Origin of the sequence: Thioalkalivibrio sp. ALJT, assembly GCF_000381825.1 — a bacterium.
In the GTDB taxonomy this organism is placed as follows: domain Bacteria; phylum Pseudomonadota; class Gammaproteobacteria; order Ectothiorhodospirales; family Ectothiorhodospiraceae; genus Thioalkalivibrio.
In genome coordinates, this window is sequence record NZ_KB907127.1 from 1 (window position 1) to 56,271 (window position 56,271).

The 56,271-nt window shown below is 66.0% G+C and carries 56 protein-coding genes and 2 pseudogenes (1 of these 58 only partly in view); 37 read left to right on the forward strand and 21 right to left on the reverse strand.

The window, feature by feature from the left end; all coding sequences use genetic code 11:
* From G332_RS12820 to G332_RS0108805, 28 genes and pseudogenes are all read left to right on the forward strand, one after another.
* Window positions 1-297, forward strand: a pseudogene (locus G332_RS12820) (IS630 family transposase); the annotation flags it as partial.
* A gap of 449 nt (window positions 298-746) precedes the next feature.
* Entirely contained in the window at window positions 747-1,784 is a 1,038-nt protein-coding gene (locus G332_RS0108670) for a cyclopropane-fatty-acyl-phospholipid synthase family protein (protein WP_019626604.1), read from the forward strand.
* Window positions 1,785-1,787: 3 nt separating this feature from the next.
* Entirely contained in the window at window positions 1,788-2,561 is a 774-nt protein-coding gene (locus G332_RS0108675) for a DUF1295 domain-containing protein (protein WP_026340728.1), read from the forward strand.
* 240 nt (window positions 2,562-2,801) lie between these two features.
* Entirely contained in the window at window positions 2,802-3,524 is a 723-nt protein-coding gene (minC, locus tag G332_RS0108685) for a septum site-determining protein MinC (RefSeq protein ID WP_019626607.1), read from the forward strand.
* A 94-nt stretch (window positions 3,525-3,618) separates the two neighbouring features.
* Window positions 3,619-4,428, forward strand: coding sequence for a septum site-determining protein MinD (gene minD, locus G332_RS0108690; protein WP_026340729.1), 810 nt, complete (start codon window positions 3,619-3,621; stop codon window positions 4,426-4,428).
* 7 nt (window positions 4,429-4,435) lie between these two features.
* Entirely contained in the window at window positions 4,436-4,693 is a 258-nt protein-coding gene (minE, locus tag G332_RS0108695) for a cell division topological specificity factor MinE (protein WP_019626609.1), read from the forward strand.
* A gap of 21 nt (window positions 4,694-4,714) precedes the next feature.
* Window positions 4,715-5,722, forward strand: coding sequence for an NAD-dependent epimerase (locus G332_RS0108700; protein WP_019626610.1), 1,008 nt, complete (start codon window positions 4,715-4,717; stop codon window positions 5,720-5,722).
* A 161-nt stretch (window positions 5,723-5,883) separates the two neighbouring features.
* Window positions 5,884-6,543: pseudogene (locus tag G332_RS12825) on the forward strand (type 1 glutamine amidotransferase domain-containing protein).
* Between the two features lie 76 nt (window positions 6,544-6,619).
* A complete protein-coding gene (locus G332_RS0108710) occupies window positions 6,620-7,393 on the forward strand; it encodes a TetR/AcrR family transcriptional regulator (RefSeq protein ID WP_019626612.1) in 774 nt (257 codons plus the stop codon).
* A gap of 52 nt (window positions 7,394-7,445) precedes the next feature.
* The gene (locus G332_RS0108715) at window positions 7,446-8,555 is read left to right on the forward strand and encodes an efflux RND transporter periplasmic adaptor subunit (RefSeq protein WP_026340730.1); all 1,110 of its coding nucleotides are present in this window, start codon (window positions 7,446-7,448) and stop codon (window positions 8,553-8,555) included.
* A gap of 14 nt (window positions 8,556-8,569) precedes the next feature.
* Entirely contained in the window at window positions 8,570-11,668 is a 3,099-nt protein-coding gene (locus G332_RS0108720; RefSeq protein WP_019626614.1) for an efflux RND transporter permease subunit, read from the forward strand.
* Window positions 11,669-11,973: 305 nt separating this feature from the next.
* A complete protein-coding gene (locus tag G332_RS0108725) occupies window positions 11,974-13,395 on the forward strand; it encodes a form I ribulose bisphosphate carboxylase large subunit (RefSeq protein ID WP_019626615.1) in 1,422 nt (473 codons plus the stop codon).
* A 68-nt stretch (window positions 13,396-13,463) separates the two neighbouring features.
* On the forward strand, window positions 13,464-13,796 hold the full coding sequence (locus G332_RS0108730; protein ID WP_019626616.1) for a ribulose bisphosphate carboxylase small subunit: 333 nt from the start codon (window positions 13,464-13,466) through the stop codon (window positions 13,794-13,796).
* 163 nt (window positions 13,797-13,959) lie between these two features.
* Window positions 13,960-16,887, forward strand: coding sequence for a CsoS2 family carboxysome shell protein (locus G332_RS0108735; protein WP_019626617.1), 2,928 nt, complete (start codon window positions 13,960-13,962; stop codon window positions 16,885-16,887).
* 22 nt (window positions 16,888-16,909) lie between these two features.
* On the forward strand, window positions 16,910-18,478 hold the full coding sequence (locus G332_RS0108740) for a carboxysome shell carbonic anhydrase (RefSeq protein ID WP_019626618.1): 1,569 nt from the start codon (window positions 16,910-16,912) through the stop codon (window positions 18,476-18,478).
* Window positions 18,479-18,494: 16 nt separating this feature from the next.
* A complete protein-coding gene (locus tag G332_RS0108745; RefSeq protein ID WP_018872026.1) occupies window positions 18,495-18,746 on the forward strand; it encodes a carboxysome peptide A in 252 nt (83 codons plus the stop codon).
* 4 nt (window positions 18,747-18,750) lie between these two features.
* The gene (locus G332_RS0108750) at window positions 18,751-19,083 is read left to right on the forward strand and encodes a carboxysome peptide B (RefSeq protein WP_019626619.1); all 333 of its coding nucleotides are present in this window, start codon (window positions 18,751-18,753) and stop codon (window positions 19,081-19,083) included.
* Window positions 19,084-19,124: 41 nt separating this feature from the next.
* Window positions 19,125-19,424 carry a BMC domain-containing protein gene (locus G332_RS0108755; RefSeq protein ID WP_012982275.1) on the forward strand — a complete coding sequence of 100 codons (300 nt, stop codon included), beginning with the start codon at window positions 19,125-19,127 and terminating at the stop codon, window positions 19,422-19,424.
* 31 nt (window positions 19,425-19,455) lie between these two features.
* The gene (locus G332_RS0108760) at window positions 19,456-19,755 is read left to right on the forward strand and encodes a BMC domain-containing protein (RefSeq protein WP_019626620.1); all 300 of its coding nucleotides are present in this window, start codon (window positions 19,456-19,458) and stop codon (window positions 19,753-19,755) included.
* Between the two features lie 31 nt (window positions 19,756-19,786).
* Window positions 19,787-20,101 (forward strand): BMC domain-containing protein, encoded by a 315-nt coding sequence (locus tag G332_RS0108765; RefSeq protein WP_019626621.1) that lies wholly within the window; start codon window positions 19,787-19,789, stop codon window positions 20,099-20,101.
* A 10-nt stretch (window positions 20,102-20,111) separates the two neighbouring features.
* Window positions 20,112-20,534: a bacterioferritin gene (locus G332_RS0108770; protein ID WP_019626622.1), complete on the forward strand. Its 423-nt coding sequence runs from the start codon at window positions 20,112-20,114 to the stop codon at window positions 20,532-20,534.
* 33 nt (window positions 20,535-20,567) lie between these two features.
* Window positions 20,568-20,849 carry a 4a-hydroxytetrahydrobiopterin dehydratase gene (locus G332_RS0108775; protein ID WP_019626623.1) on the forward strand — a complete coding sequence of 94 codons (282 nt, stop codon included), beginning with the start codon at window positions 20,568-20,570 and terminating at the stop codon, window positions 20,847-20,849.
* A 62-nt stretch (window positions 20,850-20,911) separates the two neighbouring features.
* Complete coding sequence (gene parA, locus G332_RS0108780) at window positions 20,912-21,547, forward strand: ParA family partition ATPase (RefSeq protein WP_026340732.1); 636 nt, start codon at window positions 20,912-20,914, stop codon at window positions 21,545-21,547.
* Window positions 21,544-21,888: a hypothetical protein gene (locus G332_RS0108785; RefSeq protein WP_019626625.1), complete on the forward strand. Its 345-nt coding sequence runs from the start codon at window positions 21,544-21,546 to the stop codon at window positions 21,886-21,888. The genes parA and G332_RS0108785 overlap by 4 nt, the downstream gene beginning before the upstream one ends.
* A 55-nt stretch (window positions 21,889-21,943) precedes the next feature.
* Window positions 21,944-22,747 carry a CbbQ/NirQ/NorQ/GpvN family protein gene (locus G332_RS0108790; RefSeq protein WP_019626626.1) on the forward strand — a complete coding sequence of 268 codons (804 nt, stop codon included), beginning with the start codon at window positions 21,944-21,946 and terminating at the stop codon, window positions 22,745-22,747.
* A 20-nt stretch (window positions 22,748-22,767) separates the two neighbouring features.
* Window positions 22,768-25,086 (forward strand): nitric oxide reductase activation protein NorD, encoded by a 2,319-nt coding sequence (locus G332_RS0108795; RefSeq protein ID WP_019626627.1) that lies wholly within the window; start codon window positions 22,768-22,770, stop codon window positions 25,084-25,086.
* 63 nt (window positions 25,087-25,149) lie between these two features.
* On the forward strand, window positions 25,150-26,127 hold the full coding sequence (locus G332_RS0108800; protein WP_026340733.1) for a LysR family transcriptional regulator: 978 nt from the start codon (window positions 25,150-25,152) through the stop codon (window positions 26,125-26,127).
* Between the two features lie 89 nt (window positions 26,128-26,216).
* Window positions 26,217-26,783: an SgcJ/EcaC family oxidoreductase gene (locus G332_RS0108805; protein WP_019626629.1), complete on the forward strand. Its 567-nt coding sequence runs from the start codon at window positions 26,217-26,219 to the stop codon at window positions 26,781-26,783.
* A 124-nt stretch (window positions 26,784-26,907) separates the two neighbouring features.
* Here the strand turns inward: G332_RS0108805 and ettA are convergent, their stop codons facing one another.
* Window positions 26,908-28,575, reverse strand: coding sequence for an energy-dependent translational throttle protein EttA (gene ettA / locus G332_RS0108810; RefSeq protein ID WP_019626630.1), 1,668 nt, complete (start codon window positions 28,573-28,575; stop codon window positions 26,908-26,910).
* Window positions 28,576-28,763: 188 nt separating this feature from the next.
* Between ettA and G332_RS0108815 the strand changes: the two genes are divergently transcribed.
* From G332_RS0108815 to crcB (G332_RS0108835), 5 genes are all read left to right on the forward strand, one after another.
* A complete protein-coding gene (locus G332_RS0108815) occupies window positions 28,764-29,249 on the forward strand; it encodes a hypothetical protein (protein WP_019626631.1) in 486 nt (161 codons plus the stop codon).
* 340 nt (window positions 29,250-29,589) lie between these two features.
* A complete protein-coding gene (locus G332_RS13310) occupies window positions 29,590-30,744 on the forward strand; it encodes an AAA family ATPase (RefSeq protein ID WP_081619789.1) in 1,155 nt (384 codons plus the stop codon).
* Window positions 30,741-31,349, forward strand: a complete 609-nt coding sequence (locus tag G332_RS13525) for a hypothetical protein (protein ID WP_156000803.1) — start codon at window positions 30,741-30,743, stop codon at window positions 31,347-31,349. Before G332_RS13310 ends, G332_RS13525 begins: the two co-directional genes overlap by 4 nt.
* A 336-nt stretch (window positions 31,350-31,685) precedes the next feature.
* Entirely contained in the window at window positions 31,686-32,084 is a 399-nt protein-coding gene (gene crcB / locus G332_RS0108830; protein ID WP_051080544.1) for a fluoride efflux transporter CrcB, read from the forward strand.
* A complete protein-coding gene (gene crcB, locus G332_RS0108835) occupies window positions 32,081-32,497 on the forward strand; it encodes a fluoride efflux transporter CrcB (protein ID WP_019626635.1) in 417 nt (138 codons plus the stop codon). Before crcB (G332_RS0108830) ends, crcB (G332_RS0108835) begins: the two co-directional genes overlap by 4 nt.
* Before the next feature lie 77 nt (window positions 32,498-32,574).
* Here crcB (G332_RS0108835) and G332_RS0108840 read toward each other — a convergent pair whose 3' ends face one another.
* The 3 genes from G332_RS0108840 to G332_RS0108850 are packed head-to-tail and all read right to left on the reverse strand — an operon-like array spanning window position 32,575 to window position 37,685.
* Window positions 32,575-33,507 (reverse strand): isoaspartyl peptidase/L-asparaginase family protein, encoded by a 933-nt coding sequence (locus G332_RS0108840; RefSeq protein WP_019626636.1) that lies wholly within the window; start codon window positions 33,505-33,507, stop codon window positions 32,575-32,577.
* Window positions 33,483-34,928, reverse strand: coding sequence for a sialidase family protein (locus G332_RS0108845; protein ID WP_081619790.1), 1,446 nt, complete (start codon window positions 34,926-34,928; stop codon window positions 33,483-33,485). Before G332_RS0108845 ends, G332_RS0108840 begins: the two co-directional genes overlap by 25 nt.
* A 21-nt stretch (window positions 34,929-34,949) precedes the next feature.
* Window positions 34,950-37,685 (reverse strand): cation-transporting P-type ATPase, encoded by a 2,736-nt coding sequence (locus tag G332_RS0108850; protein WP_019626637.1) that lies wholly within the window; start codon window positions 37,683-37,685, stop codon window positions 34,950-34,952.
* Between the two features lie 136 nt (window positions 37,686-37,821).
* On the opposite strand from G332_RS0108850, the gene G332_RS0108855 reads away from it, so the two are divergent.
* Window positions 37,822-38,724 (forward strand): alpha/beta hydrolase, encoded by a 903-nt coding sequence (locus tag G332_RS0108855; RefSeq protein ID WP_019626638.1) that lies wholly within the window; start codon window positions 37,822-37,824, stop codon window positions 38,722-38,724.
* Window positions 38,725-38,786: 62 nt separating this feature from the next.
* Here the strand turns inward: G332_RS0108855 and G332_RS0108860 are convergent, their stop codons facing one another.
* The 15 genes from G332_RS0108860 to G332_RS0108930 form a co-directional block, all read right to left on the reverse strand.
* Window positions 38,787-40,508: a complex I subunit 5 family protein gene (locus G332_RS0108860; protein WP_019626639.1), complete on the reverse strand. Its 1,722-nt coding sequence runs from the start codon at window positions 40,506-40,508 to the stop codon at window positions 38,787-38,789.
* Window positions 40,505-42,028 (reverse strand): complex I subunit 5 family protein, encoded by a 1,524-nt coding sequence (locus G332_RS0108865; RefSeq protein ID WP_019626640.1) that lies wholly within the window; start codon window positions 42,026-42,028, stop codon window positions 40,505-40,507. The genes G332_RS0108860 and G332_RS0108865 overlap by 4 nt, the downstream gene beginning before the upstream one ends.
* Window positions 42,025-43,509, reverse strand: coding sequence for a complex I subunit 5 family protein (locus G332_RS0108870; RefSeq protein WP_019626641.1), 1,485 nt, complete (start codon window positions 43,507-43,509; stop codon window positions 42,025-42,027). Before G332_RS0108870 ends, G332_RS0108865 begins: the two co-directional genes overlap by 4 nt.
* Window positions 43,506-43,931 (reverse strand): cation:proton antiporter subunit C, encoded by a 426-nt coding sequence (locus tag G332_RS0108875; protein WP_019626642.1) that lies wholly within the window; start codon window positions 43,929-43,931, stop codon window positions 43,506-43,508. Before G332_RS0108875 ends, G332_RS0108870 begins: the two co-directional genes overlap by 4 nt.
* Window positions 43,928-44,926: a hydrogenase subunit MbhD domain-containing protein gene (locus tag G332_RS0108880; RefSeq protein WP_019626643.1), complete on the reverse strand. Its 999-nt coding sequence runs from the start codon at window positions 44,924-44,926 to the stop codon at window positions 43,928-43,930. The genes G332_RS0108875 and G332_RS0108880 overlap by 4 nt, the downstream gene beginning before the upstream one ends.
* The gene (locus G332_RS0108885; RefSeq protein WP_019626644.1) at window positions 44,923-45,219 is read right to left on the reverse strand and encodes a monovalent cation/H(+) antiporter subunit G; all 297 of its coding nucleotides are present in this window, start codon (window positions 45,217-45,219) and stop codon (window positions 44,923-44,925) included. The genes G332_RS0108880 and G332_RS0108885 overlap by 4 nt, the downstream gene beginning before the upstream one ends.
* On the reverse strand, window positions 45,209-45,529 hold the full coding sequence (locus G332_RS0108890; protein ID WP_019626645.1) for a monovalent cation/H+ antiporter complex subunit F: 321 nt from the start codon (window positions 45,527-45,529) through the stop codon (window positions 45,209-45,211). Before G332_RS0108890 ends, G332_RS0108885 begins: the two co-directional genes overlap by 11 nt.
* The gene (locus tag G332_RS0108895) at window positions 45,526-46,080 is read right to left on the reverse strand and encodes a Na+/H+ antiporter subunit E (RefSeq protein WP_081619791.1); all 555 of its coding nucleotides are present in this window, start codon (window positions 46,078-46,080) and stop codon (window positions 45,526-45,528) included. Before G332_RS0108895 ends, G332_RS0108890 begins: the two co-directional genes overlap by 4 nt.
* 39 nt (window positions 46,081-46,119) lie before the next feature.
* Entirely contained in the window at window positions 46,120-46,635 is a 516-nt protein-coding gene (locus G332_RS0108900) for an invasion-associated locus B family protein (protein WP_019626647.1), read from the reverse strand.
* A gap of 266 nt (window positions 46,636-46,901) precedes the next feature.
* Entirely contained in the window at window positions 46,902-48,449 is a 1,548-nt protein-coding gene (locus tag G332_RS0108905; RefSeq protein WP_019626648.1) for a glycosyltransferase family 39 protein, read from the reverse strand.
* The gene (locus G332_RS0108910; RefSeq protein ID WP_019626649.1) at window positions 48,446-49,108 is read right to left on the reverse strand and encodes an HAD family hydrolase; all 663 of its coding nucleotides are present in this window, start codon (window positions 49,106-49,108) and stop codon (window positions 48,446-48,448) included. The genes G332_RS0108905 and G332_RS0108910 overlap by 4 nt, the downstream gene beginning before the upstream one ends.
* Window positions 49,108-49,881 (reverse strand): SDR family oxidoreductase, encoded by a 774-nt coding sequence (locus G332_RS0108915; protein WP_019626650.1) that lies wholly within the window; start codon window positions 49,879-49,881, stop codon window positions 49,108-49,110. The genes G332_RS0108910 and G332_RS0108915 overlap by 1 nt, the downstream gene beginning before the upstream one ends.
* Window positions 49,878-51,176, reverse strand: a complete 1,299-nt coding sequence (locus G332_RS0108920; protein WP_019626651.1) for an FAD-binding oxidoreductase — start codon at window positions 51,174-51,176, stop codon at window positions 49,878-49,880. The genes G332_RS0108915 and G332_RS0108920 overlap by 4 nt, the downstream gene beginning before the upstream one ends.
* 42 nt (window positions 51,177-51,218) lie before the next feature.
* A complete protein-coding gene (locus G332_RS0108925) occupies window positions 51,219-52,193 on the reverse strand; it encodes a lysylphosphatidylglycerol synthase transmembrane domain-containing protein (protein WP_026340738.1) in 975 nt (324 codons plus the stop codon).
* The gene (locus G332_RS0108930; protein WP_255414588.1) at window positions 52,190-53,098 is read right to left on the reverse strand and encodes a decaprenyl-phosphate phosphoribosyltransferase; all 909 of its coding nucleotides are present in this window, start codon (window positions 53,096-53,098) and stop codon (window positions 52,190-52,192) included. Before G332_RS0108930 ends, G332_RS0108925 begins: the two co-directional genes overlap by 4 nt.
* Window positions 53,099-53,213: 115 nt before the next feature.
* Between G332_RS0108930 and G332_RS0108935 the strand changes: the two genes are divergently transcribed.
* The 3 genes from G332_RS0108935 to G332_RS0108945 all read left to right on the forward strand — a co-directional run bounded on the left by G332_RS0108935 (window position 53,214) and on the right by G332_RS0108945 (window position 55,157).
* Window positions 53,214-53,726 carry a hypothetical protein gene (locus G332_RS0108935; RefSeq protein ID WP_019626654.1) on the forward strand — a complete coding sequence of 171 codons (513 nt, stop codon included), beginning with the start codon at window positions 53,214-53,216 and terminating at the stop codon, window positions 53,724-53,726.
* A 43-nt stretch (window positions 53,727-53,769) separates the two neighbouring features.
* Window positions 53,770-54,660 (forward strand): DMT family transporter, encoded by an 891-nt coding sequence (locus G332_RS0108940; RefSeq protein ID WP_019626655.1) that lies wholly within the window; start codon window positions 53,770-53,772, stop codon window positions 54,658-54,660.
* 107 nt (window positions 54,661-54,767) lie between these two features.
* Complete coding sequence (locus G332_RS0108945; RefSeq protein ID WP_026340739.1) at window positions 54,768-55,157, forward strand: membrane protein; 390 nt, start codon at window positions 54,768-54,770, stop codon at window positions 55,155-55,157.
* Between the two features lie 431 nt (window positions 55,158-55,588).
* Here G332_RS0108945 and fdxA read toward each other — a convergent pair whose 3' ends face one another.
* The gene (gene fdxA, locus G332_RS0108950; RefSeq protein ID WP_019626657.1) at window positions 55,589-55,912 is read right to left on the reverse strand and encodes a ferredoxin FdxA; all 324 of its coding nucleotides are present in this window, start codon (window positions 55,910-55,912) and stop codon (window positions 55,589-55,591) included.
* A 185-nt stretch (window positions 55,913-56,097) separates the two neighbouring features.
* On the reverse strand, window positions 56,098-56,271 hold the final stretch of the coding sequence (mutS, locus tag G332_RS0108955; RefSeq protein ID WP_026340740.1) for a DNA mismatch repair protein MutS. 2,430 nt of this gene lie beyond the right edge of the window; the window shows 174 of its 2,604 coding nt (coding positions 2,431-2,604); the start codon falls outside the window, past its right edge; its stop codon occupies window positions 56,098-56,100.

The following is a 56,271-nucleotide window of genomic DNA, read 5'->3' on the forward strand; positions in this document are numbered from 1 at the left end:
AAAACCGAAAAAGTGCGTGCGTGGTTCGCTGCGCGGCCGCGTTACCATGTGCACTTCACGCCCACCTCGGCGTCATGGATCAACTTGGTTGAACGCTTCTTCGCGCTCATCTCGGAACGCTGGATCAAACGCGGTTCGCATCGCAGCACTCGGGAACTCGAGGATTCCATCCGCGAATACCTGGAGACATACAACGATGAACCCCGACCGTTCATCTGGCGCAAAACCGCCGACCAGATCATCGCCTCCATCGCCCGTGTAAGCGAGCGCCTCAATAATACTGCGAACTATTGTTAAGGGGCACTAGGGAGACGCTGATTGAATCGCACGTCCGCGCTCGAGTCGCTTTTGCGTGCGTTTAATGCGCGGTGACGGCCGTGCAGTCACTCTGCTACAGGTGAACCGCAACGCCGTTCCCGCGCCCGTTGCTGATCAAAAACGGGCGGCTGAGCCCCTGCTTTCACTGGCTTGTGGGGTTGGTGCCCCCCCCGATTCTGAATGAATATGGCCCGATCCTGTGTTGCGCCCCGAATCCATCGAAAACGGGCGGGTAGAACCAATACCCGCTGCACGACGCGCGAGGTCCCGGAACCTCTGAACCACCAAAGCGGGTGTGTGCGTTCGCCATTATGTCTCTGTTCTCTAGTGCACTGTCTTTCACGCCGGTTGGCAAAGCGATTGTTCGTTGGAACCGTCTCGCCGGTTCGGGGTCAAGGAACTCATCAACCTCAACAGGACGGCGTGTGATGCAGCGGATGATCGAATGGGCGGAACAGGGACGGCTCCCGGATAGCCTGGTGCGTGCGGGTATCCGCCGCCTGCTGGCGGAGCGTCTGCGCCGCAGTGGTGCGCCGGCTGAACAGGCGATGGAGCAGCGTTATGCGCTGATCGAGGCGATGCAGGCGGCGCCGGTTGCCTTGTCCACGGATGTGGCGAACGAACAGCATTACGAGGTGCCTACCGCATACTTCGAGCAGTGTCTCGGGCCATGGCTCAAGTATTCCTGTGCCTTGTGGCCGGAGGGCGTGGACGAGCTGGGCGCGGCGGAGGAGGCGATGCTCCGCCTGAGCTGCGAACGTGCAGGTCTGGAGAACGGGCAGCAGGTTCTGGAACTGGGCTGTGGCTGGGGCTCGTTGTCATTGTGGATGGCGCAGCAGTATCCCGAGTCGCGGATTGTTTCGGTATCGAATTCGGCGACGCAGCGGGCTTCGATCGAGGCGCGTCGCGACGCGCTCGGACTCGACAACCTGACAGTGATCACCGCCGACATGAACGCGTTTGCCCCCGATACGTCGGACTTCGACCGGGTAATGTCCGTGGAGATGTTCGAACACATGCGCAACTGGCCCGAGCTCCTGCGCCGCGTGGCGAGCTGGCTGCGCCCCGGCGGACAATTTTTCATGCATGTGTTTGCGCATCGGGAGTTTGCCTACTTCTTCGAGAGTGAGGGTGCTCATGACTGGATGGGACAGTACTTCTTTCGTGACGGCCTGATGCCGGCGGATGATCTGGCCCGACACTTTCAGGATGACCTGCGGGTGCAGCGCCAGTGGCGTGTCAACGGCCAGCATTACGCGCGCACGCTGAATGCTTGGCTGGCCCGTCAGGATGATGCGCGTGACGCCTTGATGCCCTTGTTCGAGCAGACCTATGGCGCCGGGGATGCCGCGCTGTGGTTCCAGCGCTGGCGCATGTTCTACATGGCCTGTGCGGAGCTGTTCGATTATCGCGGTGGTAACGAATGGTTTGTATCGCACATCCTGTTCCGGCGTCCGGAGGCCTAGCCGGTGGCGGGCGGGACAGTCTTTATGGTCGGACTGGCGGCGGTCCTGGTGCTGATGACCGCCGTGTGGCTGGCCAGTGTGCAACGCCGTGATGCCAGTCTGGTCGACCGTTACTGGGGACTGGCCTTTGTGCTGTTCACCGGGGTGGTCTGGGGGCTGTCTGGGTGGCCCCTGCACGGGCTGTGGATCGTGCTGCCGGTGCTGTTCTGGGGGTTGCGGCTTTCCATTTTTATCGCCTGGCGCAACTGGGGCCATGGCGAAGACGGCCGCTACACCGCGATGCGAGCCGGACGTTCGGAGCGGGCCTTTGCCGCGCGCAGCCTGGTTACGATCTTCTGGCTTCAGGGGGCGCTGGTTGCAGTGATTGGGCTGCCGATGCTGGCGGTCGTGCAGGCCGACGGGCTCTGGTGGCCGCTCGCGCTGGCGGCCGTTCTGGTGTGGGCGGTCGGGCTTGGGTTCGAGACTCTGGCGGATACGCAGATGGCACGGTTCCGGGCGGAGCCGGCGAACCGCGGGCAGGTCATGGATCGTGGTCTGTGGCGCTACAGTCGTCACCCCAACTACTTCGGCGAGATCGTGGTCTGGACCGGATTCGGTCTGCTGGCCCTGGCCGCGGGCGGCTGGTGGGCCCTGCCGTCGGCGGTGCTGATGATCCTGCTGATCCTGCGGGTGTCGGGGGTCACGCTGCTGGAAAGGCGGCTGCATGATTCCCGACCTGGTTATGCCGACTATGTGCGCCGAACCAACACGCTGATCCCGGGGCCACCACGCGGTTGAGGTACCGTCCTGGAAAACGCAGATTGATGGGTCAGATTGACCGGCGCTTCCGTTGCGGCGCGACGCATGGCACTGATTCCCTTGCTGCGCGGCCCCCCGCCGCGCTATAAAGCGCACCTCGCGCCGGACGAACCTGTTATCCGGCGCGGCCTTTACTTGACGCGAACCACCGCCAGCGAGCCAGCCGATTCCATGAGTGCGACCCCGAGTTCCATCCAGGCCATTGAATTGAAGGGGCGCATGATGCTGGTCTCAGTGCTGCGCGTGTACCAGACGGACCCGAAGGCCCTGGGTGCGGCACTGGCGGCGCGGCGGCAGCAGGCCCCGGAGCTGATGGGTGACATGCCGATCGTGCTCGACCTGGAGGCGGTAGCCGAGAGCCTGGAGTCGGATCTTCAGGCGACGATCGAACGGGTGCGTGCCGAGGGTTTCAATCTTATCGGGTTGCAGGCCGGCGAGGTTGCCGAGCGCCTGCAAAGCTATGCCGAACTGTTCGATGTTCTGCCGGTTCTGCAGCTGGGCGGGCGCGGCGGTGCCCCCGGTGGCGAGGTGCCGCTGGAGGATTCGAGTCCGGCGCCCGCTCGGGCTGCCGCGGCGCCGGAGAAGAGCGCGCCGGCCGAGGTGGCCGCGGTGCACAGTACGACCCGCGTGGTCGATCAGCCGGTGCGTTCCGGGCAGCAGATCTATGCGCGCGGCGGCGACCTGATCGTGACCGGGCCGGTCTCGGCCGGGGCCGAATTGCTGGCCGATGGGCACATCCATGTGCTGGGCCCGTTAAGGGGGCGTGCGCTGGCCGGGGTGCGTGGGATGACCACGGCGTGTATCTTCTGTCGGCGACTGGACGCCGAGTTGTTATCCATCGCCGGGCATTACCGGATTGCCGAAGACATTACTGAATCCGAGCGCGGCGAAAACCAGCTGGTGACACTGGACGGTGAAAGCCTCAAGATCGTGGGGGTCTGACCGGCAGCCTGCCGGTGATGAACGACGGGAACCCGTCCGCACGCTGCGGTGATATTGCCGGGCGTAGGCATGACGACAAGGAGCTGCGGCCAACATGGCACGAATTGTAGTGATTACCTCGGGCAAGGGCGGGGTGGGCAAGACCACCACCTCGGCCGCGATTGCCACCGGGCTGGCGTTGCGTGGTCACAAGACCGCCGTGATCGATTTCGATGTGGGTCTGCGTAATCTCGACCTGATCATGGGCTGCGAGCGCCGCGTGGTGTACGACTTCATCAACGTGATCAACGGCGATGCGAACCTGAAGCAGGCCCTGATTCGCGACAAGCGGGTGGATAACCTGTACATCCTTCCGGCTTCCCAGACCCGCGACAAGGACGCCTTGACGCAGGAGGGTGTGGAGCAGGTCCTGAACGAGCTGTCCGAGGATTTTGACTTTATTGTCTGTGACAGCCCGGCGGGTATCGAGCGTGGGGCGCTGATGGCCGCGTACTTCGCTGACGAAGCGATCGTGGTGACCAATCCCGAGGTCTCTTCCGTGCGCGACTCCGATCGTATCCTCGGGATTCTGGCGAGCAAGACGCGCAGAGTGGAGCAGGGCGGCGATCCGATTGAGGGCAGGCTGCTGCTGACGCGCTATTCGGCCGAGCGTGCCGAACGCGGCGAGATGCTGAACATTGAAGACGTGGGCGAGATACTGGCCATCGATCTCCTGGGCGTGATCCCCGAGTCGCAGGCCGTGCTCACTGCCTCCAATGCGGGCCAGCCAGTGGTGCTGGACCAGGAATCCGATGCCGGGCAGGCCTACCTGGATGCGGTGGCCCGCTTCCTGGGCGAGGAGTGTCCGCTGCGTTTTGTTGATGTGCCGAAGAAAAGCCTCTTCGGGCGCCTGTTCAAGGGGTGACCTGACTATGGGGATCTTCGATTATTTCCGTCAGCCGAGCCAGAAGAGCGCCAACGTCGCCAAGGAGCGCCTGCAGATCATCGTGGCACGCGAGCGTGCGGCGCGCTCCGGCCCCGACTATCTCCCGGCGATGCAGCAGGAACTGTTGCAGGTGATCCGCAAGTACGTGCAGGTGAGTGACGATGCGGTGCTGATGAACGTGGATCGCGAGGGGGATTGTGAGGTGCTGGAACTGAACATTACCCTGCCGGACGACAAGGACTGACTTGGTGCAAGGGGCAACAGGGTGAAGGTGCTTGTCACCGGTGCGGCCGGTTTCATCGGAAGTGCACTGAGCCTGCGCCTGCTGGAACGCGGCGATGACGTGATCGGCGTCGACAGTCTGAACGACTATTACGACGTTTCATTGAAGCAGGCACGCCTGGCGCGCACCCGGGATGATCCGAATTACACGGACCTCCGCGAGGATATCGCCGACCGTGCCGCAATGGAGCGGGTGTTCCGTGAGCACCGCCCCGAGCGGGTGGTGAATCTGGCGGCCCAGGCCGGGGTTCGCTATTCGCTGGAGAACCCGGCGGCCTATGTCGACACCAACCTGGTCGGTTTCGGGAACATCCTGGAGGGCTGCCGCCATAACGGGGTCGAGCATCTGGTCTATGCGAGCTCGAGTTCGGTGTACGGGGCCAACACCACCATGCCCTTCTCGGTGCATGACAACGTGGATCATCCGCTGAGCCTCTACGCCGCCAGCAAGAAGGCCAACGAGCTGATGGCGCATACCTACAGCCATCTCTACGATCTGCCGGTGACCGGACTGCGTTTCTTCACCGTGTATGGCCCCTGGGGTCGGCCGGACATGGCATTGTTCATGTTCACGAAGAAGATCCTGGCGGGTGAACCGATCGATGTCTTCAACTATGGCCATCATCGGCGTGATTTCACCTATATCGACGACATCGTCGAGGGCGTGATCCGCACCCTGGACCATGTCGCTCCGCGCAACTCGGACTGGGACGGTGCCGCGCCCGATTCCGCGACCAGCGCGGCCCCCTATCGCCTGTACAACATCGGCAACCACGAGCCGGTGGAGCTAATGCGGTACATCGAGGTGCTGGAGGACTGCCTGGGCCGGAAGGCCGAAAAAAACCTGCTGCCCCTCCAGCCGGGCGATGTGCCGGACACCTATGCGGATGTCGAGGCCCTGCGCGTCGACGTGGGCTATGCCCCGGCGACGGCGGTGGAAGACGGGATCGCCCGCTTTGTTGAGTGGTACCGCGACTACTACCGCGTGTAAATGCAGCGGGCCATCCGCCCCCTGCGGCTCCCCGTCTCTCTGTCCTGTCGCCCCCGCCTCGAGCGGGGGCGAGCGTTTCTGCGCGCGCCGAGATCGTGGCTACAGGAACCTGGTGGCGCGTTGCGAGTCCATGCAACACGTGGATACAGAGTGAGTAAGGGATGAGCCAGACGATTCTGATGGTCGTGACCAGTCATGGCGAGATCGCCCCGGGGCTGGCCACCGGCGTGTGGTTCGATGAATTCGCGGAGCCCTACGACCGCTTCCGAAAGGCCGGCTTCGAGATCAAGGTGGCGAGCCCCCGGGGTGGCCCGGTGCCGCTGGACCCCAGGAGCCTGGAGGCCAGCCACCCGGGGGCAACGGCGGGCCCTGGATGCCACCATCGCACTGGATGGCGACATGCATCACGACGCCTATGCGGCGACCTTCTTCCCCGGCGGGCATGGCACCATGTTCGATCTGCCGGAGAATCCGCATGTGCAGCGCCTGGTGGCCGAATTTCTCGAGCACGACAAGGTAGTGGGGCGGTTTGTCATGGCCCTGCCTGCCTGGTCGGGGCAATGCTGGCGGATGGTCGCTCGGCGGTGCAGGGGCGCAAGGTCGCGGCCTTCACTAACAGCGAGGAGAAGGCCGTCCAGCTGGACCGCGCCATGCCGTTCCTGCTGCAGGACAAGCTGCAGGAACTGGGCGGCACGGTGGATGCCGCGGAGGACTGGGCCGATCACGTGGTGGTCGACGGCAGGCTGGTGACGGGGCAGAACCCGCAGTCCAGTCGCAGCGTGGCCGACGCGATCGTGCGCTTGCTGCGCGAGAGCGCGTGAGGGCAATGGCCGGGGATGTCTCCGGCTTTTTTCGGGTCATGTGTGAATCAGGTTCAAAAAGTGGCGTTGGTTCGATATGCTCGATCACATGAGCACCGAGGACCGCAGAAGGCGCGAGCGCGAGGCGCGCGAGGCGCTGTTTATCGATCGGGCGCATGCGCGCATCCGCGAAGACGGCCTGCTGGGTCTGCAGATGTCGAAGCTGGCGGCGGACTGCGAGTACGCCACTGGCACGCTGTATCAGCATTTCGAATCCCGCGAGGACCTGCTGGCGGCCGTGGCGGCGCGTTCCACGCGCAAACGCGCCGCCCGCTTTCGCGTGATCCCGGGGCTGGATCTGGACACGCGCGCGCGCATGCTGGCGATTGTGCTGGCGGATATCGATTTCGCGGCCGTCAACCCCGATTACCACCGGCTCATGCAATATCTGGTGACCGAAGTGGTGTGGGCGAATGTCTCGGTCGCCCGGCGTACGGCGCTGCTGGAGGCGGCGCGACCGATCAGCGAGGCGGTGGGGGCGGTGGTGTCCGAGGCCCGCGCGCATGGGGATCTGCCACCGGCCCGCGAGATGGGCGCGGAGGAGATGGGGCTGGGGCCGTGGGCGCTCAATGTAGGGATGCAGGATCTGGCCAATGCCCAGGGACTGCTGGACGCCTATGACATCCACCGCCCTTATGACCACTTGATTCGCCACTTCCACGCGCTGCTGACGGGCTGGCGCTGGGAACCGTGCCTGGATCCGGACGACCCCGCGCGGGTGCGCGCGGAGACCGACCGCGTGCGGGCCGCCCTGGCGGCGGCCGGGATTGGCGCCGATACCGTTGAATGCGAGAGGACTGCGGCGGACTGATCCGCCCCAGATTACGCCGGTGGGACTGACCCTGCCGGACCGGGAGATTTCGATGAAGCGTTTTATCCTGATGCTGGTGGCCGTGGCCGTCGTGCTTGGTGGCATCTTTGGTTTCAAGGCCTTTGTGGATCAGCAGATTGCGGCGTTTTTCGACGAGATGCCGGAGCCGGTGGCCACCATCAACGCGGCGGAGGTCGGGATTGATGCCTGGACGCCGCAGTTGCGCGCCATCGGCGATCTGGAGGCGGTGCAGGGAGCAACTCTTAGCTTCGAGGCGCAGGGTCTGGTGCGGGAGATCCACTTCGAGAGCGGGGCCCGGGTCGAGGCCGGTGATCCGCTGGTGGATCTCGATACCGCGCTGGATGAGGCCGAGCTGGAGAGTCTGCGCGCCGCAGAGCGTCTGGCGCGGCGAGAACTGGAGCGCGCGCGGGGGCTGACCGAGCGCCGCGACATCTCCGATTCCGAATTCCAGCGGCGGGTGGCCGAGGCGGAGCAGGCGGCGGCCGCGGTCAAGGCCCAGGAGGCCCGGATCCGGCAGAAGAGCCTGCGCGCGCCCTTCGCCGGCGAGCTGGGCATCCGCCAGGTGAATGCGGGGCAGTTCGTCGGCCCGGGTGATCCGATCGTGGTGCTCGAGGCACTGCAGCCGCTGTATGTGAACTTCACCCTGCCGGAGCGGCGCCTGGGCGATGTGGCGCTGGGCCAGGAGGTGGGTGTTGAGGTCGCGGCCTTTGACGAGCCGTTCATCGGCGAGGTCACGGCGATCGAGCCGCGGGTGCGCGCGGCCTCGCGCATGTTCCGGGTGCAGGCACGGCTGGACAACGAGGACGGGCGCCTGCGTCCGGGTCAGTTCGCCCGCGTGACCCTGGACCGCGGCGTGGCGGAGGAGATGGTGGTAATCCCGCAGACTGCGGTGCGCTTCGCGCCGTGGGGGCAGTCGGTGTTCGTGATCCGGGAGGATGCCGAGGGGCAGAAGCGAGTCGAACAGCGGCTGATCGAGGTCGGCGAGCGCCGCGGCGATCTGGTGCGGGTGGTCGACGGCCTCGAGCCGGGCGAGCAGGTGGCGGCCAGCGGCCTGTTGAAGCTGCAGAACGATACCCCGGTGGAGATCACCGAGGATGCGCAGCCGGATGCCGAGCGTGATCCGCGCCCGGCCAACCGCTGAGCAGGCCCGCGACCATGCGCTTTACCGATATCTTCATCCAGAAACCCGTGCTGGCCACGGTGGTCAGCCTGTTCATCCTGCTGTTCGGGGTGCGCGCGGTTTTCGACCTGAACGTGCGCCAGTTCCCCGAGGTGCAGAACGCAGTGGTCACCGTCAGCACCGCCTACGTAGGGGCGGATGCCGACCTGGTGCAGGGCTTCATCACCACCCCGATGGAGCGCGAGGTGGCGGAGGCCGAGGGGATCGATTACCTGGTCTCTACCAGTCGCGCCGGCATCAGTATCGTCGAGGCCCACCTGGAGCTGGACTATGCCCCCAACGAGGCCCTGACCCAGATCTCGGCGCAGGTCGACAAGATCCGCAGCGATCTGCCGGCCGAGGCCGAGGACCCGGTAGTGGACCTGTCGGTCGGTCAGGACGTGGCCGCAATGTACATGTCCTTCTACTCCGAGCGCCTGACCAACAATCAGACCACGGACTACCTGATCCGCGAGGTGCAGCCGGAACTGGCGACCATCAACGGCGTGCAGCGCGCCGAGATCCTCGGCGCACAGAGCTTTGCCATGCGCGCCTGGCTGGATCCCAGCCGCATGGCCGCCTATGGCGTGACCGGGCGCGACGTCCGCGAGGCCCTGGAGCGCAACAATGTGCTCTCGGCCGTGGGTCAGACCCGCGGCTCGATGGTCGGGCTGGATCTGACCGCGGATACCGATCTGCAGCGCCCGGAGGCGTTCGAGCAGTTGATCCTGTTCGAGGCCGATGGCGATCTGGTGCGCCTGGAGGATGTCGCCGAGGTCGAGCTGGGGTCCGAGAGCTACGACACCTCGGTGCGCTTTAACGGCGAGGCGGCGACGTTCGTGGGAATCGAGCTGGCGCCGGATGCGAATGCCCTGGACGTGATCGCCGAGGTGCGCGATGTGTTCGATACGCGCATCCTCCCGCGCCTGCCCTCGGGGCTGGAGGGCGAGATCGTTTACGACTCTACCGACTATATCCAGAGCGCGATCGACGAGGTGCTGACGACAATCGGCCTGGCCCTGGTCATCGTGCTGGTGGTGATCTACCTGTTCCTCGGCTCCCTGCGCAGCGTGATCATCCCGGCGGTGGCGGTACCGCTGTCGCTGGTGGGGACCTTCATGCTGATGCTGCTGATGGGGTTCTCGCTCAACCTGCTGACCCTGCTGGCGATGGTGCTCGCCATCGGCATTGTGGTGGATGACGCGATCATCATGCTGGAGAACATCTCGCGCCATATCGAGGAGGGGATGTCGCGCATGGATGCGGCGATCCAGGGCGCGCGCGAGCTGGCGTGGCCGGTTGTGGCCATGTCGACCACACTGGTCGCGGTGTTTCTGCCGCTGGGTTTCATCGGGGGGCTGACCGGGACCCTGTTCATCGAGTTTGCGTTTACCCTGGCAGCGACCGTGGTGATCTCCGGGATCGTGGCCATCACCTTGTCGCCGATGATGTGCTCGAAGATCCTGCGAGACGGCGCCACCGAACGCCGCGGCCGCATTGAGAGTTGGCTGGACGCGCGTTTTGACGGCTTGCAGCGGCGGTATCGCCGGCGTCTGCACGGGGCCCTGAACGATCGTTTCACCATCGCGGTCTTCGGGGCCATCGTGCTGGTGTCGTGCTACTTCCTCTTCGTGACCTCGCAGGCCGAGCTGGAGCCGCCGGAGGACCAGGGCTTCGCGTTCTCCATCATGGAGGGCGATGCCCATATGGGGCTGGACTGGCTGGAGCGCAATACAGCGCTGACCGACGATTACTTCGACGTGATCCCGGAACTGGAGAATATCTTCATCGTCAATGGCTTCGGCGGCGGACCGGGGCTTGCCGGTGCCAGCAACCAGGCCCTGGGCGGTTTCGTGCTGGCCCCCTGGGACCAGCGCGAGCGCGATACCGAGACGATCCTGGAGCAGGACCTGCAGCCGCGCCTGGAGCGTATCCCGGCGCTGGAGGTCTTCGCGGTACAGCCGCCACAGCTGCCGACGCCGGGTGACGGCACGCCGGTCAGCGTGGTGCTGGGTTCCACCGGGTCGTTCGAGGAGCTGGGTCAGCTCGCCGACGAGATCCTGGAACGGGCACGCGCGAGCGGCCGCTTCATCTTTATTGACAGCGATCTCGACTTCGATCAGCCGCAGGTGGACCTGAAGATCGATCGCGAGCGCGCCGCGCAACTGGGCATCGACATGGCCACCCTGAACGCGGACCTGGCGACCCTGCTGTCCGGTGGCTTTGCCGGGCGCTTCGCGATGGAGAATCGCAGCTATCGGGTGATCCCCCAGATCCAGCGCACGGAGCGCCTGAATCCCGAACAACTGGAGGAGTTGTTTACCCGCACCCGCGACGGCGAGCCGGTGCCGTTGTCCAGCATCGTGACCCTGGAGGAGCGCGTCACGCCGCGTTCGCTGCAACGCTTCCAGCAGTTGAACGCGGTCACCCTGTCCGCGGTGCCGCGTCCGGGCGTGACTCTGGGCGAGGCCCTGGACATTATTGACGCGATCGCGGCCGAGGTGCTGCCGCCCGGCGTCAGTGTCGACTACGCCGGGCAGTCGCGTCAGCTGAAGGCGGAGGGTGGCGACCTGGTCATTACCTTCTTCTTCGCGCTGATCGTGATCTTCCTGGTGCTGGCGGCGCAGTTCGAGTCCTTCCGGGATCCGCTGATCATCCTGACCACCGTGCCGATGTCGATCGCCGGCGCGCTGACCTTCATCAGCCTCGGGGTCACCTCGCTGAACATCTATACCCAGGTGGGCTTGTTGACCCTGGTCGGACTGATTGCAAAGCACGGCATCCTGATCGTGGAGTTCGCCAACCAGTTGCAGCGCCAGGGCCGCGGCCTGCGCGAGGCGATCGAAGAGGCGGCGAGCCTGCGTCTGCGCCCGATCCTGATGACGACCACCGCCACCGTCGTGGCCATGGTGCCGCTGTTGCTGGCCACGGGTGCCGGTGCCGGCTCGCGCTTTGCGATGGGGCTGGTGATCGCCAGCGGCATGGCGATCGGCACCTTGTTTACCCTGTTCGTGGTGCCCGCCATCTATCTGTACCTCGCCCGTGATCACCGGGCTGCTACCGCGGGCGCCGATGCAGCGTCCGGGCCGGCCTGACGCCCCGCCCGGGGGCGCAGGCCGCCTGGGGAGAGGCCCTGTTGCAGGGCCTCTCCCCCAAAAGTCATGCAAGCGCTACGGTCTTGGACTACAATCACGATCCGCATTCTGGCGCAGCAGGGCGTTTGCTGTCCGGCAGCGCCCATGCGAACCCGAACCCCTGCCGGTCAGCGGCGTTCCCGCTGCCCGGCTTTTGTATAAACGCTAGTCTATCGGTCGTATCTAGATTATTTATTTGTTATTAGCGATTGCCCTGCCTAATCTAGGCGACCGTCACGATTAACCAACGCGTAGGAGAAAGCCACATGGCCGCCAAGAAGTACTCCGCGGGTGTCAAGGATTACCGCGAAACCTACTGGATGCCGGAATACATGCCGCTGGATACCGATCTTCTGGCATGTTTCAAGATCACCCCGCAGCCGGGAATTGACCGCGAAGAAGCGGCAGCCGCTGTGGCGGCCGAATCGTCCACCGGTACCTGGACCACGGTGTGGACCGACCTCCTGACCGACATGGACTACTACAAGGGCCGTGCGTACTCCATCGAAGACGTGCCGGGTGACGACGAGTCCTTCTACGCGTTCATCGCCTACCCGATCGACCTGTTCGAAGAAGGTTCGATGGTCAACGTGTTCACCTCGCTGGTGGGCAACGTGTTCGGCTTCAAGGCCATCCGCGCCCTGCGTCTGGAAGACGTGCGTTTCCCGATGGCCTACGTGAAGACCTGTGGTGGTCCGCCCTCCGGTATCCAGGTCGAGCGTGACAAGCTGAACAAATACGGTCGTCCGATGCTGGGTTGCACGATCAAGCCGAAGCTGGGTCTGTCCGCGAAGAACTATGGCCGCGCCGTGTACGAGTGCCTGCGTGGCGGTCTCGACTTCACCAAGGATGACGAGAACATCAACTCGCAGCCGTTCATGCGCTGGCGTGACCGCTTCGAGTTCGTCCAGGAAGCGACCGAAAAGGCCGAAGCCGAGACCGGTGAGCGCAAGGGTCACTACCTGAACGTCACTGCGCCGACCCCGGAAGAGATGTACAAGCGTGCCGAGTTCGCCAAGGAGATTGGCGCGCCGATCATCATGCACGACTACATCACCGGTGGTTTCTGCGCCAACACGGGCCTGGCCAACTGGTGCCGCGACAACGGCGTGCTGCTGCACATCCACCGTGCGATGCACGCGGTGCTCGACCGCCATCCGAAGCACGGGATCCACTTCCGTGTGCTGGCCAAGATCCTGCGTCTGTCCGGTGGTGACCACCTGCACACCGGCACCGTGGTCGGCAAGCTGGAAGGCGACCGCGCCGCAACCCTGGGCTGGATCGACCTGCTGCGCGAATCCTTCGTGCCGGAAGACCGCTCGCGCGGCATCTTCTTCGATCAGGACTGGGGCTCCATGCCGGGCGTGTTCGCCGTGGCCTCCGGTGGTATCCACGTCTGGCACATGCCGGCCCTGGTTTCCATCTTCGGCGACGACTCCGTTCTGCAGTTCGGTGGCGGTACGCTGGGCCATCCGTGGGGCAACGCCCCGGGTGCGGCGGCCAACCGTGTCGCGCTGGAAGCCTGTGTCCAGGCGCGTAACGAAGGCCGGGACATCGAGCGCGAAGGCAAGGAGATCCTGACCCAGGCCGCTCAGCACAGCCCCGAGCTGAAGATCGCCATGGAAACGTGGAAAGAGATCAAGTTCGAGTTCGACACCGTCGACAAGCTGGACACCCAGCACAAGTGATCGCCCGAGTGCGGGTGGCCTGACGGGGCACCCGCACCCTGAAAGAACAAGAGCACAGGATTACCGACATGTCTGATATCCAGAACTTCAAGCAGTCGCAGAAGTACGAGACCTTCTCCTACCTGCCGGAGATGAACGCCGACCAGGTGCGTAAGCAGATCGAATACTGCCTCGCCCAGGGCTGGAACCCGGCGATCGAGTACAGCGAGAAGGAAAACGCCATGGCCCACTACTGGTACATGTGGAAGCTGCCGTTCTTCGGTGAGCAGTCCGTGGAGTCCGTTCTGCAGGAAGTGGAAGAATGCCGCCGTGCCAATCCGGGCATGATGGTGCGATTCATCGCCTACGATAACTACGCCCAGAGCCAGGGCATGGCCTTCGTGGTCGACCGCGGCCGCTAAGACGAGCCCCGGTACCTGCCGGGCCCACGTAGCGGGTCCGGCAGTTCAGTACAGCGTTATTTACCGTTGCTGCCGCCAACTGTAAGGAAGTGCCATGAGTAATCCGACATCTGCGTCTGAAGGTCTCTCGGGTCGTGAACTCGCCCGGGCACGGCGCAAGGCCATGTCTCACAATGGCAAGGCTGCCGTGAAGTCGACCGGCCAAACCAAGGGGAGCCGCCGCTCCGCCGAGGCTGCGCGGGACGCGCGCCAGGCGAAGCCGAATCCCGCACCGGAGCCCCAGACGCGGGAGCCGGAGCAGCACATCAGCGAATCGTCGTCCCCGGTCTCCGTCGAGACCCGGGACTCCACCCCCGAGCGTCGGCCCGAGCCGGGCGCGCACGCGGGTGCCTCCAACGGCCGTCAGGCGGCCCTTGAGCGGCGCCGTAAAATGGCGCGCCAGGGCAAGAAAGCCGTCGGCCGTACCAATACCCGGGCGCGAGTCGCCGGCGGCATGGCGCGTGCGGGCGCCGACCGTTCGCGTCAACTCGAGGCCTTGGCTCAGTCGCAGAACGTGGAAGTCGACTGCTCGCACATGAGCGGTCGCGAGATCTGCCGTCTGCGGCGCCAGGCGCTTGCCACTGACGGCAAGAAGGCGATGGCGCCCGAACCGCGCCGGGAAGACCGCCTCAAGGGGCAGGAATCGGTGCCGTCCGATTCCGGCAAGGGTTGTGGTTGCGGTTGCAATGGCGAAAAGGCGGATGCCGATCCGGTCAGCGCGGCGGGGTCCGAGTCGACCACGGTCGCGACCGATCTCGATCAGCTGTGCGACAAGGTCGAGTCCGGGGGCGAGGCCGCCGGCCCGCATCCGATGATTTCCGAGGTGCGTGCCATCTGCATGGCCCGCCGCGAGGCCCTGGCGCACAATGGCAAGCGGGCCATGCGCCGTCGTTTCAAGGGTGGCCAGGCGCGCGGCACGCTGCCACAGGAAGGCGCCTGGAAGGCCGCCAAGCGCAAGGGCATGTCGACCCGTGAGGTCGCCCGCCAGCGCCGGGAGGAACTGTGCAAGCTGGGGCGCGGCTCCTCCGAGCCCGGTCGGCCCTGCGGCCGTGTCCGTTCGGGGGATGGTGATGCCCCGCCCAAGGTTGAAGAGGGCACTACGCTGGCCGGCAGTCACGTGAGCGGGACCCAGGTCGAACGTACGCAGAGCGTAACGGGCACCGAAGCCGGCAGTTGTTCGGCCATCACCGGTACCGAGTACCTCGGGGCCGAACACTACGAGCGCTACTGCGATACCCGCCCGGCGGCGAATGCGCCCAAGGTCGGGACCTCCCATACGACGAGTGGGCAGGCCGTTAGCGGTACCGAAGTGGGTCGCTCCACCCGTGTGACCGGTGACGAACGTGGCGCCTGCGAGGCGGTCACGGGCACTGAATACCTCAGTAGCGAACAGTACGAAGGCTTCTGTGGTACGCGGCCACAGGCCGCACCGGCCCGCACCAGTGTCATGGTGACGCGTGAGGGCGAGGGTATTTCCGGCACTTCCGTGGGGCGCAGCCCCAAGGTGACCGGAGATGAATCCGGCTCCTGCCGCGATGTGACTGGCACCGAGTATCTGAATACCGCGGCGAGCGAGGTGCCCTGCAACACGGGAAAGCCGAGCGGAGCGCCGATGAAGGTCGGCGTCATGCACACCCTTCGCGGTCGTGAACTGACCGGTACCGAAGTCGGGCGCTCCGTGCACGTGACCGGTGATGAATATGGGAGCTGCAAGCCCGTGACAGGAACCGAATATCTGGGTCAGGAACAGTTCCAGGGCTTCTGCGGTACACGCCCGGAACCGGCACCCGCCAAGGTGCAGGAATCGCACACACTGGAAGACCAGAGCGTAACCGGCACCGCTGTTGGCCGTAGCGCCCGGGTTACGGGTGACGAATCCGGGTCCTGCGCTTCGCTGACCGGCACGCCGTACTACAACCAGTCCGATTTCGGTGGTCTGTGCGAGCAGCCGGGTGGGCGCGGGGTTGCGAAGGTGGGCGTGATGCACACCCTGCGTGGCCGCGAAGTGTCCGGGACCCGGGTGGAAAGCTCGATCCGCGTGACCGGCGATGAATATGGCGGCTGCAAGCCGATCACCGGGACCGAATATGCCGGCTCGGAACACTATGATGCGTTCTGCGGTGGCAGCCGACCCGAGGCCGCCCCGGAAAAGGTGACCGTTGGCCGTACCTGGAACCAGCAGGCGGTGTCCGGCACCGCGGTGGGCCGTTCTGCCCGCGTCACCGGCGATGAATACGGTGCCTGCAAGCCGGTCAGCGGCACGGCCTACGTCGGCCCTGACCAGTACGAGCAGTTCTGCGAGCCGCGTGAGGCTGCAGTAGCCGATACGCGGGTCGCGGAGCGTCACTCGACGCCGGCGCACCCGGTCTCCGGTAGCCAGCCGGGCTATGACCAGCGCGTGACCGGGACCGAGCGTGGTGCTTGCCAGGATGTCTCGGGTGCCCCCTATGTGGGAGCCAACGAGTTCGCGCAGAGCTGCAGCAGTGCGGCGGGCAGTCTGCACCCGCGACTGCGCCCGGAAGGCATGCAGGACGTCGCCGCTCCGGTGGTGCCGCCGGTGGCCGAGCGGCCGATGCCGAACGCGGGCTTCAGCGTGAACACGCCGGCGCGGGCCGCGGCCGAACGCCGGGAACGGGTCACCGGAACGGCCTACGGCAGTAGCGGCAGCGTTACGGGCTCGATCAACAAAGCCATGGGTCTGGTCTCGGGTACCGAAGAGTTTCGCTATAACCGCGGGGAGCCGGCAGTGGCCGCCGCCGCGGTGGAGGAGCAACCGAAGCTCGGGGCCGAACGCGTGACCGTAAACGGAAGCAGCAACGGGGTCTCCATCACCGGTGATGACTGGCAGCGTGGCGATCGTATTACCGGGACCGAGGGCTTCTCGACGCGACGTAACGCGACGCAGAAAGGCAATCCGCGCGGAGAAGGGCGTAGTGCTTATCTCAATCGCGAGCTCGAGCGCAAGGACGTCCCCCCGAGCAAGATCACGGGTTCTTCCGGAAACAGTGACGCCGGGTCGCTGGTGACGCTGTCCGGCGGCGCCCGCGGGTAAGGGCGGAAAGGTCCTGAACGCCATGGTGCGCGGTCGTCGCAAAAGCAACGCCCTGGGTTCGCGTTTCGCGAAAGCCCGGGCGCTCGCTGCGAGCAAGTCCGCTGCGGTTGCCGCAGTAACGGCTCCGCAGCCGGCCCCGGCGCTTGCGCCGCGGGCGGCCGGTGGGTCGGGCGCGGCCCATCGTGGGCGTGACCTGCTGCCTGGCCATGCACTGGCGGACGTGGCCGCGAACGAACGCCTGCATGCGTTCGAACAGGGCTTCCGGGATCGTTTTTCGGAGCTGGTGCCGGTCCTGAAGGAGGTGCATTCGCTGCAGCACGAGGTGGATTTCGAGCAACGCGCGCAGGCCGTTGTGGAGCAGCGTCTGGGCTATCGGCTGCCGGAGAAGGCACTGGAGGACGCCTGGATCAATGACCTCGATACGCGCGAGTTGTACCTGCACGGGACCTTCGAGCTGTTTGATCAGGTGGTCAATGAGTACTGGGCGGGTCGTGATGATCTGATCGCGGAGGCGGAGAGCGCGATTGCGTATTTCCTCGACTGCGATTTCCACGAAGTGGATATCTCGCCATGTTCCGACGGGCGCCTGCTGGGGCTGCGGCGGTTCATTCTGCGGCTGCCCGACCTGGCAGTGCGGGTGCGCAGTTATGCGGGTGCACAGTTCGATATCGAGGAAGACGTGCGTCACTGGACCAAGCGCGAGTTGCTGCGCTTCCGCGAGGGGCGACCGACGACCGCGGATGTGCCCAGCCGGTACCTGAAGATTGCTGCGTATCACTACAGCAGTGCGGATCCGACGCATCAGGGCTGTACGGCACACGGCAGCAATGAACGCGATGCCGCGGACGGGGCCCTGCATCAACTGCGCGCATTTCGGCAGGCAATCGAGAACACCTACTGCTGTGGCGCGTCGGTGGATACGTTGCTGATCGGCGTGGATACGGACACGGATGCGATCAAGATCCACATTCCGGATGCCGACACGCGGATGAGCTTGTACCGGTTCGTGGACAGCGCAGACGTGTACCGTGCAACGCAGGGCCTGGACGAACAGACGGCATCGCTGCGGGTGTATCAGACGATCCAGGAGGCGATCCACCAGCAGGGGTGGGGACGCGGCAATGGCGCGCCTCATGAAGGAATGCTGCGACTGATCTCGCGGCTGTTGCTGAACAATATCTCGCAGCTCGATTACGTCGCGCGTTACCACGGAGGGCATTACGCGGACGTGGGTCATCGCGAACGCGTGATCATCGTGGGGCAGGAGATCGAGGAGATGCAGGTGCGCAACTTCGCCTACTTTGCGCACCTGGAAACGATGGAAGAAGGCTCCGAGGGCATGGATGTCGGGGTCAACAAGATTTTTCGGAAACTGAATGTCGAGCGCGGTCTGCCGGTGCCGGTGGTGGTCCATTACCGCTATGACCGCAAGGTGCCGGGATCGCGGGACCGGGCGGAGGCGCGCTGCCGTCGCATCCGGAACACGATCATGGACCGCTATCGGGATCTCGCGGAAAAGGGCCTTATCGGCTGCCACATGGTGATCCGCGACAAACGTAGCGGCAGCCGGCTCGAGACGCTGGCTGCGTAAGTACACGGGAACGGGAATGAAGATCTGCAGGGTTGAAAAGACGCTGGTTTCGACCAACCGCATCCGCGATCTGGGGCACCGGCCGCTGCTGGTGGTCCAGGAAAAGGCCGGCGGGCCGCGGACGGTAGCGGTGGATGCGGTCGGTTGCGTACCCGGTGACTGGGTGATCGTGGTGGGGAGTTCGGCGGCGCGCGAGGCAGCCGGCGACAAGTCTTACCCCAGTGATGCGACGATTGTGGGCATTATCGATTACTGGGAGGAGCAGTAGCCCGATGGAGATCATGCAGGTGCAGGATGAACTGGTCGTCACTCGTCGTGTAGACGGGCTGAAGAGCATGTCACTGCGCGTGCTGGTAGACCAGAAGGGTGCGCGCAATGTCGCGGTGGATACCGTGGGGGCGCATCCTGGCAACTGGGTGTTCACGATTAGCGGGTCGGCCGCGCGTCACGCGCTGGACGACAACAGCATTCTGACCGATCTGACGATCGGCGGCATCATCGACCACTGGGACGATGGTGGAAAGAAGACGGAAGGGTCTAAGGACGAGGCTGGACGAGACCAGACCGATGCACAGCGCTCTGCTGGTTCCCCCAAGGCGGCGTGAGCGTCATTTTTTGAAAAACTGTATATCCAGGAGAAAAGACAATGGCAACTGAACGTTTTGGTGTGGCGCTGGGCATGATCGAGACCCGTGGTCTGGTGCCGGCGATTGAAGCCGCCGATGCGATGACCAAGGCCTCTGAAGTGCGCCTGATTGGTCGTCAGTTCGTCGGTGGTGGCTACGTGACCGTGCTGGTCCGTGGTGAAACCGGCGCCGTGAACGCCGCCGTGCGTGCGGGTGCGGATTCCTGCGAGCGCGTGGGCGACGGCCTGGTGGCTGCGCACATCATCGCCCGTGTGCATTCCGAAGTGGAAAGCATCCTGCCCGAGCAGGTCGAAAAGTAATTCATCAGTAACGCTTGATAGGAGTTGAGTAATGGCTAGCGAAAACTTTGGTGTGGCCCTCGGCATGATCGAGACCCGTGGTCTGGTGCCGGCGATTGAAGCCGCCGATGCGATGACCAAGGCCTCCGAAGTGCGCCTGATCGGGCGTCAGTTCGTGGGTGGCGGCTACGTGACCGTGCTGGTCCGTGGTGAAACCGGTGCCGTGAACGCCGCCGTGCGTGCGGGTGCGGATTCCTGCGAGCGCGTGGGCGACGGCCTGGTGGCTGCACACATCATTGCCCGTGTGCATTCCGAAGTGGAAAGCATCCTGCCCGAGCAGGTCGAAAAGTAATTCATCAGTAACGCTTGATAGGAGTTGAGTAATGGCTAGCGAAAACTTTGGTGTGGCCCTCGGCATGATCGAGACCCGTGGTCTGGTGCCGGCGATTGAAGCCGCCGATGCGATGACCAAGGCCTCCGAAGTGCGCCTGATCGGGCGTCAGTTCGTGGGTGGCGGCTACGTGACCGTGCTGGTCCGTGGTGAAACCGGCGCCGTGAACGCCGCCGTGCGTGCGGGTGCGGATTCCTGCGAGCGCGTGGGTGACGGCCTGGTGGCTGCACATATCATTGCGCGCGTGCACTCCGAGGTGGAAGGCATCCTGCCGACCTCTCCGAGCGCGACCGGTTCGGCCAGCTGAGGCAACGTCCATGTCCGATGCACGGATCGTGGGGTATCTGAACCGCGCGGTAGCGCATGAGCTGTCGGCAGTTCAGCAGTACCTGGCCCAGGCGCGGTTGACCGCGCTGTGGGGCATGACCGATATCAGTGACTGCCTGCGGCGGGATGCACAGGAAGAACTGGACCATGCGGATCGTTTCATGACCCGCATGTTCCACTACGGCGTTGCACCGAACGGCTCACAGCTGGCGCCCGTGCGCCTGGGGCGCTCCATGGCCGAATTGATGGCGCATAATCGCGAGCTGGAGATGGAGGCGGTTCGTCTGTATGACGAGGCGGCGGTCTATTGCCGGCGAGTGGGTGCGCAGGATGACGCCGTGCTGTTCGAGAGCATCCTGGCGGATGAGCTGGAGCATGTGCGCGAGATCGATGCCCAGGGGCACCCGGCCTGACGGCCGGGCGCAGCAACACGAATGGAGTTGGCAATGGCGGATACCGACCTCGTGGTCCCGGCCGGGTGGGAACCCGGCAAGGGGACCTCGGCATCCATGAGCAAGCAGTTCACCTTCGAGCGTTACGGCATTACGCGGCAGTTTCTGGATCGCGTGGCCGAACTCTCGGAGCAGGACGGGTACCATCCGAATATCAGCTTTGGAACCACGTACGTGAATATCACCATCGATGCCCGCGATGGCGAGCAGCTCGGTGAGGCCGACAAGAACTTTGCGGTGGAGGTCGATCGTCTGGCGGAGGCCACCACAGGGTGAGGCCCGGGCGTTGTTGATTCCGAGGGCGACGATGCCGGCGCTCATCGGCAGGAGGGACTGGCGTGTCTTCTAGGGTAATCTCGGTCGTGAACCAGAAAGGGGGTACCGGCAAGACCACCCTGACCATGAACCTTGCGGCCGGGCTGGCGCGTCGTGGTCGCACGCTGGTGGTGGATGCGGATCCCCAGGGTTCGGCCGGTCAGTGGGCGCGGATGGCATCGGAAGCGCGCCCGTTCGCGACGTCGGTTTTCGCGGTGGCGGGTCCGCTGGACCGGGAGTTGAAGGCACTGCGCAAGGACTACGAAAACATCGTGGTCGATTGTCCGCCGACGCTGGAGGGAGGCGCGGTGAACGGGGCCCTGGCGGGCTCGGATGAAGTCCTGATTCCGGTGTTGCCGTCGCCCGTCGATCTCTGGGGCAGTGTACGCATGGGGCGCGGTCTGGAGGAGGCGCGGATGCGCAACCCGGATCTGCGCCCCTTTATTGTGGTCAATCAGCTCGAGGTCCGCAGTGCGCTGTCGCGGGCGATGAAACATGCACTGATGGAGATCGAGATCCCGGCTCTGGAGCAGACCCTGAGGCGCCGGGCCATCTACCGGCGGGCCGCGCTGGAAGGCTGTTCCGTCTATGACCTGGGCAAACCGGGCGCGGCGGCAGCGGCCGAGATCGAAGCCATCATCGAGGAGGTGTCGCAATGAGTAATCTGCAGGACAAACTGGCAGCTGGCGTGCGCAGTGCTCGCGAGAATCAGGACGGGGCGCAGGAAAAGCCCGGGACAACCGCGGCGCAAAAGGATAGCAGTCAGGAGCCGGCGAGTAGCGCCAGCCGCGCGGCGCCCAGCACCAAGGCGGCGGCGACCAAGCCGGGTACGACGGAGAAGAAGGCACCTGTGGGCAAACGCCCGGGGACTACGCGTAGCAAGGCCCGCAAGGACACGGCGGGTGGCGGGAGCACGGGTGGTGCGTCCGGGAGCGGCGGGGCCGGGAGGTCGAAAGGCAAGGGCTCCGACCTGCATCCGGAACGGATCTGGCCGGACTGAGGCTCGCGCCATCGGCCGGGGCTTGCCCCGGCCTTTCTGATTGAGGAGTCGAATCATGCAGGATGATCTGCGCGATCACATGATCACCGAGGAGCCGTACTACCAGCCGACCGCGGACGAGGTCGAGCTGTATGAGGCGGCTTATTCGGTGCGTATGCCGATGATGCTCAAGGGCCCGACCGGATGTGGCAAGACGCGTTTCGTGGAGCATATGGCATGGAAGCTGGGCAAGCCTCTGATAACGGTAGCCTGTAACGAGGACATGACGGCCTCCGATCTCGTCGGGCGTTACCTGCTCGATGCCAACGGTACGCGCTGGCAGGACGGTCCGCTGACGCTGGCCGCCCGCCACGGAGCGATCTGCTATCTGGATGAGATCGTCGAGGCGCGTCAGGACACTACGGTGGTGATCCACCCGCTGACAGATAACCGGCGCGTGCTGCCACTGGAGAAAAAGGGGGAGATGGTTGAGGCCCATCCGGATTTCCAGGTGGTGATCTCCTACAACCCCGGCTATCAGAGCCTGATGAAGGACTTGAAGGAATCCACCAAGCAGCGCTTCGGCGCGCTGGATTTCAATTATCCGGACCACGAGACGGAAACGCGCATTGTGGCGCACGAAGGCGGTGTGTCCGAGGAAATGGCGGGCAAGCTGGTGAGCGTCGCCGAGCGCGCGCGCAACCTCAAGGGGCACGGGCTGGATGAGGGCATCTCGACCCGCATGCTGGTGTATGCCGCCTCGCTGATTGCCAAACGAGTGGAGCCGCTGGCCGCGTGCCGCATGGCGCTGGTGCGCCCGATCACGGACGATCCGGATATGCGCGACGCGCTCGATTCCGCCGTCACGACCTTCTTCTAGCCCGTACCGCCGGCGCACCCATGAGCGTTCATCTGGAGGACTACCAGGACCTCCTCGCGGACCTGGGAGACCACGCCGCCGAGGTGCTGGAGGCGTCGTGGCAGGAGGCCTCGCGGGCATTCAGCGCGGGCGGCCTGAAACGCTACTACCTGGAAGGGGCCCGCAGCCTGCATGCCCTCGGGCGCGGGACCGAGATGGTGGTCGCGTTCATCCAGGAGACGCCCGATCTGGCCCATGAACTGGGTGAGGATGCGGTCGCCGACCTGGTCAGCTCCGCGGTCAAGATGTATTCCAAGACCTCGGCGGCAGTGATCACCCTGTTGATCTCGACCAGCCCGGTCGCGGCGCGGCGGCTGGGCGATGCCACGCTGTTCGGTGGTTACCTGCGCCTGGTGGATCATCTGCTGGGTCAGGCCCCGCGCGGGGTGCGGCCGATGCTGGAGCACCTGGACGAACTGTTGTCGCAGCTGACTCTGGGGGGGCTGCGGCGCTGGGCATCCTGGGGCGCGCAGGCCCACCGGACGGATCTGGAAGCGCAGGTTGCGTACTTCGGGCTGCAGTCGCCGGAATCGCAGTCGGTGTTCCAGAAGGAACGCCGCGGCACATTGTTCGTGGATGTGCAGCGGCGCATCAACCTCTATCTGCGCTCCCTGTGGGCGCGAGATTTCTTCATGCGCCCGACCAGCGGCGACTTCGAATCGCGCGAGGGCTACCGGCCCTATATCGAAGGCTTCACGATGTTCCTGCCGGATGCCTTCGACGACTGGGAGGGCCTGACCGGGCTGGACCTGTACCGGGCGGCCGCCGCACACGCGGCGGCGCATGTGGTGCACACGCGCGAGATGCAGCCGGAGGAGGCGCCGCGGGGCGTGACCGGCATCCTGACCGAACTGTTCGAGGATGCGCGCGTGGAGGCTCTGGCGGTACGCGCATTCCCCGGTTTGCGCCATCTCTGGACTCCGCTGCACACGGCCACGGCGAGTGATGGCGAAGGCCCGCAGGCCATACTGGCGCGGACCGCGCGGGCGCTGCTGGACCCGGACTATGCCGACGATCATCCCTTCGTGCGCCAAGCGCGGGCTGCATTCGCGGCGGTCGAGGACCTGGAGGTATCGGGGCTGGCTGGCGAGCTGGCGGCGCAGCTGGGTCCGGAGTTTCCGGAGAGGGGTTACATGAACCCGCGCCAGGTGGCGCCGGAGATCCTGTATCGGGATGATAACCGTTACATCTGGGCGTTCGGCCGCGAGGAGGAAGACTTGGAGGTGCTGGCGGCGCACGGCAGCAAACAGGAGCGCTTCTACGTCACGCCGATGGAGATGATCAATACGCTGGATGTGGAGTTCGCCGGGGACGATGCCCAGCAGATCATGGTGCTGGCGACGGAGTGGTTCCGCGACGGCGAGGAGGAGAGCATCAATCAGCAGGAGGGCAAGGAACCCCTCTCGCTGCCGTATCACTATCACGAGTGGGACTACCAGATGCAGCTGGAGCGGCCGCACTGGACGACGCTCCTGGAACGGCGGCCGAAGAAGGGCGACGTGGCCGCGATCGAGGCCATTAACGAGAAACACAAGCCGCTGATCGCCCGTCTGAAATTCCTGATTGAGGCGATGCAGCCGCAGGGCGTGCAGCGCCTGCGCAAACAGGCCGAAGGCGACGAGCTGGACGTGAACGCCCTGGTCGACGCGCAGCTCGACCTGCGTATGCGGCGTCAGCCGGACGAGCGGATCTACGTGCGCAATGTCCGCCAGGTACGCGATCTCTCGGTCCTGGTGCTGCTCGATCTGTCGGAATCGACCAACGAGATGGTGCGGGGCACCGAGACCAGCGTGGTCCAGCTGGCACGGGAGGCGACCGCGTTGCTGGGAGGCGCGATCTCGCGTATTGGCGATCCGTTCGCGATCCATGGCTTTGCCTCCGACGGGCGCCATGATGTGGAGTACTACCGCTTCAAGGACTTCGATGCCCCGTATGACGATAATGCCAAGGCGCGCCTGGCCGGTATGCAGGGGCAGCTGTCCACGCGCATGGGCACGGCGGTTCGCCACGCCGGTCACTTGCTGGAGCAGCAGGGTACCCAGAAGAAGCTGCTGCTGATCATCACGGACGGCGAACCGGCGGATACCGATGTACGTGACCCCCAGTACCTGCGCCAGGATGCGAAGCGGGCAGTGGAAGAGGTGGGGCGCAACGGGGTCTATACCTTCTGTATCAGTCTGGACCCGAATGCGGATGAATACGTCGAGCGGATCTTCGGCGCACAGCACTTTATGGTGCTGGACCAGATCGAGCGGTTGCCGGAAAAGCTGCCGATGCTGTACGCCGGGTTGACCCGGTAGCATCTGCAGGAGGCGAGGGTGGGCAGCCAGGGTTCGGGCAAGGATGGCAGTCTCCCGCAGGTAATGCTGAAGTCGGAGCTGCCGGCGCACTTGATCCGGCACGCGACTCTGCGGCAGTTACAGGTGTTCGAGGCGATTGTGCGTCTGGGCAGCTTTACCCGCGCGGCGGAGGAGCTGCATCTGACCCAGCCCACGGTCTCGATCCAGATCAAGAAATTGACTACGGCGCTGGGTCTGCCGCTGTTCGAATATGTCGGACGCAAGGCCTTCCCGACCGAGGTGGGGCTGCTGCTGTATGACACCTGCCGCGAGATGCTGGGGGCGCTCACTAACCTGGAGATGAAGCTGGCGGAAATGCACGGCCTCAAGCGCGGCCGGCTGCGCCTGGCGGTCATCACCACGGCCCAGTATTTCGCGCCCAGCATCCTGGGGCAGTTCGCGCGGCGCTATCCGGATGTGGAACTGTCGCTGGAGGTCAGCAACTTCGACCGGGTGCTGGAGCGGCTGGCCAATAATGACGACGATCTCTACATCATCGGTCACGTGCCGGAGCGCCTGACCGATGTCGCGGTGCACCCGTTCGCGCCGAACCCGCTGGTGGTGATGGCCAATCGCGACCACCCGCTGGCCGGACGCCGCAACATCCCGCTCAGGGAACTGGAGGGGGAAACCTTCCTGATGCGCGAACCGGGCTCCGGCATCCGCGAGTCGACCCTGCGGCTGTTCGAGGAGCAGGGCATCAACCCGCCAGTGCGCATGGAGCTCGGGTCCAACGAGGCGATCAAGCATGCGGTGATCGGGGGGCTGGGTATTGCCGTGCTGTCCCTGCATACCCTCAGTGCGGAAGGCGCCGATGGTCCGGTCACGCTGCTCGATGTCGAGCACTTTCCGATCCACCGGCAGTGGCACATCGTCTACCCGAAAAAGAAGGTCCTGTCGGTGGTGGCACAGACCTTCCTCGATTTTGCGATCCAGGACGAGGCGCGCCTGCGCGCCCAGGTGGAAGACATGCTGGCCGCGTTCAAGGCGCAGGCCGCCTGACGCCCCGCTTCCTTGCATGACAGGGCCCGGACGGGGCCGTACAATTCAGCATCTATCCGGCCCTGAGGGGCCGTTGTCGGAGACACGCAGTGAGCACGCAGACCCGCACCCGTATCAGTGGTACCCAGTTCATCGACGCCGATGAGGCCCCGCGTTCGCGCCTGAGCCTGAGCGCATCGCACCGTGACCCGTATCACCCGGTCACCGGTACTGGCGGCGACCCGAATTTCGGCGCCATTGATACCCCGGTCAACGAGAGCTGCGTGGTCTGTGCCCCGGCTACCCGCCGCCTGGCGGAGGAACTGTTCGATGCCTGGAACGATGCCCTGCAGACTGGCGATGCATATCGCGTAACTGCACTCTATGCCGAGGACGCCGTGCTGCTGCCGACGGTCTCGAATGTCCCGCGCACCTCTCACGCCGAGATCCAGGATTACTTCGAACATTTCCTGGAGAAGAAGCCCTTCGGCACCATCAATTCGCGGAACGTGAAACTCGGCTGCAACAAGCTGACCGATGCCGGCACGTACACCTTCCGGGTGACCGATGGCGGCGAGACCAAGGAGGTTCCGGCTCGCTATACCTTCGTCTACGAAAACCGCGACGGCGCGTGGAAGATCGTCCACCACCACTCCTCGATGATGCCCACGGCATAGGCCGGCTGGGGCATAGCGAGAACCCGGAAGGGCCGGGCGGGATTCCGCCCGGCCCTTCTTCGTTCGGGGCACAGAAAGTCGAAGGCCCGGCAGTGCCGGGCCTTCGGGGGGGGGGGGGGGCAGATCAGGAGGCGAGACGCTTGTACTTGACCCGGTGTGGCTGGTCGGCCGCGGCGCCCAGGCGCTTGTGGCGGTCTTCCTCGTATTCCTGGTAGTTGCCGTCGAAGAACACCACGTTGCCATCTTCCTCGAACGCGAGGATGTGGGTGGCGATGCGGTCGAGGAACCAGCGGTCATGCGAGATCACGATCGCGGAGCCGGGGAAGTCCAGCAGGGCCTCTTCCAGCGCGCGCAGGGTCTCCACGTCCAGATCGTTGGTCGGTTCGTCGAGCAGCAGGAAGTTGCCGCCGCTTTGCAGCAGCTTGGCGAGATGCACGCGGTTGCGTTCCCCGCCGGAGAGTTCCTTCATGCGCTTCTGCTGGTCGGTGCCCTTGAAGTTGAAGCGGCCGACGTAGGCGCGTGACGGCATCTGGAAGTTGCCGACCTGGATGATGTCCTGGCCGTTGGAGATTTCCTCCCAGACGGTCTTCTCGTCCTGCAGCGCATCGCGGCTCTGGTCCACGTAGGCCAGTTGCACGGTCTCGCCCAGCTCGATCGAGCCGTCGTCCGGCTGGTCCTGCCCGGCGATCATGCGGAACAGCGTGGTCTTGCCGACGCCGTTCGGGCCGATCACACCGATCAGTGCACCGCGCGGCACGGAGAACGACAGGCCCTGGTAGAGCACGCGGTCGCCAAAGTGCTTGGACAGGTTCTCCACCTCCAGCACCTTGTCGCCCAGGCGCGGGCCCGGCGGGATGTAGATCTCCTTGGTCTCGGAGCGCTTCTGGTAGTCGCTGGAGGCGATCTCCTCGAAGCGCTTCAGGCGGGCCTTGCTCTTGGCGCCCCGGCCCTTCGGGTTGGAACGCACCCACTCGAGCTCGGATTCCATCGCCTTCACGCGGGCTGCCTCGGCCTTTTCTTCCTGCTTCAGGCGCTTTTCCTTCTGCTCCAGCCACTGCGAGTAGTTGCCCTGGAACGGGATGCCCTGGCCGCGGTCCAGCTCGAGGATCCAGCCGGCCACGTTGTCGAGGAAGTAGCGGTCATGGGTGACCGCGACGACGGTGCCCTGGAACTCCTGCAGGAAGCGCTCCAGCCAGGCCACGGACTCGGCGTCCAGGTGGTTGGTCGGCTCGTCGAGGATCAGCATGTCGGGGCTGGACAGCAGCAGGCGGCACAGGGCCACACGGCGGCGTTCACCCCCGGACAGGGTCTTCACGTCGGCATCCCACGGCGGCAGGCGCAGGGCGTCCGCGGCGACCTCCAGCTTGCGCTCGAGGTTGTGGCCGTCGGCGGCCTCGATCTTCGCCTCCAGCTCGCCCTGCTTGGCGGCCAGGGCGTCGAAGTCGGCATCGGCCTCGGCATAGGCGGCATACACCTGATCCAACTCGGCCAGCGCCTCCTTGATCGGGGCCACGGCCTCCTCGACATTGCCGCGCACGTCCTTGCTCTCGTCGAGCTGCGGCTCCTGCGGCAGGTAGCCGATGTTGATGCCCGGCTGTGGCCGCGCCTCGCCGACGATCTCGGTGTCCACGCCCGCCATGATGCGCAACAGGGTGGATTTCCCTGCACCGTTGTAGCCCAGCACGCCGATCTTGGCACCCGGGAAGAAGTTCAGGTTGATGTCCTTGAGGATGTACTTCTTCGGCGGGACGACCTTGCCCACGCCGTTCATCGTAAAGATGTACTGCGCCATGATGCTCCTGCGACCAATGCGGTTTGAATGAGGGGCGGGCCACTAACGGCCCTTTCTGGGCCCGCACTTTACCATCCCGGCCGCCGGGAAGCGCATGACCCCATACTTGTGGCTTCCCGTGTCTGATCGCCATGCGTGAACGTTGCAGGCAGGGTACCCTCGTCGCCAGTCAGGAAAGGGGCAGGCCTATGGCTGTGCTGTCCTCCCAATTGAAGGACTGGAAAACCATGAAGTCCAGCGTTGCGGAGTTCTGCCGGCAGACCGTTCACCGCGTGGCTGCGGATGGCGGCAGAGTGGGATGTATCGGAAAACATCGGCAGTTGTCCACCGAAGTGGGCAAGGTTCCCGGCGGCATCTACGAGCAAGCCCTTGCCGAGTTGACGCAGCGACACATTTTCGGCAAGGGTCGCGGGCGTGGCAGTTCCGTTTATATGCAAATGTCGATCGCTGAAGCCGAAGCGGGCCTGAAGCCGGAGGAGGGGTTGGAAGGGGGCGATCCTGCCCCGGATCTGATGCTGGATCAGCCGGACGGGCGGCTGGACACAACAGCCCAGGTCCGACAAAAACCGAACCAAGAACCGATCAGTCGCGACTCTCGCGGGGCAATGACCCAGTTCAGGTGCTTTCCGAACGCCACGGCGAGAAGCGTGCCATCAAAAGTCGTGTTGGCATAGTCAATACCTTCGGTGACGGGCTTTGCCCGGCTGAGGCGGATAATAGACGATACCCTTGCCTTCGGCGCCCCGTACCCATTATCGAAGTTGTTGGTCTTCTTCGCCTATACCTTCGATGTCGAGACGGCCAAGGCGATCGATAACGTCAAGAGGGCCTGGCTCTACGAGTACCAATGCACACGAAACCGCTCACTGACAATCCGAAGAAGAGCGCCCGCAGAAACCAGTCGATATCCCTCACAGGTCAGCTGTATGTCGGGGTGCGGGAACCTGGAGCCAGCAGGCTCCACTTCGAAGTTCATTACTCGCTGGCAGTAATCTCACTGGATTGAGGCGCATCATGGTAATTACAAAACTTAAGTTAAAAAACTGGAGAAATTTTCCGCATGCTGAAATGGATCTCGGCCGAATCTCCTACGTTATCGGTCCAAACGCTTCTGGAAAATCGAATCTGCTGGATGCCTTTCGATTCCTGCGTGATATATGCAAGGCCGACGGAGGTGGTCTGCAAAAGGCGCTGAAAGACCGGGGGGGCGTCAGGAAGGTGCGCTGCCTGCACCATCGCAGGGATCCCGAGGTGCATATCGATGTATCTCTCGCCGAGAATTTCGATCAACACACCCCCTCTTGGCGTTATGTGCTTGGTTTCAAGTCTGAAGGTAAGGGATTGCAAAGGACTTTGGTTACTGATGAGCAAGTTTGGCGTGATGGCGTCTGTATCCTGAAGCGGCCAAAGCCGGAAGAGCGCAATGATAATCTTCAGCTTACCGAGACATACATCGAACAAACCATGGCCAATCGAGAATTCCGCGAGTTGGTCGATGTGTTTTCGGATATTACTTATCTCCATTTGGTTCCGCAACTCTTGAAATATGGTGAGCGGATTGGCGGTTATCAACTGGAGGATGATCCTTTCGGACAGGGGTTCTTGGAAAGGTTAGCGAAGACCCAGGCCAAAGCCAGAAGCGCTCGCCTTAGACGAATTGGCAAGGCGCTTAGTGTTGCAGTTCCTCAGTTTAAGGAACTACGCTTCCTTAAAGATCAAATGGGTCATCCGCATCTTGAGGCTCTGTATGAGCATCATCGCCCAAATGCTGGGTGGCAGCGCGAAGAGCATTTGTCTGATGGGACCTTGCGACTGATTGGTCTTTTGTGGTCTTTGCAAGATGGTAATGGCTTGCTGCTTCTGGAGGAGCCCGAACTGTCTCTGCATCAAGGTGTAGTTGAGCAAATACCTGTCATGATCGATCGTATTCAGCGTGGACGGAAGGGTAAGCGGCAGGTTCTGATTAGCACACACAGCCAGGCTCTTCTTAACAATCCAGGCATTGATTATAGAGGCATCGCAGTCCTGGAGCCCGGGCGAGAAGGAACGGTGATGCGTCCGGTGGAAGACGATGAGAAGCAGGCATTGGACGCGGGTCTGAGCGTTGCTGAGGTAGTATTGCCCAAGACGCGGCCGAAGGGTATTGAGCAGCTGGAGCTTTGGGGGTGACTGCACTTTTTACTGCTACGGAGGACGCGCTGAGCTCAGCGGTAGCCGGTCGGCTGGTGAAGGATTTTGGTGGCGATAGGTTTGTAGTTACTGAATTGGCAAATACTGGAGGCTCGGGATGGCTAAAAAAGCGGTTTCCTGAGTTCATCGGTTTGTCGAATAGGTGTCCGGTATTGGTTTTGACTGACCTTGATAGAAAACCATGCGCCCCGGCGTTTGCCCGCGAGTGGTTCCGGGGAGTAATTCAGCCGGATGGTCTTGTTTTTCGGATCGTGGTTAGAGAAATTGAAGCTTGGGTAATGGCCGACCGGCGCGGGTTTTCCGAGTTTTCGGGTGTTCCCGAAAGTATGGTTCCACGTCACACGGAAGGCCTTGATGATCCCAAGCAGGCAATGTTGAATTTGATTTTCCGATATTCTCCGGGTTGGATGAAAAGGGAGATTGTTGTTGATCATGGAAGTGGTCCGAAGCAAGGGCTCGGGTACAACGCGCTTATGTGCCGCTTTGTTCGTGAGGGTTGGAATCCACAAGCAGCGGCTATGGAATCTCAGAGTTTAGAGCGGACGCGCCAGAGAATTTCGGAATTGGCAATGACTTTCCGGTAATGTGAATATGTATTCCGGTTTTGAAGGGGCCTGGGCGTGTTGTTCGGGTTGATGTGGTGATGTCACATAATTAGCGCGACGTCGGGAATCAGAAGGGCCGTTCCATTGGTGGGCAGGCCCTTCAGCTTGTCGACACGTTGGTCGAGAACGAGACTGGGTAACAGCCTTTCAAGCGTGGCTCCCGAGCATTCGGATGGTCAGGGTGGTTGGGAAGTCAATGCCAACGCACCCTCAGGGGTTCGCCTGATCGTGCTCGAACAGACGTCAGAGCTGCGTTTCGGTGACCGTAGGGCTTCATTGCTCGACAGCTTTGCCAGTGCCGCTGACAATGGCGCCATGATCGCGTGGTGGGAGGGCCTGTTGCTGGTGGGAGCCGGGGGTGCGCTGGGGGGGCTGGCGCGCTTCTGGCTGTCGCAGTGGATCGACAACCGCACCGGGGGCGGCCGCTTCCCGTGGGGGACGCTGGCGGTGAATGCCTCCGGTGCGCTGCTGATCGGGCTGGCGCTGGGCTGGGCCTCGGGGCCGGCGTGGACCTCCTGGCTCTGGCTGCTGCTGGTGGTGGGGGTGCTCGGCAGCTTCACCACGGTCTCCTCGTTCAGCCTGCAGGTGGTCGGGGTCGCGGAGCAGGACGGCCTGCGCCCGGCGTTGGTCTACGTCCTGCTGACCCTGGGCGGGGGGCTGGCGCTGGTGGCCATCGGGCACGCGCTGGGCCGCCTGGCAGGGGGCGCGGCGTGACCGGGTATTCGCTACGCCTCTCGCTGTTCGTGGCGCTGGGGGCGGCCCTTGGCAGCATGGCGCGCTATGGCGTCTCCTGGACCGGGTTGCATCTGGCCGGTACCGGCTTTCCCTGGGATACGCTGGCCGTGAACGTGGCCGGATCGTGGCTGATCGGGCTGTATGCGGTGATCAGCGCGCCGGGCGGCTGCCGCCCGGCCGACCCGGTGTTCCGTCATTTCATGCTGGCCGGTGTCTGCGGTGGTTTCACGACCTTCTCGGTGTTCAGCCTGGAGAGTCTGTGGCTGGTGCAGACCGGGGATCCGGGCCGGGCCGCGCTCTATGTCGCCGTCTCTCTGGTGTTGTGGATCGCGGGGGTGTGGCTGGGCAGCCGCATGGGACGGCGCTTGAACGCCGCGGCGGCGCAGGGTTGAACCCCGCGGGGCGTGAGACTGAGCGCCGTTTCACGACCCGCGCGTCGGGTGATTCCGGGGCCGCTGGCGTGGCCCGGTCAACGGGCCGGCGGTTCGATACGGGTCCGGCTCGGGCCCGCGTGTTCGATCCAGCCGTGGAGCATGCGCGGGGTGGTGGTGCCGGCCGCGCAGCGCCCGTTGTGGTCGATCACGATGGCCCCGCCGTAGCCCGCGAGCCGCTCCCGCAGGCGCTGCAGGCTGGCGGTCAGGGCCTCGGCGGCGCTCAGCCCTAGATATTCGATACGGTCGGCCAGTTCCCGGGCAAACACACTGCGCAGGAAATGCTCGCCATGCCCGGTCGCGGAGACGGCGGCGCTGTGGTCGTCCGCGTAGACGCCGGCACCCGGGATCGGCGAGTCCCCGACACGACCGGGGCGCTGGCCGGTCATCCCGCCGGTGGAGGTGGCCGCGGCCAGATGGCCGTGCCGGTCGCGCGCGATCGCGCCGATAGTCCCGGGCGCGGGTTCGTCATGATCCAGTGTGACCCGGCCCTGGCACAGGGCGCGCTCCAGCTGTTCCCGCCGCTGCGGGATGATCAGGGTGTCCTCGTCCACCTGCGGCATCCCGATCTCGCGGGCGAAGCTGGCGGCGCCGTCCGCGACCAGCAGCACGTGTTCCCCGTCGTCGAGGATCGCCCGCGCCAGGCGGACCGGGTTGGCAATGCCGCGAACCGCCGCGACGGCCCCCGCAGCGAGAGCCGCGCCATCCATGATCGCGGCATCCAGTTCCACGGTCCCGTCCCGGGTCAGGGCGGCCCCGGTTCCGGCATTGAACAGCGGGTTGTCCTCGAGCCGCGCCGCGCAGTACTCCACGGTATCCAGGGCGGTATCGCCCCGCGCCAGCCGCTCGCGACCGGCCTCCAGTACCGCGTGCAGCGCGGCATGGTAGCGGCCGGCGGTCTGTGGATGCCCGGCCTCGCGGATCTGCCCGGCGCCACCGTGGATCATCAGCGAGAAGGGTTCGGATGGCATCCGTCCTCCTCGATCTGGCCGCGGATCAGCAGGATGTCGCTGTGGCTTCCCGGGATGAAGCGGCTCTGGGCAATCGCGATCGCCCCGTGGCGGTTGACCGCCATGCGTCGTTTCAGCTGCCCCTGCAGGCCCCCGCTGTAGGGGGTATCGAGCGTGCCCGGGACCGCCTCGACAGGCCCGAACCGCGCGGACTTCAGCGGCGCGTGGGTAAATGCCAGGCCCCAGGGCCGATCGGTCGGGTGGGGATAGCGCTGCCAGACCAGATACAGACACCGGTCGTCCCGGGTCAGCGTCGGGAAGCCGCCCGGCCAGTCCTCGGCGTCGAGCCGGGTAGGCGCTGCAAAGTCCAGGCTGTCGGCATCTGCGCGACTGACATGCAGGCGGCGGAAATGCGGCTGTCGGTAGTCCTCCAGGTCGTTGGCCGGGATCGCCCCGAAGGCCAGGTGAACGACGCCGTCCGCGTCCACCACCAGCGTCGGGGCGTCGGCATGGCCCGGGTGCTCCAGCGCGGTGGCCGGTTCGGAAAAGCCGGCGTCCAGGTTGTCCGAGCGGGCGATCCGGATGTCCGCGTACGGGCTGTCACCCTCCGACCAGGCCAGCAGCACGCGACCGGACGGCGCCTGTGCAAGGGCCGGGGCGCGGGCCGGCACCGCGGCGTCCGGGTTGATGGTCACGGGTTCGGCGAAGGACGCGCCATGATCCGTGGAATAGGTGACACGCAGCGGACCCTTGTACTCGGTCCAGGCCGCGACCACCTCGCCGGTGGCCGTCAGCAGCAGGTCCAGGCTGCCATTGTCCCAGCGCTGGGCGGTGATACGGCCCTTGCCGGCACCGTCGCGCGAACGGGACAGGTTCTGGTGTTCCCCGAACGAGCGTCCTCCGTCGCGGGAGCGGGCGTACAGGATCTCGCCGCCGTGGTCGCCGCCGGTAAACAGGATCTCCTGCCACAACAGGTGGACGTCGAAGGCGTCGGCGTCATCCGGCGCCGGTTGGATCGCGACCCGCGGCAGCCAGGAAAAGGTGCCCGGTTCACCACTGATCCGGGTCGGTCGCTCGAAGACCGCCCGGCCGTCGCGGTCGTAGCGCTGCAGGAACAGGGCCTGCTGCGCCTGGTCGGCCCAGACGACCAGCGCGTCGCCATGGTCATTGATCGCCACCGAGGCATCGTCGACATAGCGAAAATCCGAGGCGTTCATGCGCCAGGGCCCTCGAAAGGCCTCGCCGCGCGCAACCTCGACCGGCTCCTGCCAGGCAATCCGGGACTCGGGTGCGCCTCCCGCCAGGGCCGTTGGCCCGCACAGGGCGAGGGCGAGCGCGCACAGGGGGCCCAGTGCGGCCCCGATCGGGCGCAGCGCAGGGGGCAGGTGAACGCCGGCATCGGGGACGGGGTAGCGGGTTGCGGGTGTGTCTGTCGCGGCCATGGGTAGCCTCCCGGGCGTTTCCTACCGATGCGGGTCGAAGCCGCTCTGGCGCAGTAGTGTCTTTTCGAGTTCGACCAGTGTGAACAGGATCAGGCCGAAGGCGAGGATGCGCAGCCATTCCTCCGGCCCGATGGCGGTGGTGCCGAACAGCAGCTGCAGCGGTGGGGCGTAGGTGAACATGCCCTGCAGCACGATCAGGATCCCGATTGCGATTATGGCCGGTCGGCTTGCGGCCAGGCTGGCACGGCTGAGGGCAGGCGCCAGCAGGGAACGGCTGGCCAGCATGAAGAACAGCTGTCCCATGACCAGGGTGTTGATGGCCACGGTGCGGGCGAATTCGAGCTCTACCCCCTGCTGCTGCAGCCACAGGAAGTGGCCAAAGGCGCCCGCGACCAGCAGGGTGGACACGAAACCGATCCGCCATAGCAGGAAACCGGACAGGATCGGGGTGTTGGGCGGGCGTGGCGGACGTTGCATGGTGCCGGGTTCGGTGGGTTCGAAGGCCAGCGCCAGGCCGAGGGTGACGGCACTGACCATATTGACCCACAGCACCTGAACCGGTGTAAGCGGCAGGGTCAGGCCCAGCAGAATCGCGGCGACGATCGTGAAGGCCAGTCCTCCGTTGTTGGGCAGGAGGAACATGATCGCCTTCTTCAGGTTGTCATAGACCGTTCGGCCCTCTTCTACCGCGTTGGCGATGGATACGAAGTTGTCGTCCGCCAGGATCATTGCGGAGGCCTCGCGCGCGGCCTCGGTGCCCTTCATGCCCATGGCCACGCCGACATCGGCGCGTTTGAGTGCGGGAGTGTCGTTGACACCGTCGCCGGTCATCGCGACCACGTCGCCGTGGCTCTGAATCGCGCGTACCAGCCGCAGCTTGTGCTCCGGCGTGGTGCGGGCGAATACGTCGACACGCTGGACGAGCTTCTTGAGGTCTTCGTCGGAGGTGTCGTCCAGTTCGTGGCCGACGACGACACCACCCGCGGTGTTGATGCCCAGTTCGTCGGCGATGGCCCTTGCGGTGATGCCGTGATCGCCGGTGATCATCTTCACCCGGATGCCGGCCTCCTGGCAGTGGGCTACTGCCTTGATAGCTTCTTCGCGCGGCGGGTCGATGATCCCGCACACCGCGACCAGGGTGAGGCCGCCGTCCTCGATATCGGAGAACTGCAGTTCCTTGCGCTGACCCTCCAGGCGCCGGGTGGCGAGCGCGAGCAGGCGCTGTCCTCGCCCGGCGACGCCATCCATCCACTGTTGCCAGTGTTCGGTGTCGAGCGGTTCTTCCCCGTCCCGGGTGCGCTGGTGGCTGCAAAGGGCCAGCACGCGCTCCGGTGCGCCCTTCAGGAAGAGGGTGGTATGCCCTTCAGGGGCGTGGTGCAGGGTGGCCATGAACTTGTAGGACGACTCGAAGGGGATCACGTCGGCGCGTACAAAGCGCTCGCGGATCACCTTCGGTTCCAGGCCGCCCTTCATGGCCGCGACGATCAGGGCGCCCTCGGTCGGGTCGCCCTCCATGGTCCATTGATCGTCCTTGCGATAGACCTCGGCGTCGTTGCACAGCAGGAGGCCGCGCAGGATTTCGGCCAGGTGAGGGTCGTGGTCCGGGTCTGCCACCTGGTTGTCGCGGGTAATGTCGCCGTCGGGTGCGTAGCCAACTCCGCTGAGTTCGTATTCCGCCTCGGGGGTGATGATGCTCTTCACCGTCATCTCGTTGCGGGTCAGGGTGCCGGTCTTGTCCGAACAGATGGTGGTGACCGCGCCCAGGGTCTCCACCGCCGGCAGGCGGCGGATAATCGCGTGGCGGGCGGCCATGCGCTGCACCCCGATCGCCAGGGTGATGGTCATGATCGCCGGCAGGCCCTCGGGGATCGCTGCCACCGCCAGGCTGGCCGCGGCGAGGAAGGTCTCCACCAGATCGTAGTCGCGCACCCAGTAGCCGAAGGCGAAGGTCGCCGCCGCCAGGATACCGATGGCCACCGACAGCCAGCGGCCGAACTGGGCGATCTGGCGCAGCAGCGGCGTGGTCAGGGTCTCGACCTCGCTGATCAGGGTGGAGATGCGGCCAATTTCGGTATCGGCCCCGGTGCCGACTACCACCCCGTGGCCCTGGCCAAAGGCCACCAGCGTGCCGGAATAGGCCATCGAGCGGCGATCGCCGAGGTCGGAGTCGGCCTCAACCGGCTCGGTCTGTTTGTCGCTGGCGACCGATTCACCGGTCAGCGCGGCCTCGTCGATGCGCAGGTTGTGCGCGGCCAGCAGCCGCAGGTCGGCCGGTACCCGGTCGCCCGCCTGCAGGTAGACGATGTCTCCTGGTACCAGCTCCTCCGCCGGCAGGCTGCGCCGCTGGCCATCGCGCAGCACCAGGGCTCGCGGCGAGAGCATGTGGCGGATCGCGTCCAGGGCCTTTTCGGCCTTGCCCTCCTGGATGTAGCCGATGATCGCGTTGATCAGCACCACGCCCAGGATGACGCCGGTATCCAGCCAGTGCTGGAGCAATGCGGTCCCCGCCGCAGCTGCGATCAGCACGTATATCAGCACATTGTGGAACTGCAACAGGAAACGGCGGATCGGACCGCTGCGGGCCGGTTCGGGCAGCCGGTTCAGGCCAAATCGCTGCAGCCGCCGTCGGCTGGTCGCCGTCGCGAGCCCCTGTTCGTCGGCGTCCAGCCGCTGCAGGGACGCGGCGGTGTCGAGCGCATGCCAGCGCTGCCCCGCAGCGTTGTCTGCGGGTGCGGATGTGGCGGCGGGTTGTTCCATGCGGCGGGTTGCCCTGCTGCGATACCGGATTTCCTATCATGCCGGTCGTCGGCGAGGCCGGCCAGACCTGCAGCGAGGGAATTCGTACGGCGGGTTTTGGGTCCTCTCTCTACTTCACCCGAACAGGAGAGGCAGCATGCGTTTTTCGTGGATGATGGCGGCAGGGACGGCCCTGGCCATGGCGGTCGGGTCGGTGCTGGCGGCCGACAAGGTGACGCTGGAGCACAACGGCCTGGATATGGTCGGTCACTTCCAGGAGGGTGCAGGGGCGGCGCCGGAGGACGGCGTGGTGATGCTCCTGCACGGCACGCTGGCCCATGGCCGCATGGAGATCATGGGCGCCATGCAGGACCAGCTCGCCGCGCGCGGGTACAACACCCTGTCGGTGAACCTCAGCTACGGCATCGATGCCCGTGAGGGCATGTTCGAATGCGATGTCGCGGTGCGCCACGGTGTCGAGGGGCACCTGGACGAACTGGAGGCCTGGCAGGGCTGGCTGCGTGACGAGGGCTACGGTCCGCTCACCCTGATGGGACACTCGCGCGGTGGCAATCAGATGGCACGCTACCTGACCGAACGCGATCCCGACGCCATCCGCGCGCTGGTGCTGGTGGCCCCGTCCACCTATGACGAGGGTGCGGCCCGCGCGGCCTACGAGGACCAGAGCGGGACGCCGCTCCAGGTGCTGCTGGACCGCGCCCACGAGCTCCAGCGCATGGGCCAGGATGACACGCTGCTGGAGGGCGTGCGTTTTCTGCACTGCGGGGAACTGGATGTGACGCCCGCGGCCTTTCTCGGCTATTACGAGCCAACCTCACGGCACAACACGCCCAGCGTGATTGACGGGGTCCGGGTCCCGACGCTGGTGGTGATCGGCTCCGAGGATGACGTGGTGCCGGATCTGCCCGAGCGCATGGAGGCCGTGCCGGACTCCGGCGCCATCACGGTGAAGACGGTGGACGGCGCCGATCACTTCTTCCGTGATTTCTTCGCCGATGACGTGGTCGACTTCAGTGCCGGCTTCCTCGACCGCAACTAAGCTGACGTTTGCGCTGGCTGCGGCAAGATCTGCGAACCGCCGGTGCTGGCCTGCACGGGTCGTCACCGGCCTTGACCGGCCAGCAGTGTCAGGTAGATCCCCAGCATGGCGGCGGTGAACAGCAGCCCGATGGTCTCCCAGCGCGTCAGGACCCGCTCTGCGGATCCCAGCTTGCGGCGCAGCCAGCAGCGGGCGAGACGGAGCCGCGCGGGGTGCCGACTCGGCGGCAGGCGCAGGCTGGCGGTGGCCAGCAGCCGCAGGGACCGCGTCAGCGCCTCCAGTACCACGGCCAGATCGCCCTCCGGCAGCCGGGGTGTCGTCCGTTGCCGCTGCAGACGGGCAACTGCCAGTCCGATCCCCAGTCCGGCCAGTATCGGCCACAGCAGGCTCCAGCCGAACAGATCGCCCGCGGTCGTCGGCGCGCCGCCGGCCGCCGCGAGCAGTGCCGCCACGGGCAGCAGCACGGATATCGAGGCGAGCCCGCCCCAGGCCGACCAGCTGCGCCAGGCCGGCGGTCCCTCGCGGGTTGCCAGCCCGGCGCGCCAGCACCACAGGTAACGCAGCATCAGCAGGGTGGTCCCGATGGCGGCCAGGGTCAGCGCGGCCTCCACATGAGCCAGCCATCCTGCGGTGGTCGCGAGGGCCTCCAGCGGGTCCTTCAGGGCGTTCTTCGCCAGTGCCCCGCTGGTAAACGGTAATCCCGCCAGGGCCAGTGCCGGCAACAGCGCGAACAGGGCGAAGAGCACGCGCCCGGTGGGCGTTGTAGGGCGCTGCCTGTCCATGCCGGCGCCCAGGAAGAGTGCCCCTTTGGCCAGGCCGTGGTGCACCGCATACAGCACCACCGCCGCCACCAGCCACTCGCGCGCCTCGGGCAGCAGCAGGGCCAGGCCGACGCCCGTGGTCATCAGCCCCATCTGCGAGATGCTGGAATAGGCGAGGATGGTTTTCGGCCGCTGTTGCAGTACCCCGGCCAGGGCGCCCAGGAAGGCGGCGGCGAGCCCCAGAAGTATCAGACCCTCGCCCAGCACCGCGTGGCCGGCGGCGTCGATCGGGAACAGTTGCAGCCAGCCGAACAGGCCGGCCTTGATCATCGCGCCGGAGAGCACCGCGCTGGCCGGGACCGGGGCCGCCGGATGCGCCAGTGGCAACCAGAAATGCAGCGGCAGCATCCCGGCCTTGATGCCCAGTGCGACCAGCAGCAACAGCAACGCGAGACCGTCGGGGCGTGCTGCTGCCAGAGCCGACAGCTCCATGGCGCCCGCCTCGCGCACGGCCATGGCCAGACCCGCGAACAGCAGCACCTCGCCCAGGATTGCGAGCACCAGATAAAAGCGTCCGGCGCGCCAGGCCTCCCGGGTGTTCGGGTGCACGACCAGGCCGTAGGCGGCAAGGCTCATCAGCGAGAAGAACAGGTAAAAGGCGAGCGCATCCTGCGCCAGGATCAGGCCCAGGTTGCCGGCCAGCGCCAACAGCCAGAACACATGGAAGCGGTGGCGCAGCGGGTCGCCGCGCCGGTTGTCCCGCGCGAACAGGCCGGCGGCCAGCCACAGGCCGGCGGTCAGGGCGAGAAAGGCCTGACGTATCGGGTCCAGGCCCAGGGTGGTGCCAAGCAGCAGCCAGTCGAACCGGGCCTCGGTGCCGACTGGCACCAGGATGGCGGTCAGCAGCGCGGGCAGGGCCGCCCAGGGCACCAGTCGCTGCAGGCCGATTTGCAGCGGCCGCCACCCGACAAGCAGCGCCAGCAGCAGTGGCAGCAGGGGTACGCCCAGCAACCAGGCGTTCATGTATCCAGCCCCGGGATGATGTAGTCGCGCTGTACGATGACCGCGACCCAGCCCAGCGGGCTCAGACCCACGGCCGCCAGCAGCCCGGTCAGGATGCTGAGGGCGGCGACCAGCAGCGTGGGGACCAGCAGCATCCAGTGCGTCTCGAAGCGAGTGGGACCGATCTGCTCCCGCATTGGCTCGGGCCAGGGTTCGCGGCGCTCGCCCAGCCAGCCCCGGATGATCGGCGGCAGGAAGTAGGCGGCATTCAACAGGCCGGAGAGCACCAGGACCCAGAGGACCCAGAGGGCATCCACCTGCAAGGCGCCCAGGCCCAGGTGCCATTTGGTGACGAATCCGGCCAGCGGGGGCAGTCCGATCATGCCGAGTGCCCCCATGGTGAAGGCTAGCATGGTCCAGGGCATGCGCCGGCCGACACCGTCCATCTCGCGCACCTTGTGGATGCCCAGGGTCTCGGCAAAGTTGCCGGCGCAGAAGAACAGCGTGATCTTGGTCAGGCCCTGGTGCACCAGATGCACCAGCCCCCCGATCACGCCCAGTGGTCCGGCCAGGGCAACCCCGAGCACGATGTAGGCGACCTGGCTGACGGTCGAGAACGCCAGGCGTTGTTTCAGGTCCTGGGCGCGGAGGGCCTGGATGGATCCGTACAGGATGGTGATGGCCGCGACCACCAGCAGGCCGGTCGTCAGGCCCAGCTCCAGCGCCAGTTCTGCCCCGTAGACATCGTTGACGACCCGCACGATGCCGAAGGCCCCGGCCTTGACCACCGCCACCGCGTGCAGCAGCGCGCTGACTGGAGCCGGCGCGACCATGGCGATGGGCAGCCAGGAGTGCAGCGGCACCAGCGCGGCCTTGACCCCGAAGCCGACCATCAGCAGCACGAACAGGACTTGCAGCGTGACCGCGTGGGTCTCCGCGAGGCTTTCAAGGTAGCCGCCCGGGGTAAAGCCCTCGGCCCCTGCCAGCAGCGTGAGCCAGACGATGGCCGTGAACAGCACCAGCCCGCTGGTCAGGGTATAGCCGAGATAGAGGCGTCCGGCCCGCAGCGCCGCCGGCGTGCCGCGGTGGACCACCAGGGGCCAGGTCGCCAGGGTCAGAATCTCGTAGAAGATCAGGAAGGTGATCAGGTTGCCGGACAGGGCAATCCCCACCGTTGCGCTGACGCACAGCGAGAAGAAGCCGAAGAAGCGGCTGCGCCGCGGGGAGTGTTCCAGGTAGCCGATTGCGTACACCGTCGTGACCAGCCACAGCACCGCGGAGAGGGTGGCAAACAGCAACGACAGCGAGTCCGCGGCCAGCACCAGATCGATGCCCGGCATCAGCGGCAGACTGAACCGGTATTCGTCGCCCCGCAGCACCCCCAGCAACAGCACGCCGACCAGTACCAGCTTGGTGACCGCGCCGGTCAGGTTCAGGCCGATGCGCAGGCGCCGGCGGTGTTCCGCCAGGAAGAAGATCGCGATCCCCGGCAGCAGGGAGCTGAGCAGGATCGTGAGCAGCAGGCCGCCGGCGTCGTTCATGGGGCCCCCGGGGTCAGGCTGAGGGTGTACAGGACCAGCGTGCCGCTCAGCCCGGCGGCCGCGGCCACCAGGGCCAGGCCCAGCGGAACCCAGTCCATCCAGGCGGACACCGCCTCGCCCCGGCGAATCCGGCCCTGATGGAAGGCCGGGGCGACCATGCGCAGTACGTAGGCCGCCGCCAGCAGGCCGCCCCCGGCAATCGCGATCACCCAGAGCACACCGATCGCGCTGCCCGCGAGCACCGTACCCAGGCCGGCCTCCAGCAGCAGGTACTTGGCCACAAAGCCGCCCGTGAACGGCAACCCCATCAGGCTGACACCCGCCAGACCCAGGGCGAACACCGTGCGCAGCCGACCGCGGAGGATGTCGCCCAGATCCACCAGACGGTCATGCCCGGCCGCGTGCTGCAGCGTGCCCGCAGCCAGGAACACGGCCGCCTTGGCCAGGGCATGGACCACGGCAAAGAACACCACCACGCGCCAGGCCGTGGGCTCGACCAGCATCAGCGGGAAGGCGATCAGGAGATACCCGAACTGGGCGACGGTAGAATAGGCGACGATGGACTTCAGCCGCCCGGCCCGCAGCGCCTGGGCCGAACCCCAGACCAGCGCGGCCACTCCCAGCAGTCCGATCAGGACGCCAAAGGCCGGGGTGGCCAGGGGCGCGAATACCCCCATCCACAGGCGCAGGATCAGATAAAAGGAGCCGGTGACCACCAGACCCGAGAGCACTGCACTGACCGGGGCCGGGGCGGAGCCGTGCGCCGGCGCCAGCCACACGTGTACCGGAAACAGGGCCGCCTTCAGCATCAGCCCGGCGGTCATCAGCACCGCTGCCATGCGCTCGGTGGGGCCGACCTGCGCACGCGCCTCCAGCAGCACCAGGTCCAGCACCCCGTGTTCGCCGAACAGCAGCACCACGCCCATCAGGAAGCTCAGCGATCCGAGCAGGTTGACCAGCAGGTAGCGCATTGCGCCGGATACCGCGGCAGCGGTGCCGGTAAAGGCGACCAGAGCCACCGCGGTCAGCGAGACCACCTCCAGCGTGATGTAGAGATTGAAGGCATCACCGGAGACGAACAGCATGTTCAGCCCGGCCCACAGCCACAGCCACAGCGGCCAGAACTGGCGGCGTTCGATGCGGTCATGCACGTAGCCGAGGCTGTACAGGCTGGTGGCCAGGGCCACCACCGCGGTCAGAGCCAGCAGCGTCATCGCCAGCCCGTCCAGATGCAGCATCAGCCCCAGCGGTGCCTCCCAGCTGCCCAGGGCGACGCGGGTGGCGGCAGCCATGGGCTCGGGCCCGGCGTTCAGGAAGACGGCCCCGAGTACCAGTACCCAGGCATTGACGGCCAGCGCGCCGGCGATACCGATACGATGCGCCTGACGCGGCCAGACGGTGGCCAGTACGGCCAGCAGCAGGGACAGTGCGATCAGCCCGGCTACACCGCTGGTCAGCCATGCCTCCCCCGGCAGCGTCATCGGCGTTCTCCGGACCTGGCGGTCGGTTCGATGTGTTCCGGGGCTTCGGTATGGGCGTGATGCTCCAGACGCGAGATATCGTCCACAGGGGCGTCGTCATCGGGAGGCCCGGGCAGGATGATCGCGTTGCCGGTCAGGCGCGCCAGGCGCACGACCAGGGCCAGGGCGAAGGCCGTGGCACTCACCGCGACCACGATGCCGGTCAGCGTGAGGGCCTGGGCGACCGGGTCCGGCGGTCCCTCACCGCGGGCGGCGATCCCGAGCAGCACCATGAACACCCCGGAGCCCATGATGTTCAGGGCGAGGATGCGCAACACCAGGTGATGGCGCCGGATCAGCCCGTACAGGCCGAGCGCGAACAGGATCGCACCGCCGGTGGGATACAACAGGCCCGGTGCCAGGGTCTCGACCAGTCCGCTCATGGGCGATCATCCCCCTCCGGTCGGCCGGCAATGAACAGGGCAACGAGCGTGAGGGCGATCGACAGGGTGGCGGCGACTTCGATCAGGATGATCAACGGGTAGTCCCAGCCGGGCGGGTAGCCGAGAAAGCCATGGCCGGCGAGCAACCCGTACACGCCCGACGCGAGAAACAGCCCGACCCCGGCGCCGAGCCCGAGGCGCAGCAGGGTGCCAGGAGGCGGCGGCATCCGGCGCGGGCGCGACAACACCAGCAGGATGCCCGCGGCCCCGAGGATGGCTCCGGCCTGGAAGGCGCCACCCGGCTGGTGGCTGCCGGCCCAGAGCACATACACCCCGGTCACGACCGCCACCGGCACCAGCAGGCGCAGGGTGCCGGGGAGGATCGGCCCGGGCGCCGGGCGTGCCGGGATCCGGTCGTGGCGCCCGAGTGACCAGGCCCCGAGCAGGGCCACCAGCACAATCGCCAGCTCCAGGAAGGTGTCGTAGGCGCGAAAGTTCAGCAGTACCGCGGTAATTGGGTGGTCCACGCCGGAGGCATCCATGTGCGCGTCCACCACCGGCTCCAGGCCCGCGGCATCGGGCTGGTGCCAAAGCGTGGTCACCAGCAGACTACCGACGACCAGCGCAAAGGTCAGTGCCGGGAGCCGCGTGCGGGGTTCCGGCGGCGGGTCATGCAGGGCCTGCAGCGCGGCGCCGGGCCCGGAGGGGTCGGGCGGGACAGTGTCCGGCCGGTCGCTGCGGCGCCCGGCGATGATGACGCGCAGGCGCTCCAGCGTCACTAGCAGCAGGGCACCCGTGATGCCGGCCCCGATGGCCGCCTCGGCCAGCGCGATGTCCGGCGCCTCCAGCCGCACCCAGGCCAGCGCAAGCAGCAGCCCGAAGGTGATGAACAGCACCACCGCGCGAAACAGGTCCGTGCTTGCCAGGCAGCGCCAGGCGACCCCGATCAGGCCGGCCAGCAGCGCCAGGTCAAAGACGACAAGCAGCAGGTTCATCGGTCGGACTCGAAATCCCCGTGGGTCCAGGTGCGTTGCGCCACCATGTGTGCGGCCGTGGTGCCGGCAGCCAGGACCAGGGCCCAGATCAGCAGCAGCTTGAGGACATCGGCGAGACCGCCCGCCTGGAACATCAGACCGAGGATCACCAGGCCGAGGCCGACGTTGTCCGCCTTGGTCAGGGCGTGCAGGCGCGAATACACATCGGGAAAGCGCAGCAGGCCGGCGGTGCCGGCGGCAAAGAAGCCGAGACCGGTCAGGATCAACAGTACGGTCAGGGTGTTAGCGATCATCGGACGGCTCCTCCGGCGGTGGGTGGTGGCCGCGCCGGGTCGGCGTATCCTGCGGCTCCGGCAGCCCGTGCTGGCGCACGAACGCAACTGCGGCGACCACCGCGAGCAGGGCGAATACCAGGGCCACGTCGACCAGTGCCGGGGTCTCCAGCACCATCGACAACAACAGCAGGATGGCGACCCCGGAGGTGCCGAACAGCAGTGCGGCCAGCATGCGGTCGCCGGAGCCCGGCCCGCGCAGCACGCGGATCAGGCCGAGGAGGATGGTCCCCAGAAGGAACAGGGCGGCGCCGAGATAGAACAGCGTCATCGGCGTGCCTGCGGCCGGTCATCGCGCGGCAGCGCAAAAGCCGCGCGGATGCGCCGCTCCAGTTGCTGGAGGTCGTCCCCCGGTGCAGCCCCCAGATCCAGCACGTGCACCGTGAGCAGGGGTCCCTCCAGACGCACGCTCAGGGTGCCGGGCAGCAGGCTGATCGTCGCCATGAACAAGGTCAGCGGTGGCCCGTGCGGCAGCTCGCTGCGGTAGTCGATAAAGCCCGGTTGCAGTGGCAGCTGCGGATCCAGTGCGCGGCGAGAGACGTCCAGCCCGCCGACAAACGAACGGACCAGGAAGTGGGCCAGCAGGCCCGGGATCGCAGCCGGTCGCAGGGGGAGCGGCCGGCCGGCTGGCAGTAGCAGGCTGGCCCCCGCCGCCAGCAGAACGGCCAGTAGTGCGAGGGGCTCGAACAGGGCATCAACGCCGGCCATGATCCACCACAGTACCCACGCCGTGACGGCTACGCCTGCGGCCCGCCGCCAGGGGGGACGCCTGCGCCGAAGCCGTGCCGGATCCGCGGGTGTTCGGGGCGAGGGTGCGGTCATGGAGACGCCAGTTTTGTGGTTCTGGATGTCCGGAGGCGCTTACCGGAGGCGCTCGCTGGCGGCGGTAAAGCCCATGAGTGAGATATCGAACACGAATGGTTGCTCCTGGTGCAGGGCACGAAAAGCCACGGACAACGTGCGCCCGGCGCGCATCGCGCCCATCTGGGCCTCGCTCAGTTCGCGTCCGGCTACGCAGCCCTGCTGGACGCAGGTTACGTAGGGGGCATCCATCTCCTCGCCACTGCGGTCGACCTGCATGCGGATGCCGGGACGCAGGTCCACACCCAGCGGTAGCAGCATCTCGATGACCGGCTGGTCGCCATCAAGGGATACGGTGGCCTGCAGGGACAGCTCGTCGGCCTGTTCGTCCTGAGTCTGCAGCATCTGCCGCATCTGGCAGCGTTCGCCGGCGCCGGTCTCGAAGCAGGTAACCTGCCAGTCCTGGTAGCTGCTGGTCTCCGGTTCCTGTTGTGCCGCGGCGAGTGTCGGCCATGCCAGAAGCAGGCCCGTCAACAGGCCCGTATGCAGGCGGGTGGGGATCGTGCGAGTCGTCATGCAATGTACTCCGTTGCGTTTGTGCAACCGCCGAGCCCGGGCAATGGCGGCAGTCGTGGGTCAACATGGCCAGGACGTTCCTGAAGACTGCGAGGCGACGGCCGTGTTCCCCGTGCCGGTCCCGGTGCAGCCCGGCGCCTCGGGCGCAGGCCACATCCAGGGGAACATGGATCAGTGTCTTCCTGGACGGAATGGGGGGCGATGGTCGCTGCGAACCTGGCCGTTTCGGGTGGTCTTAAGATATAAAAACTCTTAATAATATCGATTTATAAACTGTTTTCGTAGCGATTTGTAAAGTCGCAGCGGCCCTTCGGGAGCCAGTTCGGGAAGTCGTAATAGCGTGCAAGAACGGGCTGCAGCACCTGCTCGTGATAGGCGGCGTAGTCGAAGCCGTGACCCTCCGCGAGCGACCACTCGACCCCGCGCACCTCCACGGTGCGCACGCGGACCTCCTCGAAGAAGGGTTCGACATGGCCCGGATCGAGTTCGCCGCGGACCGGGACGTACAGCAGGTTGGCCCCGTCCAGCGCGCGAAAGTCGGTCAGCAGGTCGTCCTGGCGGCCGTAGTGCGAGCCGGGGCCGAACACGCCGACCTCGCGCCCGGCGTAGTAGGCGAGTACCGCCGAGCGCGAATAACTGCGGGTGAATACCGGCCAGTCGGGGTCGTACGCGTTCACCACCTCGGCCAGTGCCTGGGGAGTCAGGTAGAACACGGCGTCCGGGTAGCGGTCGTGGCGCTCCAGCCACTCCACCGGCATCAGCGCGATGGTCAGCAGGATGGCGGCGTGCACGAGCGCCAGCCCGCCGGAGAGCCAGGCGCTGATGGCCAGCGCGCGCACGCTCAGGAACAGCGCCGGCAGCAGCAGGAACGGGGCGAAGGCGGCCAGCCAGTGCAGCCCGATGCTCTTGAACGGGGCCAGCAGGGCGAACACCAGCAGCGGGATCAGGCCGGCGGAGAGGAACACCGCGAAGCGGTAACGCCGGATGCCCGCACCCAGCGCGCGCCACTGGCGGGCGTAGAACCACAGCAGCCAGGGCGTGAACAGGTAGATCAGCAGCAGCGCGTAGGTCAGCCAGTTGCCGGGGTCGAAGCCGCCGTCGCCATGCCGGTTCACGATGTTGAACATCACGTTGTACCAGCAGTGGCCCCAGTTCCAGTACAGGTTGACGGCCACGGCCGGCAGTACGCCGAGGATGACCAGGAGCAACCCGCGCCAGTGCTGGCGCGCGAACAGCAGGATATGCAGCCCGAACGCGATCCCCAGCAGCACGGCAAAGTACTTGGACAGGAACGCCAGCCCCAGGGCCAGACCGGCCAGCAGGAACCAGTGTGCAGCCCCGCTGCGCAGGGCCTGCCAGAGCAATCCGGTGGCGAGCAGGCTGAACAGGATCAGCGGGGTGTCGGTGGCGGTCAGAACCGCGATGAAGAACAGCGGCACGAACAGGGCGATCAGTGATGCCAGCCGTGCCCGCACCGGGTCTTCGCGCCGCCACAGCAGCAGGATCGCCAGGGACGGTGCCAGCGACACCAGGATGCCCGGGGCACGGATCGCCAGCGGGTGTTCGGACAGCGGCAGGATCAGGCTCAGCCACCAGCCGACCATCGGCGGGTGGTCGTAGTAGCCCAGATCCGGGTGCTGGCCCCAGATCAGGAAATAGGCCTCGTCGCCGGTGATCGGGAGCGTCCAGGCGATTGCCAGCTTGATCAGGACAACGGCCAGCAGCACCGCGCCGTAATGGCGCGCCAGCCAGGGGGCGTTTTGCCATTCGGTGTTCTGTGATGTGGCCCTTTCTGATGCCGGATGGGTATTCATGCATCCGGCTCCTTTGCGGCAAACACCCGCTGGAAGGCGCCGGCGCGCCACAGGTAGCCCTCGCGTGCCAGCGCCAGCATGTGGCGGTCGCCGGCCGTGTCGCCGTAGGCTGCAACGTATTCCACGCGGACCTGCGGGCCCAGCTGCGCGCGCCAGGCCGTGATGGCCGGCGGCTTGGCCGCACCCTGGCAGTTCGCGCCCTCGAGCTGCCCGGTTATGCGGCCCACGGCGTCGACCGCCAGCCGCGAGCCGATCACGTGGTCGATGCCGTGGCGGCGTGCCCAGGGCCGCAGGTACAGCTCCGGCGAGGCGGAGACCAGTACGCAGGTGTCGCCGCGCGCCTGGTGCCATTGCAGCCGCTGCATACCGGCTGGCCGCAGCAGGCGGTCCAGCGGACCGGCCGCGTAGGCCTGCGCCTGCGCCTCCAGGTCCGCCAGGGCTCGCCCGCCGAGCATGCGGGTCAGGACCCGTTCCTTGGCGGCCTGGCGTGACAGCCGCCCGGCCGCCATGCCCAGCAATGGGGGCAGGCAGGCGGGCAGCCGCGCCGCGAACAGGGGCGTGCCCAGCACAAAGCGCAGGAACGGGAACAGGCTGTCGCGACGGCTCAGGGTGCCGTCGAAATCGAACAGCGCAACAGGCAGCGGGGCGGGATAATCCATCAGAGCTTCAGCCGCTTGAACAGGTATTCGGGGAGCAGGCGGATCACGGTCATGATGATCCGCCAGATCCAGGGCAGGTATGCGACTTCGCGGCCGCGCTGCATGGCCTTCACGATGCCGGAGGCCACGGCCTCGGGTTCGGCCCACAGCGCGCCGGCGCGGTTGAAGCCTGCGGTCATCGGGGTGCGCACGAAGCCGGGCTTGAGGGTGACCACGTCCACGCCGTGGAAGAAGAGGCGGTTGCGCAGCCCCTGCAGATAGGTCGCGAGCATGCCCTTGGCGGTGCCATAGGCGTAGTTGCTCTGGCGTCCGCGGTCCCCCGCGACCGAGCCGATTGCGGCGATGACCCCGCGGCCCTGACGTTCGAAGTCCGGGGCGATACGGGCGAGCAGGGCGATGGCGCTGGTGCCGTTCACGTGGATGGCGTCCAGCGTTGCCTCGACCGAGGCATCACAGGCGGCCTGGTCCGGCAGGGTCCCCCAGGCGAGCAACACCGCGTCCACCTCGCCCAGGGCCTGCTGCGCCTGCTGCCATACGGCCGCGTGGGCGTCGATGTCGGCCAGGTCGGCGGTCGTGCCCTGGATGCGGGTACCGTCGGTGTCGTCGGCGCGTACCCGGAGGTCATCCAGCAGGGCCTGCAGGGCGGTGCCGTCGCGGGCCACGCAGAACAGTTGCGTGTCCGGTGTGGCCAGCTCGCGCGCCACGGCGCTTGCGATCGCGGAGGTGGCACCAAAGAGGACGATGCGCTGCAGCGGGTTTTTTCTCGGGGTCATGCGGTCACCCTGCGCCAGAAGCCGGAGGAGAATTCGGGGTCTACATAATCGGCGAATGCCTCCCAGCGGGGAAACCCCGTGCGGAACATCGGGGCCGGCATGCGCGCGTCCTTGGCCGGGTAAAGGGCACCCCCGCACTCCTGCACGATCGCATCCAGACGCGCAAACAGGCGCTCGGTGGCGCGGCCTTTCTCCGGGAAATCCAGCGCAAGCGTGGCCCCGGGGCGGGGGAAGGACAGCATGCCCGGGGCGGGGCGGGTGCCGAAGGTCTTGAGGACTGCGAGAAACGAGCCCTGGCCGCTGGCGGCGATGGTATCCAGCAGGGTCTGCACGCCCTCCTTTGCATCTGCCGGCGGCAGTACGCACTGGTACTGGTAGAAGCCTTTATGCCCGTAGATCCGGTTCCAGTGCCGGATCGCGTCCAGCGGAAACAGCCATGGCTGGTGATGGATCGCGCGCGGGGTCGCATGCACCGGCTGGCGGTAATAGAGGTGGTTGAAGGCGCGCAGGGTCAGACGGTTGACCAGGGATAGCGGCGGGTCCAGCGGGATGCTGCGCCGTGGTTCGCGCCAGGTGGCTGAGTGCCGGGCCAGGTTGGCATGCCGCGCGGCACTGTAGATACCGCGCCCCACACGGCCGTCACGGCCCGGGTTCAGGCAGTCGATCCAGGCCACCGTGTACGGCCAATCGCGTTCCGAGCGGGTGTTCAGGTCCCAGAATTCGTCGAGACTGGTGAAGCGTTGCGACCAGGCGTGCATCCAGGCGCTGCGGACCGGCGCCAGTTGCAGGGTCACGGTCTCGATCAGGCCGGTCAGGCCCAGGCCGCCGACGGTGGCTGCAAACCAACCGGGGCGCTCCTCCGGGGTGACCTCCAGGACCTGGCCGTCGGAACGACGCAGGGTCAGCCCGAGCACGTGATCCCCGAAACTCCCGGCCTGGTGGTGGTTCTTGCCGTGCACGTCGTTGGCCACGGCCCCGCCCAGCGTCACGCAGCGGGTGCCGGGTACCACTGGCGGGAACCAGCCGCGCGGTATCGCGAAGCGCAGCAGCGCGTCCAGTGACAGGCCGGCCTCGGCGCGGAGGATGCCGGTCGCCGGGTCGAAGGCGATGAAGCGATCCAGCCCCGAGGTGTGCAGTAGCGACGCCCCCGGATTCAGACAGACATCGCCATAACTGCGCCCGAGCCCGTGGGCGAGCAGCGGGCGCGGTGTCTCGGGCAGGGCGCGGCCGCGCCGCGCCAGCGGGACCTCGGCGGCATGCTCCACGCGCGGGATGCGGTTCCAGCTGGCGGTCATGCCCGACCTCTCCACCCGGGAGCCTGTCGGGTTCGGGTAAGACTACGCATGGCGTTTTTCCGGGTGTTCGCGGCCGCGCGCCTCGGCGTTGGTGGACAGGGCGATCAGCCCCAGGATGACCGCGAACCAGAGGGTGGTAAAGCGGATCAGCATGGTCGCCGCGACGGCATCGGCGGCCGGTATGTCGTGCAGGAGCAGCAGCCCGACCATCACCGCCTCGGTTCCGCCCAGTCCGCCCGGCAGGAAGCTGAGCGCGCCGGCCAGCATGGCCAGGGCGAACACGAAGGCGGCAAAGGTAAAGCCGACCTCGAACCCCATGGTATTGAGGATCCACCAGAAGGCCAGGGCCTCGGCGCTCCAGGCGATCACGCTGAGGGCGGTGGCGCCCGCCAGCAGGCCCGGCCGATGGCAGCGCCGCGCCTGCAGCAGGACCGTGGCCAGGTGATGCAGGCTGCGCCACAGGCGCCGCCCCGGGCGGTCACTGATGGCCTGCAGCCAGGCCAGCGGGCGGCGCCAGGAGAGCACCACCAGTGCCGCCAGTATGCAGGCGGCCCCGACCGCGATCAGCCACGCGCCCTGGGCGACCAGAGTCAGCCCCAGCATCGACAGCAGCACGACGGCGATCAGGTCGGACAGGCGTTCGGAGACGAATGCGGCGAAGCTGTCCGGGTAGGGGAGTCCGCGACGCTTGAGCAGGACTCCGCGCAGGGCCTCGCCGGCCTTGCCCGGTGTCGTGGTCAGGGCGAAGCCGGCCAGGTAGATGTGCAGGCTGGCCATTGTCGGCACGCGGTGCTGCAGGGTGCGCAGGTACAGCTGCCAGCGGGTGAAACGCAGTGTGTAGTTCACCAGTGACAGTGCCAGGGCCAGCAGCACGCCGCCGACGCCGACCATCTGCAGGGCGCGCCAGACATCTTCGGCACCGGCCCACAGGGCGACGCCCAGATACAGCGCGACCGCAACCACGACCGAGGCCATGACCGCGCGCAGGCGCCAGCCCGAGAGCAATACGCCATTCATGCGAGCACGGCGAAGGTGACCACCAGCCACAACGCGACGGTAGCCAGCAGGTGGCGGTCGGTCATCAGGTCACGCGAGGTGTCGTTGCCGCCGCCGCGGACGTGCAGCAGGAACAGGTACCGGAAGATGCCATAGATGACGAACGGGAGGGTGTATATCAGCCCGTCGGTGCCGTGCAGCGCAATGGTCTCGGTGCTGACGGTGTACAGGCCGTAGGCGAGCACGGTGCAGGCGGCGCTGATGGCGATGAACTGGTCCAGCAGGCTGACGCTGTAGTCATCCAGCACGCGGCGCGCGCCTTCGCCGTTGTCGCTGCGTTCGACGCGGGCATCGGCCAGCTCCGCACGGCGCTTGGCGAACCCGAGGAACAGGGTCAGCATCAGGCCGCACAGCAGCAGCCACTGGGAGGGCTCGATGCCGAGTCCCAGGGTACCGGCCAGGATGCGCAGCATGAAGCCGGCCGCGATGCTGAAGACATCGAGGATCACGATGTGCTTGAGCGACCAGGAGTAGGCGACGTTCAGTACAAGGTAGATCATGATCAGTGCGATCACCCAGGTGCTGACCAGCGCCGCCAGGGCCAGTGCCACGGCGACCGCGATCACGAAGATCACCCAGGCGGTGGGGACCGCGATCGCGCCACTGGCGATCGGACGCTGGCACTTGGTCGGGTGGCGGCGGTCGGCCTCGACGTCGACGATATCGTTGAGTACATAGACCGCGCTGGCCACCGCACTGAAGGCGAGAAACGCGAGGCTTGCGGCCAGCACGGTGCCCGCATCGCCCCATTCGTGCGCGAACACCACGCCCAGGAACACGAACCCGTTCTTGATGTACTGGTGTGGTCGCAGCAGTTTGATTAGCGATTGCAGCATGTTCGCGGTTGGCGATAGAGGGGACTGCAGTCTACTGACGCCTTCGATGCGTTACCATCGGCGCCGCTGTTGCGCGCGTCCCCGGGAGGCCGGTCAGGCGCAGGGGCGCGCGCACCGAATTTCCCGAATCTGCAGGAGAACCGCCATGTCGCTCGTTGCCCGATCCTTTCTGCCCGCCCTGATGCTGCTTGCGGCCGGGCTTGTCGCCGGTTGCATGTCCGGGGGCGGTCCGGAGCCCGAATTCGCCGAGGGGCAGCCGTTCCCCGAGCGCACGCTGAATGATCAGCATGGCAACGCGGTAGAACTGCCGGGCAACGCACGCGTGATCCTGAAGACGGTCGAGGCTGCGCCGGCCGGTGTGGCCAATGCGGTGCTCGGCGCGATGAGCGCCGAGGAGCGCGACGCGCTGGGCATCATTTACATTGCCGATATCCACGAGATGCCGGCGCAGCCGATGCAGAATGTGGTTCTGCCGCGCATGCAGGCGCGGGATTATTCTATCGTGGTTACCACCCGCGAGGCCGATGCGGCCTTCCTGCCGCATCAGCGCGAACAGGTGACGGTCGTGCGCCTGGATGACAACGGGGTGGTCACGGGGGTTGACCATGCCGGCAGCGAAGAGGCGTTGCAGGATCTGCTCGCGAGCGTCGTTGAATAGGCAGCGTGCATGATGCGGCCCGCGACCCGCGCGGGGCGCTGACATGGCCTTTTTCCTGGGTCTGCTGACGGCGCTGGGCTTCGGTGCCGGTGACTTCCTCGGCGGGCTGGCCTCACGCCGCATCCCGGCGCTGGTGGTGGCCTGCTATTCGCAGGTCCTGGCCACCTTCGTCCTGCTGCTGATCGCCCTGCCGCTGGCGGGTCTGCCGGGCCCGCAGGCCCTGATCTGGGGTGGGGCCTCGGGGCTTGGCTTGGCCCTCGGCCTGCTCGCCTATTACCGCGGCCTGGCCGAGGGCTCCATGGGCCTGGTCGCAGCGATCACCGGCGTGATCTCCGCCTTGGTGCCGCTGGTCGCGGGGCTTGCGCTGGGTGAACGTCCGGGCCTGCTGGCTCTTGTTGGCGTGGCCGCGATCGTGGCAGCGATCGGGATGATCTCGGGCGGGTCGCGCAAGGCCAGCCCGCGGCGTCTGGATCAGCCGGTGCGCGGATGGGTCGCGCTGGCGCGCGGCACGCATCCGGTGAAGGGGCTGCTGGATGCGGTCATCGCCGGGATCTGTTTCGGCCTGGTGTTCGTATTCCTGGGGCAGGCCAGTGAGGGCTCCCCGCTCTGGCCGGTAGTGGCGACCTCCGCGGTCGGCGCCCTGACCCTGGCCCTGGTAATGCTGGTGTTGCGGCCGGCGACCGGCATGCGTCGCTCCACCCTGGTATTGCTGGCGCTGGCCGGCCTGTTCCAGGCGGCGGCCACGCTGGCCTTCGTGGTCGCGGTGCGGATGGGGCTGTTGTCCATCATTGCCGTCGCCGGGGCGTTGTCACCGGCGCCGACCGCCATCATGGCGCGTATCTTTCAGGCCGAGCGCATGTCGCGGGTACAGATCGCGGGTTTTGTGTTCGCGCTGGCGGGCATCGCCTTGATCGTGCTTGGTGGTCCTGGCTGAGGGGTGTTCAGATCGGGGTGATCGTCACGCGCGTGTCGGTACATCCGTGTTTTCGTAGTCTGGTAGTTTCAATGCAGCGGTGCGATCCGCGCGAATGGAGGTAGAACGTGTCCGAACCGTCCCGACCGGAAGTCATCCCCAGCGAGGTCAGCGAGCCGCGCCCGGGTCCACGCAGGGAAAGCACCATGGTGACCGTGGTATACGTGCTTTACCTGGTCAGCTTTCTGACTGCGATCACGGCCATCGTCGGCCTAGTCATTGCGTACATCAAGCGTAGCGAGGACGATGCCGTCAGCGCTTCGCACTTTACCTACCAGATCCGTACCTTCTGGATCGGCCTGTTGTTCGCGGTGATCGGGACGCTTACATCCCCGATCCTGATCGGCTTCCTGGTCTTCTTGTTCCTGTTCGTCTGGGTCCTGGTGCGTTGCATCAAGGGGCTGCTGGCCAACAGCGACAATCGTGCCATCGAACAGCCCGAGACCTGGCTGTGGTAGGACCCGGAATGGCACGGGTGCGGTACGTCTGACATCGCGCCAAGCCGAGAGCGCCCGGAGCAGTATCAGGATCTGATCCATTCGGGTCGGGTCTACGATGCGGTCCCGACCCTGCCTGCGGGTCCGAGGCGGGCTTCCGCTTTGCCGAAGATGTGGTTGTGCGTTAGCGGTTCTTGCGGCGTTTGCCGCAGGAAGCCGTGCAGCGTCCGGACGGGGCGCGAACGCCTGAGGTATGTGGGCGTTTGCCGGCAGCAGGGGGCACGGGCGCCTGTACGCGGTGCCCCGGCCGGCGCGTCTGCTGGCCCGCACGCGCCGCCGAATCTGTCCCGAATCCGACAGACTCCCGGGTTCGGTACTCGGCGATGGTGGTTCGGGGATATCCGCGCACGGTCGGTTGTGCGTCATGGCGCGTACAGCCGACCGTGTCGGGGTCAGCGCTCCAAGTGCTGGAGTTTTCCTTCCACGCCGTCCCATTCTTCCGCGTCTTCCAGCGGGTCCTTGCGCGCGGTGATCACCGGCCAGGTGCGGGAGAGTTCGGCGTTCAGTTCGATGAACTGCAGCTGATCCTCGGGGACGTCATCTTCCGGGACGATGGCCTCGGCCGGGCATTCCGGTTCGCACAGGGTGCAGTCGATGCATTCGTCGGGATCAATGACCAGGAAGTTCGGGCCTTCATGAAAGCAGTCGACCGGGCAGACCTCGACGCAATCGGTGTACTTGCACTTGATGCAGTTCTCGAGAACGATGAACGCCATGCTTTTCTCCCTTTGAATTCAGTCGGTTGACCGGACATCCAGGTGATGCGGTCGCAGGCGCGGCGTTGCGGTCCATGACCCGCCGGCGGTAAACGCTCGCATTGTAACGCCTCGCCCACCGCTGTCGGGAATCCCGGGTGAACCCTGGCCACATTCCGTGCGGTCCGGCCATCGCAATGTCCGGCTCAATCCGGGTGGCGCAGGGTCTCCTTCATCCGGTAGAGCGCGTCCAGGGCCTCGCGTGGGGACATCGCGTCCGGGTCCAGGGTGTCGAACAATGTCTTCAGGGCGCGTTCTTCCGGGGTCGGGCCGGCCGGCGCGGGCGGGGGGTCGGCGACGGCGTTGTTTGCGGGCGCGGT

Coding starts and splice junctions, on each gene's coding strand:
- G332_RS0108765 (WP_019626621.1), top strand. CDS start 19,787: ATGGCTAGCGAAAACTTTGGTGTGGCCCTCGGCATGATCGAGACCCGT.
- G332_RS0108845 (WP_081619790.1), bottom strand. CDS start 34,928: ATGGCCGCGACAGACACACCCGCAACCCGCTACCCCGTCCCCGATGCC.
- G332_RS0108900 (WP_019626647.1), bottom strand. CDS start 46,635: ATGACGACTCGCACGATCCCCACCCGCCTGCATACGGGCCTGTTGACG.
- G332_RS0108905 (WP_019626648.1), bottom strand. CDS start 48,449: ATGAATACCCATCCGGCATCAGAAAGGGCCACATCACAGAACACCGAA.
- minD (WP_026340729.1), top strand. CDS start 3,619: ATGGCACGAATTGTAGTGATTACCTCGGGCAAGGGCGGGGTGGGCAAG.
- G332_RS0108880 (WP_019626643.1), bottom strand. CDS start 44,926: ATGAACCTGCTGCTTGTCGTCTTTGACCTGGCGCTGCTGGCCGGCCTG.
- G332_RS0108750 (WP_019626619.1), top strand. CDS start 18,751: ATGGAGATCATGCAGGTGCAGGATGAACTGGTCGTCACTCGTCGTGTA.
- G332_RS0108850 (WP_019626637.1), bottom strand. CDS start 37,685: ATGGAACAACCCGCCGCCACATCCGCACCCGCAGACAACGCTGCGGGG.
- G332_RS0108940 (WP_019626655.1), top strand. CDS start 53,770: ATGGCCTTTTTCCTGGGTCTGCTGACGGCGCTGGGCTTCGGTGCCGGT.
- G332_RS0108915 (WP_019626650.1), bottom strand. CDS start 49,881: ATGACCCCGAGAAAAAACCCGCTGCAGCGCATCGTCCTCTTTGGTGCC.
- G332_RS0108875 (WP_019626642.1), bottom strand. CDS start 43,931: ATGAGCGGACTGGTCGAGACCCTGGCACCGGGCCTGTTGTATCCCACC.
- G332_RS0108715 (WP_026340730.1), top strand. CDS start 7,446: ATGAAGCGTTTTATCCTGATGCTGGTGGCCGTGGCCGTCGTGCTTGGT.
- G332_RS0108730 (WP_019626616.1), top strand. CDS start 13,464: ATGTCTGATATCCAGAACTTCAAGCAGTCGCAGAAGTACGAGACCTTC.
- G332_RS0108770 (WP_019626622.1), top strand. CDS start 20,112: ATGTCCGATGCACGGATCGTGGGGTATCTGAACCGCGCGGTAGCGCAT.
- G332_RS0108860 (WP_019626639.1), bottom strand. CDS start 40,508: ATGAACGCCTGGTTGCTGGGCGTACCCCTGCTGCCACTGCTGCTGGCG.
- G332_RS0108755 (WP_012982275.1), top strand. CDS start 19,125: ATGGCAACTGAACGTTTTGGTGTGGCGCTGGGCATGATCGAGACCCGT.
- G332_RS0108920 (WP_019626651.1), bottom strand. CDS start 51,176: ATGACCGCCAGCTGGAACCGCATCCCGCGCGTGGAGCATGCCGCCGAG.
- G332_RS0108815 (WP_019626631.1), top strand. CDS start 28,764: ATGGCTGTGCTGTCCTCCCAATTGAAGGACTGGAAAACCATGAAGTCC.
- G332_RS0108720 (WP_019626614.1), top strand. CDS start 8,570: ATGCGCTTTACCGATATCTTCATCCAGAAACCCGTGCTGGCCACGGTG.
- crcB (WP_051080544.1), top strand. CDS start 31,686: ATGATCGCGTGGTGGGAGGGCCTGTTGCTGGTGGGAGCCGGGGGTGCG.
- G332_RS0108885 (WP_019626644.1), bottom strand. CDS start 45,219: ATGATCGCTAACACCCTGACCGTACTGTTGATCCTGACCGGTCTCGGC.
- G332_RS0108670 (WP_019626604.1), top strand. CDS start 747: ATGCAGCGGATGATCGAATGGGCGGAACAGGGACGGCTCCCGGATAGC.
- G332_RS0108870 (WP_019626641.1), bottom strand. CDS start 43,509: ATGACGCTGCCGGGGGAGGCATGGCTGACCAGCGGTGTAGCCGGGCTG.
- G332_RS0108725 (WP_019626615.1), top strand. CDS start 11,974: ATGGCCGCCAAGAAGTACTCCGCGGGTGTCAAGGATTACCGCGAAACC.
- G332_RS0108800 (WP_026340733.1), top strand. CDS start 25,150: ATGCTGAAGTCGGAGCTGCCGGCGCACTTGATCCGGCACGCGACTCTG.
- G332_RS0108890 (WP_019626645.1), bottom strand. CDS start 45,529: ATGACGCTGTTCTATCTCGGCGCCGCCCTGTTCCTTCTGGGGACCATC.
- minE (WP_019626609.1), top strand. CDS start 4,436: ATGGGGATCTTCGATTATTTCCGTCAGCCGAGCCAGAAGAGCGCCAAC.
- G332_RS0108790 (WP_019626626.1), top strand. CDS start 21,944: ATGCAGGATGATCTGCGCGATCACATGATCACCGAGGAGCCGTACTAC.
- G332_RS0108760 (WP_019626620.1), top strand. CDS start 19,456: ATGGCTAGCGAAAACTTTGGTGTGGCCCTCGGCATGATCGAGACCCGT.
- G332_RS0108785 (WP_019626625.1), top strand. CDS start 21,544: ATGAGTAATCTGCAGGACAAACTGGCAGCTGGCGTGCGCAGTGCTCGC.
- G332_RS0108895 (WP_081619791.1), bottom strand. CDS start 46,080: ATGACCGCACCCTCGCCCCGAACACCCGCGGATCCGGCACGGCTTCGG.
- G332_RS0108925 (WP_026340738.1), bottom strand. CDS start 52,193: ATGAATGGCGTATTGCTCTCGGGCTGGCGCCTGCGCGCGGTCATGGCC.
- fdxA (WP_019626657.1), bottom strand. CDS start 55,912: ATGGCGTTCATCGTTCTCGAGAACTGCATCAAGTGCAAGTACACCGAT.
- G332_RS0108710 (WP_019626612.1), top strand. CDS start 6,620: ATGCTCGATCACATGAGCACCGAGGACCGCAGAAGGCGCGAGCGCGAG.
- G332_RS0108840 (WP_019626636.1), bottom strand. CDS start 33,507: ATGCCATCCGAACCCTTCTCGCTGATGATCCACGGTGGCGCCGGGCAG.
- G332_RS0108910 (WP_019626649.1), bottom strand. CDS start 49,108: ATGGATTATCCCGCCCCGCTGCCTGTTGCGCTGTTCGATTTCGACGGC.
- G332_RS13310 (WP_081619789.1), top strand. CDS start 29,590: ATGGTAATTACAAAACTTAAGTTAAAAAACTGGAGAAATTTTCCGCAT.
- G332_RS0108740 (WP_019626618.1), top strand. CDS start 16,910: ATGGTGCGCGGTCGTCGCAAAAGCAACGCCCTGGGTTCGCGTTTCGCG.
- G332_RS0108775 (WP_019626623.1), top strand. CDS start 20,568: ATGGCGGATACCGACCTCGTGGTCCCGGCCGGGTGGGAACCCGGCAAG.
- G332_RS0108865 (WP_019626640.1), bottom strand. CDS start 42,028: ATGAACGACGCCGGCGGCCTGCTGCTCACGATCCTGCTCAGCTCCCTG.
- minC (WP_019626607.1), top strand. CDS start 2,802: ATGATGCTGGTCTCAGTGCTGCGCGTGTACCAGACGGACCCGAAGGCC.
- G332_RS0108735 (WP_019626617.1), top strand. CDS start 13,960: ATGTCTCACAATGGCAAGGCTGCCGTGAAGTCGACCGGCCAAACCAAG.
- G332_RS0108935 (WP_019626654.1), top strand. CDS start 53,214: ATGTCGCTCGTTGCCCGATCCTTTCTGCCCGCCCTGATGCTGCTTGCG.
- ettA (WP_019626630.1), bottom strand. CDS start 28,575: ATGGCGCAGTACATCTTTACGATGAACGGCGTGGGCAAGGTCGTCCCG.
- G332_RS0108795 (WP_019626627.1), top strand. CDS start 22,768: ATGAGCGTTCATCTGGAGGACTACCAGGACCTCCTCGCGGACCTGGGA.
- G332_RS0108855 (WP_019626638.1), top strand. CDS start 37,822: ATGCGTTTTTCGTGGATGATGGCGGCAGGGACGGCCCTGGCCATGGCG.
- G332_RS0108745 (WP_018872026.1), top strand. CDS start 18,495: ATGAAGATCTGCAGGGTTGAAAAGACGCTGGTTTCGACCAACCGCATC.